The sequence below is a fragment of the Mesorhizobium sp. CA10 genome (assembly GCF_020165285.1).
Lineage (GTDB): Bacteria > Pseudomonadota > Alphaproteobacteria > Rhizobiales > Rhizobiaceae > Mesorhizobium.
Genome location: NZ_JAIUHV010000007.1, coordinates 172,119 through 228,873, shown reverse-complemented (window position 1 = coordinate 228,873; position 56,755 = coordinate 172,119). Strand labels below are relative to the sequence as shown.

The window sequence follows — 56,755 nt, the reverse complement described above, 5'->3', positions numbered from 1 at the left end:
CGGCAGCGGCAAGACCACGCTGCTCCGTCAGATCGCCGGCTTCGATTTTCCGGATTCCGGCCGCATTGCGATCGGCGGCGAGAGCGTCGAGCGCGTGCCGGTCGAAAAGCGGCGCATCGGCATGGTGTTCCAGAACTATGCGCTGTTTCCCAATATGAGCGTCGCCGACAATATCGCCTTCGGCCTGTCGGTGCGCGGCGAGCCGAAAGCGACAATCGCTGCGGAAGTGCAACGCGCGCTCGATCTCGTACAGCTCGGCAAGCTCGGCGGGCGAAAGCCGCACCAGCTCTCCGGCGGCCAGCGCCAGCGCGTGGCGCTGGCGCGGGCCATCGTTACCAAACCGCGCGTGCTCTTGCTCGACGAGCCGCTCGGCGCGCTCGACAAGGCATTGCGCGTCGACATGCAGATCGAGCTGAAGCGCATCCAGCGCGAGATCGGCATCACGACCATTTTCGTCACCCACGACCAGGAAGAGGCGCTGACGATGAGCGACCGCATCGGCATATTGCGCGACGGCAGGCTGGTGCAGGAAGGACCGCCGGAAGAGATCTACGACAGGCCGCAAAGCGAGTTCGCCGCGACTTTCCTCGGCGACGCCAATATCTTTCACGGCAACGCGACCGGCTCAGGGATCAGGCTGCCCGACGGCACGACGATCGCGGCTTCGACAGGCGCATCGGTGCCGGCCGGCGCCAAGGCGAGCTGCGCCGTTCGGCCCGAGCGCATCCGGATTTCGCCCGGCGCGGCAAAGCCCGATCCAGCCAATGTCAACACGCTCACGGGGCAGGTCTCGAAACGCATCTTTGCCGGCAACAACAGCACCTATTTCGTCGACCGCTTCGGCCAGACGCTGAAGGTGATCGTCCAGAACACCGGCGCCGAACGCCTCGCAGAGGGTCAGCCCGTCGTGCTGAGCTGGTCGCCGGACAGCACGGTGCTGATTGGGGCCTGAGATTGGCGAGCCCCGCGGTCAAATTTCCGGGATGCTCTCGCGGAAAATCACCTGCAGCCGAGGCTGGTGGAGTTCGTAGGGCAATCCTCTGACCGAATGCGACAGGATGTTAAGCGCCTCCCTGGCCTCGACGCGGGGGTTCTGGTCGATCACCGCGTCGAGCGTGCCGTCGAGCAAAAGCTCCTTCGTGCCGTCAGTCACCTCATGGCCGAGGAAGATGATCTCCTTCGCGCGTCCGCGCTCCTTCAGCGCGCGAGCAATGCCGGTGTTGCCGGCGCCGACATTGTAGATCGCGGCAAGGTCGGGGTGGCGCTCGAGCAAAGCGGAGGCTTCCGAATAGGCCTTTTCGCGATCGTCGAGCATTTCACGCATCTCGACGATCTCGAGGTTGGGCGATTCTTCGGCGAGGATATGGCGGAAACCCATCTCGCGCTCCTCATGGCCGCGATAGGCGAGCGAGCCTGCGAACAGCGCGACCTTGCCCGGGCGGCCGGCGCCCATGAAGCGGTTGAGGAGATAGCCGGCCAACCGGCCCGCGGCGCGGTTGTCGATGCCGATATAGGCGACCCTCGGCACGTGCAGGATGTCGGAGGCGATGGTCACGACCTTGATGTCGCTGGCCGACAGCGAGCGGATCGCCTCGCGCACCGTCGGGTGGTCGAGCGCGATGACGCCGACGCCTTGCGTCTGGCCGTGCAGGTCCTGCAACAAGCGGGCGAGCCGGTCGGGGTTGAAGCCTTCGATGGTCGTCACGCGGACGTCGAGATCGGGCCGCGTCAATGCCTGCGCCTCGATATGCCGGTGCAGCAGCTTGATGAAGGAGTTGGTGCCGGCCGGCAGCGCGAAGTCGAGCCTTATCGTCTGGCCCGGCACGGCTCTCTGCGGCACGCCGTTCGGTGTTTCGGCGATGTATCCCAGGCGCTGCGCCATCTCGATGACGATCTCGCGCGTACGCGCCCGCACGCCCGGCCGGTTGTTGAGCACGCGGTCGACCGTGGCCGGAGAAACGCCGGCTTCCCGGGCTATGTCTGTCAGGGTTGACCGCACGTCGAGCACCTCATCGCAAGCACCAAAATCACACAGCTTCCACTCAGTTCCGGAAAACGCCTCAGCAGCGACCGCGATTCTGATGTGAAATGATGTAACCGCCCTTGGCTTGCGCGCAAGCCGGCGCGGTACACAAGGCGGCGAAGGTTCGGCCAAGCCGGCCAGGTCGCGGCAAGAATCCCTCAAATCCAAGCAATGGGTGCGATGTGATGGGTTCGGCGGACGGCATTTTCTCCCTCATCTGCGATCTTATGACGTGTTTTGAGCATTTATGATGTTGACAGGCTTCATGCACTGTCGTCAATATCCCTCACGTGGGCCATGGAGGAACAGGCCCCGAGGGAGGAATTCGATGTCTCAACTGATCCGCATGTCGCGGCGCCGCCTGTTGGCGTCCGGAGGAAAGGCGGCTGTCTTCGTCGCCGCGACTGGTATTGCACCGCAGTTCATTCGCCCCGGCCGCGCCTTCGCGGCGGATGCGCTGGCGCCCGGCATGATCGGCGGGCCGACCGGCTTCGACGGCGCCGAGCGCTACCAGTACGGGCCCGACACGCCGGAAGGGCGTGCGGTCGAGGCGGCCAAGGCCCTGAAGGCGGCGGGTAAGGCGCCGGCAAAGATCGTGCTCGGCCTGTCGGACGGCTCGATCGGCCAGCTGACCAAGCCTTTTCCGGCCGGCGCGCCGTCCATCAAGGATCTGTGGGAAAAGGAAACCGGCATCCAGATCGAGATCGTCGGCCTGCCGAACGGCCAGGAATTCACCAAGACGATGCAGGACATCTCCACCAAGGGTGGGGCCTACGACATCTATTCGACCGAATGGAACCGGCTCGGCGATCTCGCCGAAACCGGCGGCATCGCCAAGCTCGACGACTTCGTCGCCAAGCACAAGCCGGAATGGGACGAGCCGAAGCAGGGTTACGTCAACGGCGCCAAGGGCGTGTCGCTGCTCAACCAGTATCGCGGCTCGACCTATGGCGTGTCGCTGGACGGCGACTTCCAGACCTGGGTCTACCGCACGGATCTGTTCGGCGACGCCGCCGAGCAGAAGGCCTTCAAGGACAAATACGGCTACGACCTCGCTCCGCCGAAGACCTGGAAGCAGCACAGCGACGTCGCGGCCTTCTTCCAGCGGCCGGACAAAGGCCTGTTCGGCTCCACCGACCTGCGCAACCAGGGCTGGGGCTATACCAACTGGTACCAGCGCTATGTCTCGATGGCCTCGCCCAACCAGTTCCTGTTCGGCGACGACGGCAAGCCGCTGATCAATTCCGAGCAAGGCATCGCCGCCACCAAGGAATATGTGGACTCGCTGGCGCATCATTCGCCCGACGCGATCTCGTGGGGCTGGCCGGAGCAGTATGGCAACTTCGCCAAGGGCGGGGCAGCGATGACCTGCGCCTTCTCCAACCTGCCGAAATTCCTCGACAATGCCGGCAACAAGGATTCCGCAGTCACTGGCAAGATCGGCTCCATGCTGCCGCCGGGCCGTGAGATCGACGGCAAGCTGATCAGCCGCTCGGTGCTCTGGTTCTCGCTGACCGGCATGGTCTCGTCGCAGTCGAAGAATCCGGAGGCCGCCTACCTTCTGCTGCAGTGGCTGGGTTCTGCCCGCATCTATGCCTGGATGAGCGCCAATCCCGGCGGCTATCTCGATCCGTTCCGGCTCTCGGACTTCTCCGATCCGCTCGTACGCCAGACCTACCACGCCTACCACATGGACGTGGTGCGCGAGACGGTGGCGCGCACGGTGCCGACCATCAACTATCCGGGCGCCACGGCCTTCCACAACGCGCTTGACGAGAACCTCGTGGCCTCGCTGACCAAGGCCAAGACGCCGGAGCAGGCGATGGCCGACACCGAACGCGAATGGAAGAAGATCGCGCGGCGCATCGGCGAGGACAAGCTCCTCGAAGCCATCAAGACCAACAAGGAGGCCTGGCCCACGGTTCTCGATCCGATCAGCTGATCCGCCTCCCTGGATCAGAGCCGGAGGGGAGGGGCGTCAGCTCTTCCCCTCCTTCCTTAACGCCACTAGCAAAGCAGCCAGATGAAGCGTTCCGTTCCCTTCGAGATATTCCGCTATGCCGCGATCCTCGCGGCGATGGCGGTGACGCTGGTGCCGATCCTGTGGATGGTGTCGATGGCCTTCAAGCCGATCGGCGAATGGTCGGCGACCGGCGCCGACCTGACCTGGTGGCCGAAGCAGCCGACGCTCAGCAATTTCCAGTTCGTGTTCGGCGAATCCGACAACGAGCTGATCGTCGCGCTCGACCATACGGCGCTGAAGCCGATCCTGTCGTCGCTGCTCTCGGCGGTGTTCGGGACCGTGATCGCCATGTCGGCGGGTACCGCCGCGGCTTATGGCCTGTCGCGCTTCGGCTCGGGCCAGAACCTGCCGCTGGCGCTGATCCAGCTCAGGCTGTTTCCGCCGATGGCGGTGATGATCCCGGTGATGATCATGTGGGCTTTCCTCAACCTCAACGACACGTGGTTGGGGCTGGCGCTGATCTACGGCATCGTCACGCTGCCCTTCGCCTTCTGGCTGATGAAGACCTTCTTCGACGACATGCCGCGCGAGATCGAGGAGGCCGCACTGGTCGAGGGCTGCTCGCGGCTGCGCGTCTTCACCCGCATCACGCTGCCGATTATGCGCGCGCCGCTGGCCAGCGCGGCGCTCTTCGTCTTCATCCTCAACTGGTCGGATTATCTCATCGCGCTGCTGCTCACCACGCGCGAATGGGTGACGATCCCTGTCTATATGGCGTCGCTGTCCTCCTCGATGACCGGGCAGCTCTACGGCGCCAAGGCCGCGCTCGGTCTGATCGCGGCGGTGCCCCCGGTGATCATGGGCATCGCCATCCAGCGCCATCTGGTGCGCGGGCTGACCTTCGGAGCGCTCAAGCAATGAGCGCGGTGACGGCGACGATTTCGGAGGACAAGATGGACGCGCGGACAAAGCCCGCCACGCCTGACGAAGGCGCACGGCTGGGCTTCCGCCTGACCTTGCCGGCGCAGATCCTGGTGCTGTTCATCTCGGCCTTTCCGTTGCTGATGCAGCTCTACATCAGCGTCACCGACTGGTCGCCGCTCTCCGGCATCGGTTGGTGGAATGCCTGGGAGATGTGGAACAGCTTTGCGAACTACACCGACCTTGCGGCCGACACGCGCTTCTGGAGCGCCCTGCAGCGCACGGCGATCGTCATGCTGGTCTGCGTGCCGGCCGAGTTTCTGCTGGGGCTCGCGCTGGCGACGCTGTTTGCCGACGACTTTCCCGGCAAGCGCATCTTCTATTCGATCCTTTTGATGCCGATGATGGTCGTGCCCGCGGTCGCCGGCTACATGTTCTTCATGCTGTTCCAGTCGGGCGGCCCGGTGAACGACATCCTGTCGCGGATCGTCGGCACGCCGGTCACCATTGCCTGGCTGTCCGACCCGAACCTGGCGCTGATCGCCGTCATGATCGCCGACATCTGGCAGTGGACGCCGCTGATGTTCCTCATCTTGCTCGCCGGCCTGGTCGGCGTGCCGGAAGACCAGATGAAGGCGGCGACGCTGCTCGGCGCCAATGCCTGGCAGCGCTTCGTCACCATCGTGCTGCCGAAGATGAAGACGATCATCATCATCGCGCTGGCGATCCGGGTGATCGAGAACTTCAAGATTTTCGACACGCTTTACATCATGACCGGCGGTGGCCCCGGCGTCGCCACCGAGACGATCTCCGTCTACATCTACAAGGTCACCACGCAGGACCTGATCTGGGGCTATGTGGCGGCGATCGCTCTCGCCATCCTGATCGTGCTTTCGATCGTCGCGGTCTACGCCATGAAGCGCATGGCGAAGACACGGGAGGTGCCGGCATGAGCGCCATCCACCTTCAGAACCTGGTCAAGAAATTCGGCGACTTCACCGCGCTGAAGACGATGGATCTCGAAATCGCCGATGGCGAGTTCATGGCGCTGCTCGGGCCGTCCGGCTGCGGCAAGTCGACGACGATGAACATGATCGCCGGCATGGAGGAGCCGACCAGCGGCAGGATCCTGTTCGGCGAGCGCGACATGGCGGGTGTGCCGATGGGGCGGCGCGGCGTCGGCTTCGTCTTCCAGAACTACGCCATCTTCACCCATATGACGGTGCGCCAGAACCTTGCCTACGGACCGAGGATGCGCGGCGCCGCCAAGGCCGAGATTGACCGCCGCGTCAGCGCCATCGCCGAGATGCTGCAGCTTTCGCCACTGCTCGACCGCAAGGCGGACCGGCTTTCGGTCAACATCCTGCAGCGCGTGGCGATCGGCCGCTCGGCGATCATGGAGCCGGCGATCTTCCTGCTCGACGAGCCGCTGTCCAATGTCGACGCGGCCTTTCGGGCGGTGATGCGCACCGAGCTCAAGCAGCTGCAGCGCCAGTTCAAACAGACCATGGTCTATGTGACGCATGACCAACTCGAAGCGATGACCATGGCCGACCGCATCGCGGTGATGGATCATGGCGTGCTGCAGCAGGTCGGCACGCCGCTTGAGGTTTACAATAATCCGGCCAATGTCTTCGTCGCGCGCTTCATCGGCGCGCCGGGCATGAACCTGCTGAAGGGCAGGCCGGCAGAGAGCGACCGCGGGCTGGTCATCGATCTGGGACCGCTCGGCGTCACGCCGCCCTTGGCGGACGAACTCGCTTCGGCCGTTCGCGCGGTGCGCGGCGACGTGCTCTATGGCTTCCGGCCCGAGCAGGTGACGCTTGCCGAGCGCGGGCTCACCATGCCGGTAAGCTTCGTCGAGCGGATCGGCGCGCGCACCATCGTCCATCTCGGCGAAGGCGAGGGCGCGGTGAAGGCGGTGTTCGAGAACGATGTCGGGCTGTCGGTCGGGGAGACGGCGGTCGTCGCGCCGCCGGCCTCCTCGGTGCGCGTCTTCGCCGCCGCGACCGGCCTTGCAGTGAGGGCGGGCTGAGTCATGGCCGATATCGTTTTCCGCAACGTCACGAAGCGCTACGGCAACACGCTTGCCGTCGACGACGCTTCCTTCACTGTCAACGACAACGAGTTCTTCTGCTTCTTCGGCCCGCCGCTGTCGGGCAAGTCGACGATTCTGCGTCTGGTGCTTGGATTGGAGCAGCCGGACGAAGGCGAGATCCTGATCGGCGGCAAGCCGGTCAACGACGTTTCGCCGGCCGAGCGCAACGTCGCCATGGTGTTTCAGAACCTGGCGCTGTTCCCGCATATGAACGCGCGCGACAATGTGCGTTTCCCGCTGGTCGAGCGGAAGGTCGCCGAAGCCGAGATCGAGAAGCGGCTGGCCGACGTCGCGGCGAAGCTGCATATCGGCCACATCCTGCACAAGCCGCCGGCGCAGCTTTCCGGCGGCGAGCGGCAGCGCGTGGCGATCGCGCGCGCTTTGGTGCGCGACCCGGCGGCCTATCTGATGGACGATCCGATCTCGGCGCTCGATGCCAGGTTGCGCGAAGAGACGCGCGTCGAGCTGAAGCGCATCCAGCGCGAACTCGGCAAGACGCTGATCTATGTCACGCACGACCAGGAGGAGGCGATGTCGGTCGCCGACCGCATGGCGATCCTGGAGAACGGCCGCATCAGGCAGATCGGCGCGCCGGCGGAAATCTATGACCGGCCGGCCAGCGCCTATGTGGCGCGCATGCTCGGCTCGCCGATGATGAACATCCTGCCGTCGGTGCGCGGCGCAAGCGGGATCGAGGCGGCCGAAGGGACAATCTGCATTGCCGATGTCAAAGCGCCCGCCGAGGCAATCGAGATCGGGCTGAGGCCGGAAGACATCAAGGTGCGGCCATGGACGGGCAACGGGACGGCGGAAGGCCGCCCGGCGCGGGTGTTCGAAGTCGAGCCGCTCGGCGGCTACACAGTGGTGACTTTAGCTGCCGGGCAAGCACGGCTCAGGGCATTGCTGCGCGGGCAGCCCGACATCAGGCCGGATGCGATGGTGGCGATATCCTGCGAGCCGGCCAAAGTGCATTATTTCGGCCAGGACGGAGGCGCGCTGTGACGGCGGCCGTAAGCACTGAATTTCGGGAGGAAGAGATGGCAGAAAAAGGCTTCGAGCCGGACGTCAAGGTTCGCACCAGGGAATACCGGATCGGCTGCGTCGGCGCCGGCATGATCATGGCCGAGTGCCATCTGGCGGCCTACAAGGAAGCGGGCTTTCCGGTGGTGGCAATCGCCTCGCGCACCAAGGCGAATGCTCAGAAGGTCGCCACCCGCTGGGACATTCCGACTGTACACGAGACGCCGGAACAGCTGATCGAGGATACCAACGTCGACATCATCGATCTGGCCTTTCCGCCGGACCAGCAGCCGGCGCTGATCCGCCATGCGCTGAAGCAGAAGCACATCAAGGCGATCCTGGCGCAAAAACCCTTGGCGCTGTCGGTCGAGGAAGCCGTCAAGCTGCGCGACGAGGCGGCGAGGGCCGGCAAGATCCTCTCGGTCAACCAGAACATGCGCTACGACCAGTCGATGCGCGTCCTGAAGCAGATCATCGACAGCGGCGCGCTCGGTGACATCGTCTTCGCCCAGATCGACATGCATGCGATCCCGCATTGGCAGACCTTCCTTCAGGGCTACGACCGGCTGACGCTCGCCAATATGAGCGTGCACCACCTCGACGTGCTGCGCTTCCTGTTCGGCGATCCCGACGAGATCACGACGCTGACGCGCAAGGATCCGCGCACCCAGTTCGACCATTCCGACGGCATCACCGTCTCGACGCTGCGCTTCCCGTCGGGCGTGCTTGCCGTCTCGCTCGAAGACGTTTGGTCCGGCCCGCGGCAAGAAGGCTATAAGGACGACCAGCACATCAACTGGCGCGTCGACGGCACCAAGGGCGTCGCCAAGGGCACGATCGGCTGGCCGACGGGTGCGGCCTCGACGCTGACCTACGCTTCGACCGAGACGACCGGCGGCGAATGGGTGAGCCCGAGCTGGGAGACGATGTGGTTCCCGCACGCCTTCATCGGCGTGATGGAACAGCTGCAGCATGCCGTGAAGACGGGCACGCCGCCGGCGCTCTCCGTCGCCGACAACGTCAAGACCATGGCGCTGGTCGAGGCAGGCTACCGCTCGATGGCGGCGGGCCGCACGGTCAAGCTTTCCGAGATCCCGACAAACTGAATCAACTGAATCGCTTACAAGGAGGAATTCATATCATGATGCAGGCAGGTATTTTCACGGGCTATTTCCCGTACGGCCTCGAAGAGACGGCGCAGAAGATCCGCGGGCTCGGTTTCAACACGGTGCAGCTGGATCTGCACTTCAAGGACATCGACCTCTCGGCCGGGCAGATCACCAAGGACAAGGCGAAGAAGGTGCGGGATGTCTTCCGCGACCACAACCTGCCGGTCTGCTGCGTGTCGGGCTACACCAACATCATCCATCCGGATAAGGCGGAGCGCGAGAAGCGCGTCGGCTATCTCAAGGAGATCATCCGCAACGCGCGCCATTTCGGCTCGCCTTACGTCATCTCGGAAACCGGCACCTACAACACCGAGTCGGACTGGGTGCATCACCCGAAGAATAAGACCGAGGAAGGCTTCGAGGAGTGCCGCAAGGTGATCGCCGACCTTGCCCAGACGGCTTACGACCATGGCGCGGTCTTCCTGCTCGAAACCTATGTCAACAATGTCGTCGGCTCGGTCGAAGAGACGGTGAAGATGTTCGCGCAGGTCGACCATCCCGGCCTCGGCCTGCTGATGGATCCGACCAACTATTTCGAGACCCACAACATCGACCGGATGGACCAGATCCTGAACCAGGTCTTCGACACGCTGACCGACAAGATCAAAATCGCGCATGCCAAGGACGTGAAACGCTCGGGCGACGACAAGTCGGAGAAGCATGCCGATATCGGCGACGCCGACGCGATGGAGAGCCACACCTTCCGCGGTGTCGGCGAGATCGAGCTGCCGGCGCCGGGCTTGGGCTCGCTGAACTACGACCTCTACCTCAAGCGTCTTGCCGAGAAGCACCCGAACATCCCGGTGATCATCGAGCATCTGTCGGAAGACGACGTGCCGCGCGCCAAGAAGTTCCTCGACGGCAAGTTGCGCGAGAACGGCCTCTAAGGGGTCGCGCGGGCGCCGTCGCTCGGATGGCGCCCTGCGGCTTGCATGAACACAAGGTGGAGGAAACCAGATGTTGAAATTCGGATTGAAACTGGCGGCCGCGGCGACCGTATTCGCCGGCATCGCGTTCGGCTCGGCTGCGCAAGCCGCGGACGGCCAGAAGACGTTCTATCTCTTGTCGCATGGCGGCCCGTCCGATGCGTTCTGGATCGACTGGAACGCCGGCGCCACCAAGGCCTGTGACCAACTCAAGGTGACCTGCAAGATCTCCTTCAGCGGCGGCGACATGGCGGCGCAGAAGGAAGCCTTCAACTCGGCGCTCGCCGCCAAGCCGGACGGCATCGCCACGACCTCGGCGCAGCCGGGGCTGTGGACCGAGGAAGTGAAGGCTGCCAAGGCCGCCGGCATACCGATCGTGTTCTTCAATACGGACGATCCGGCCACCGGCCGCCAGGCCTATGTCGGCGCCGATCTCAAGGAAGCCGGCGCCATCTGGGCGAAGTACCTCGTCGACCACAAGATGGTGAAGCAGGGCGACAAGGTGTTCCTGCCGGTCGAGGTGCCCGGCGCCAGCTACCAGCAGCTCGAGACGGAAGGCATCGCCGGCGTCTTCGATCCGCTCGGCATCAAGTATGATGTGGTCGATTGCGGCACCGACCCGGCGGGCATCATCGCCAAGATGACCGACTATATGGTCGCCAACAATCCGCCGGCGATCATCGCGCTCGGCGATTCCGTCGCGGCCAGCGTCAAGCGAGTGTTCGACGGCGCCGGCATTCCGGCCGGCAAGATCCCGGTCGTCGGCTGGGGCAATTCCAAGGAGACGGCGCAGGCGGTCAAGGACGGTTTCGTCAACGCCGCTGCCTGGCAGTATCCGTCGGCGCAAGGCTTCATGCCGGTCGCGCTGCTTGGTCTCGCGGCCTCGGGCGAGCCGATCGGCTACGACATCCACACCTTCGGCCTCTACGACGCCTCCAGCGTCGAGCCGATCCTGAAGCTCTACGACAAGAAATGAGAGAATTTGCGCCCGCCATGCGAGCGGCGGGCGCAAGGCAGAAAGCATGGTTCAGCAAGTCATGGTTCAGCAAGTCGGGGCAGTCACCTCGGAAGACGGCGCGGGGCGCGCGAAAGGCAGGTCGAGCCTGATGCGCTCGCCGCAATTCTCCTCCTTCGTCATCCTCATCGTGCTCCTGGTGGTTTTCGCGCTCGCCGACGGCAATTTCCTGTCGCCGCTCAACATCTCCAACATGATGGCGTTTCTGCCGGAGCTCGGCATCATCGCGCTCGGCATGACGCTGCTTCTGACCGCCGGCGAATTCGACCTGTCGGTCGGCGCGGTGTTCGCGCTCGCCCCGGTGGTGGTGATGCTGCTGGTGCAGAATACCGGGGTCGATATCGGGGTCGCGCTGCTCGCCGGACTACTGCTCTGCATCGCGATCGGCGCTATCAACGGCGTGATCGTCACCAAGATCGGCATCTCGTCCTTCCTGGTGACGCTGTCGATGCTGCTTATCGTGCGCGGTGCGGCGCTCTACATCACGCAGGGCTTTCCGCTGAAGTCCTGGGACCAGCCGGGCTTCTTCGTCACGCTGCTCGCCGGCAGCTTCAACATCGGCGCGTTCCGCTTCTACACCTCGCTCTGGTGGTTCATCGGGCTGTCGCTGCTTGCGGTCTATGTGTTGCGCTACGCCAAGCTCGGCAACTGGATCAGCGCCATCGGCTCCAACCGCAACGCGGCGGTGGCGCGCGGCGTGCCGGCTGATGCGGTCAAGATCTGGCTGTTCATCCTGACCTCGGTGCTGGCCGGGCTTGCCGGCATGATCAGCGCTTTCCGCATCTCGGCGGCTTCGCCGGTCGCGGGCACGGGCTACGAGCTGGAGGTGATCGCCATGGTGGTGGTCGGCGGCACGGCGCTGACGGGCGGCCGCGGCACGATCCTCGGCACCATCGTCGGCGCGCTGATGCTGCGGGCGATCCGCAACGGCATCGTGCTCGTCGGCGTGCCGGGGCTCGCCTACAACATCTTCGTCGGCGTCATCATCCTCGCCATGCTCATCCTGCACGCTTTGCTGCAGAAAAACGCCGCAAGGAGCTGACGATGATGCAGGAAGTGCTCCGGCTGCAGAACTTACAAAAATCCTTCGGCAGCGTGCGCGCGCTGAAGAACGCCTCGCTGACGCTCAAGGAGGGCGAGGTGGTGGCGCTGCTCGGCGACAACGGCGCCGGCAAATCGACGCTGATCAAGGCGATCTCCGGCGTATTTCCGATCGATCGCGGCGATATCTATGTGCGCGGCGAGAAAGTCTCGATCCGCTCGACGCGCGAGGCGATGGACCTTGGCATCGAGACCATCCACCAGGACACCTCGCTTGCGCCCGACCTCAGCATCGCGCGCAACCTGTTCCTCGGCCGCGAGCCGGTCAATCTCAAATGGCTGGGCGTCTTCGCGCCGCTCGACCTCGCCAAATTGCGCGATGCGGCTTCGGCGCTTCTCAAGCGCGTCGGCATCTCGAAGAAGCTCGACGCCGACGCACTGGTCTCGACACTTTCCGGCGGCGAGCGGCAGTCGATCGCGATCTCGCGCGCCATGCAGTTCGCCGCCAAGGTGATCATCCTTGACGAGCCGACCAACAATCTCGGCGTCGAGGAAACGCATGGTGTGCTGCGCTTCGTGAAAGAGATGCGCGCGGCCGGGCATTCGGTGCTCTTGATCACCCACAACATCCACCACGTCTTCGAGGTCGCCGACCGCATCATCGTCATGCGCCGCGGCGAGATCGTCGCCGAGCAGACTGTTGCCGACACCGACCTCGTGACCGTGGAAAGCCTGATAACCGGCGCCGACCTGTCGGCGCTGATGAAAAGGGCGCAGTGACACCATGGTGAAGCTCTACGGACAGACGCTTTCGCGCCGGCAGGTCGCCGAACGCTCCGGCATGCTGTCGCAGTTCGCCGGCGTGCGGCTGATGACGCTCGGCGATGGCGTCGAGCGCGGCATCCGCCTGCTCGAATTCCGCACCGGCTCGGGCCTGCGCTTCACCGCGCTGGTCGACCGCGCGCTCGACATCGCCGATTGCGAGTACAAGGGTCAGGCGATCGGTTGGCATTCGCCGAGCGGTTTCCGCAATCCGGGCCTGCACGACTATGAAGGCGAGGACGGCTTTGCCTGGGGCCGGTCCTTTTCCGGCCTGCTCGTCACCTGCGGCCTCGACCACATTCTCGGCCGCAGCGAGGTGCCTGCCGAAAACTATAATTATCCCGGACGCAAGACCGTGACCCATTCGCTGCATGGCCGCGTCGGCACCATTCCGGCGCGGCTCACCGGCTATGGCGAAAGCTGGGACGGCGACCGCTGTGTGCTTTGGGCGGAAGGGATCGTCCAGCAGGCAAGCGTGTTCGGCGAGGATCTGCATCTCATCCGCCGCATCGAGGCCGATGTCGGCGGCAGCGAGATCCGGCTCTCGGACCGCGTCGTCAACCACGGCTTCCACCGCACGCCGCATATGTATTTCTACCACGTCAATGTCGGGCATCCGCTGCTCGAGGAAGGCTCGCGCTACTTGGCGCCGATCCGCGACGTGGTCTGGGCCGCGCATGAAGGCGAACGCTACGAGGCGCAGAGGGTCGGCTACCGCACCGTGCCTGCACCTCAATTGGGCTTCAGCGAGCAGGTCTGGCAGCATGAGCTTGGCGTCGACACCGATGGCGAGGTGCCGGTCGCCGTTATCAACGACCGGCTTGGCCTCGGCTTCGAGGTCGTCACCCGCAAGGACCAGCTGCCTTGTTGCTATGAGTGGCAGAATTTCCAGGCCGGGCAGTATGCGCTTGGCATCGAGCCCTCGACGCATCATGTGCTCGGCAATCTTGCCGCGCGCGAGCGTGGCGAGATGATCTGGCTGGAGCACAGCGAGACCCGCGCCTATGACGCCGTGTTTCGCGTCCTCGACGGCAAGGGTGCGATCGCCGATGTGGAACGAAGGATCGTGGCCATCGCCCGCCAGCCCGAGCAGGATTATCCTCGGCCTTCCGGCAATTTCCCAAGACTGGCGGGCAGGGGATGAGCGCGACATTTATCCAGAGCAAACCCTCCGGCCGGCGGACCGGATTGCCAGCGCTGCTTGAAGATTGGAGGCCGATTTGACGATGGCAAAGAAGCGCGACTACAGCCTTGTCGGCGAAAGCACTCGGCTTGCGATCGAGACCGGGCTCGCCTCGGCCGAGTGGTACCATACCGACGTGCCGCGCAAGATCATGAAGGAATTGATGCAGCGCTCCGATGGGCCGGCGATCCGCGACACCATCATCTGGATCGTCGCGATCCTGGGCTCGGCAGCTGGCATCGTCTGGTTCTGGGGCAGTTGGTGGATCGTGCCGTTCCTGTTCGTCTATGGCGTGCTCTACGGCTCGTCGAGCGACTCGCGCTGGCACGAATGCGGCCACGGCACGGCCTTCCGCACGCGCTGGATGAACGACGTCGTCTATCACATCGCTTCCTTCATGCTGATGCGCAATCCGGTGCAGTGGCGCTGGAGCCATGCGCGCCACCACACCGACACCATCATCGTCGGCCGCGACGCCGAGATCGCGGTGATGCGGCCGCCGGACCTCGTCAAGGCGGCTTTGGCCTTCACCGGCATCCTCGACTTCCGCTATTCGCTGCCGACGCTGGTGCGCCAGGCCCTCGGCACATTGTCGGACGAGGAGAAGAGCTACATTCCTGAGATGGAGCAGCACAAGGCGGTGACCGCGGCGCGCTGGCATATGGTCGTCTACGCCGCGACGATTGCTGTCGCGATCGCGCTTGGATCATGGATACCGCTCGTATTGATCGGCCTGCCGCGGCTCTACGGCACCTGGCACATGGTGCTGACGGGGCTGTTGCAGCATATCGGGCTGGCCGACAACGTCACCGATCACCGGCTGAACACGCGCACCGTCTACATGAACCCGATCAGCCGCTTCATCTACTGGAACATGAACTACCACGTGGAGCACCACATGTTCCCGATGGTGCCGTATCACGCGCTGCCGAAACTGCATGAACTGATCAAGCATGATCTGCCGGTGCCGAACCCGTCGATGTGGCATGCCTATCGCGAGGTCTGGCCGGTGCTGCTCAGGCAGCTGAAATACGAGGACTATTATCTCAAGCGCGAATTGCCGCCGACGGCCAAGCCCTATCGCGGCGAATTCCATGATCTCGACATAACGGCCGCGGCCGCCGAATAGGCCTCGCGCAGGCAAGCTGGAGACAGACGATGGCGGAGTGGGTTGAAGCATGCGCGGTGGACGACGTGGACGAGGAAGATGTGATCCGCTTCGACCATGGCGGCCGCACCTTCGCGATCTACCGCTCGCCGGACGACGCCTTCTTCGCGACCGACGGGTACTGCACGCATGAAAAGGCCCATCTCGCCGACGGCCTTGTGATGGACGACATAATCGAATGCCCCAAGCACAATGGCCGCTTCAACTACAAGACCGGCCAGGCCAAGGGCGCGCCGGTCTGCGTCAACCTCAAGACCTATCCGGTCAAGGTCGAGGCCGGTAAGGTGATGATCGATATCGGCTGAAAGCCGCCAGACAAAACAGGATGTAACCGATGAGCCGGAAGAGACCGACCGTTGCCGACCTGCGCGCCATGAAGGGCAAGCGGCAATTGACCATGCTGCGCGTGCTGACGCTGGAGGAAGCCGAGGCTGCCGAGCGGGCAGGGGTCGACATCGTCTCGGTGCCGCCGGACCTGGTTCTCAACCCGCAATATCGCGACGCCGCGCCCAGCCTCTTCACCATGCCGGGCGACAATTTCTTCGAGATCGGCACGGCCGACGATTTCGTGCGCTGGTCGTTCCGGCTCTACAAGGCCGGCGCCGACGCGGTCTATTGCAGCGCCGGCTACGCCACGATCAAGCGCATGGCCGACGACGCCATCCCGGTCATCGGCCATGTCGGCCTGATCCCGTCGCGCGCGACCTGGACCGGCGGCTTCAAGGCGGTCGGCAAGACCGCCGATACCGCCATGCAGGTGTTCGAGGCGGTCAAGCAGTTGGAGGCGGCCGGCGCGATCGGCGCCGAGATCGAGGTGGTGCCGGTGGAAGTGGCGAAGGCGATCTCGGAGCGTACTTCGCTGATCATGCTGTCGATGGGCGCCGGCACGGGCTGCGACGCGCAATATCTGTTCGCCGAGGATATTCTCGGCACCAATCGCGGTCACATGCCGCGCCACTCGAAAGTCTATCGCAACTTCGCCGCCGAATATGACCGGCTGCAGCAGGAACGCATTGCGGCGTTTTCCGAATATGTCGCCGACGTCAACAGCGGCGCCTATCCGGAAGACAGGCATGTCGTGCACATGGATCCGGACGAGCTCACCCACTTCATGAGGAAGGTGGACGCAAAGCCCTGAACCAAGAATCGAAAAGCGTCAGCCCGTGGCCGGAGGGCCTTGCCAGATTCCGCTGACGAGAGCGGCATAGAGCGCTTCAGCGTCGATGCCGAGCGGCCTGTCTTCCTTGAGCGTCGCCACATGCGAACGCACGGCCGCGTGGAACGCGCCGGTGGCCGGCGCGAGCGCCATGCCCTCGCGCAAGTCGATGGCCTGCGCTGCAGCCATCAGTTCCAAGGCGATCAGTCGCCGCCACAGCACGATCATCTCGGCGCATTTGGCGATGGCGAGCGGCGTCTGCGTGGCGTGGTCCTCGACGCCCTCGGACACGGGCAGGAAATCGAGCATCACCGGATTGGCCTTGTGGCGCATCGCGGCCAGGATCGCCGTCACCGTCTTCTGCAGCGGCACGAAGCCGGCAGAGGCACCGCCGACTGGCGACAAATATTTCGGCAGGCCGTGACGCGTCGAGCCGGTGAGTTGGACGAAGCGCGCGGCGGACGCGGCCGCGCATTGGGCGATCGCCAGGCCAAGCGTCTCGAAGGCGAGCGACAGCGACGCGGTGTGGAAATTGCCGGTCGACATGACCAGCTCATCCTCGGCAAGCACCAGCGGATTGTCGGCGGCGGCGTTGAGCTCGATCTCGACAGCAAGCCTGGCATGGTCGATCGCCTGGATCAGCGCGCCGTGGATCGAGGGCATGCAGCGGATCGACAGCGGGTCCTGGATGGTGGTCGGCGCCGGCGCCTCATCGCGCGCCAAGAGGTCGCGCAGCGCCTTGGCCGCAAGCTGCTGGCAGGCGCCCGGGCGTGCCTGATGCTGGCGCGGATCGAGGATGGTGCGGTTGGCGCCGATGCCTTCCATCGTCAGCGCGCCGGCCTGCTGCTGCTGGTCGAGCGCCGACAGCGCATCGGTCAGCGCCAGCGCTCCCATCCCGATGGAAACGGCCGAGGCGTTGATCAGGGAAAGACCGTCCTTCGGCGAGAGAGTGACGGGTGCAAGCCGCGCCATCATCAGCGCCTTGGCGGCAGGCATGCGGCGGCCCTGATATTCGGCTTCGCCATCGCCGATCAGCACGCGGGCGACCGCCGTCATCGGCAGAAGATCGCCGGCGCCGATCGAGCCCAGCGACGGCATCACCGGATGCACGCCGGCATTGAGCGCTTCGACCAGCGCGGTGAACACGCGCGGCGACAGGCCCGAGCCGCCGGCGGCGAGCATCGCAAGGCGGGCGAACATCGCCGCCCGCACCACCGGAACCGGCAGAGCATCGCCGACGGCGGCGCTGCGGCCTTCGATCAGCTGGCGCTGGAAGGCGCCGGCGTCGCCTACGACAGTCGTGACGAGATTGGCGCCGAGCCCGGTGTTCAGCCCGTAAATCTGCTGGCCGCCGGCCGCGGCTGCATCGAGGACCTGGCGAGCCTTGTCGAGCTTTTCAAGCACGGCAGGCGTGATCTCGACCTTGCAGGCGTTGCGCGCGGCGGCAACCACATCCTCGATGCTGATGCCGGCGCCGGTGAGAACGAGCGGGCTCATGCGAAGCGCAGCCTCTGGCCGATGCCTTTTTCCGCGGCCTTGGCGAGCATGGCCTTGCCCAGCGCAATGTCGGACAACGAGAGGCCGCGATGCCAGAACAGGATCGTCTCGCCATCGCTTTGCCGGCCGGCTTTGAGGCCGGCCGCGATCTGGCCGAGCTCGGCATGCAGCGTCGCCTCGCTCAGCCGTCCCGTCTCGACATGGGCGCGCAGCGAGCCGAACTTGCCGCCCTTGCACTGGCCCCAGTCATCGACGACGATCTTCTGCATGATATCGGTCAATGACAGCTCGACCGCGCTCATCGTGCCATAGGGCACGACCAGCGCGCCGCGCTTGATCCATTCGGTCTTGAGCAGCGGCTGCGGTTCCGGCAGCCGCGAGGCTTCGACGACGATGTCGGCGCCTTCGACGCAGCTTTTCCAGTCAGCCACGGCCATGACCGGCTTGCCGAGGTCGGCCGCCAGCCTGGCGACAAAGCTATCGCGGCTTTCGGGGCGGCGTGAGTGGACGCGGATCTCGTCGAAGTCGAAGAGATGGTCGAGCAGGCGCACGTTCCAATAGGCGGTGCCGCGCGCGCCGATATGGCCGAGTACCTTGGACGACCTCTTCGCCAGATGCCTGGCGCCGATGGCGGTGACCGCGCCGGTGCGCATGTCGGTGATGACGGTGGCGTCGAGAATGGCGCGCGGCGTGCCGGTGCGCGGATCGAAAAGATTGAGAATGCCGAATTCCGACGGCAGGCCATGCCTGTAGTTGTCGACATAGTCTCCGACGATCTTCACGCCGGCGGCATCGAGCGGCGCCACATAGCCGCGCAGCACGTTGAAGTGGCCGTGAAAGGACGGGTCGGGCTCGAGATGGACGCGCGGCTCGATAACAGTCTGGCCGTTCCCCTGCGCGACGAGCCCGGCTTCGACGGCGCCGATGATCTCGGCGTCGGTCATGGCAAGCGCTTCGATGTCGAGAGCATTGAGATAGTCGATATAGATCGGCTTCATGCGTTTTCCTCGGCCACCCCGGGCTCATCCATAACAGGCGAAACGGCGACACGGAAGTTTGTTGGATAAGCTCTGGACTGGGCCTGCGCCACGGCGATGTGTGCATGGTCCTGCCGGCCAATGCCGGCGCCGAGGTTCCAGGCCATTCAGCGAACAATTGACGTCGCGCCGGGCGCATTTTGCGGACTCAAATTGCGCCGTCCCGCGACGTCCCGAACGGGTTCTTCCACCCGCCGCGCGATCGCGGCAACGAACTGCCAAAAGCCCAAGAGTTTCCGGCTATTGCGCCAGTTGCGGCAATTGATGCGTCCACTCGGAAAATAGTCGGAGAGGCGCGGTTCTTGAACGCGGATTCATTTGACGAGCCGCTGTTGAGCCGATTAGCTTTCATGCGGGGTGCAGGCCGGCAAGGCCTTGCCCTCGGGGCGAAAGACACAAGCGATGAATGCGATCGGCTGGCCGAACTGGAGACGCCTTAATCAGGAAGGCATCGTCTTTGCCATCGCCATCCTGTTGTTCGCCGCCGCTGCGCTGGGCCTGCCCGGTTTCCTGACCGCCGACAATCTGGTGGCCATCGTCCGCTCGGTCTCGGTGCTCGGCATTCTGGCGCTTGGCATGGCGGTCGTCATCATCGGCCGCGGCATCGACCTGTCGGCGGTGGCGATCATGGCGATGTCGGTCGCCTGGTACCTGCAACTGCTCAACACCGGAACTTCGGACGGACTCGCCTTCGTCTATGTGCTGGCGGGCGTTTTAGCCATCGGCCTGCTCAACGGCTTTCTCGTCGCCTATGCCGACGTGCCGGCGATCTTCGTGACCTTGGCCACCGGCTCTTTTGTGTTCGGCTATGTGCGCTCGCAACTGATCACGCAGGATGCCGTGCCGGTGCCCGGCGGACACTGGGTCGAGCTGCTCGGCGGCGTCCGCTTCCTCGATATTCCTGTCGAGGTGTTCGTCTTCGCCGGGCTGGCCTTCCTGGTGTTCCTGTTCCTGCGCTACACCAAATGGGGCCGCTTCATCTATTTCGCCGGCGACAATCCGGTCGCGGCCCGCAACATCGGCGTTCCGGTACGGCCCATGCTGGTGCTGCGCTACGTGCTCTCGGCGTTCGTGGCGCTGGTCGCCGGGCTTTTGACGGCAGCCAGCCTGCATTCGATCAACACCCGCATCGTCAACTCGACGCTGCTCTACGACATCGTCCTGGTGGCGGTGATCGGCGGCATCGGACTTTCGGGCGGCAGGGGCGGGGTGCGCAACGTGCTGGTGGGGGCGGCGCTGATCGGCATCCTGCTCAACGCCATGACCATTATCGACATTCCGCTGCTCTACCAGAACCTGATCAAGGCGGCGATCCTGCTCGGGGCCATCATCGTCGACGGCATCATCAATCCACGCGACGAGCAGACGGCGCAGCAAGGCGACATTTAGAGCAGATGGGCTAACCCATCTTGCTCTCGGGTACCCGGGCGATCGCGACGATCGCCCGGCAACGAAAACCGAACCAGAGGTGTGACATGAGACTACTCAGAACATTGATGGCCGCCGCCACGGCGCTCGCCGTTACCGCCTTCGCGGCGCCGAGTCTTGCCGCAGACGATCCCGGCCCGGCCGCCTATGCCAAGGCGCTCAACGGCAAGCGCGTCATGCTGGTGCCGCTGGCGATGGGCTTCGACCTGGCGCAGGGTTGGGCGCACTACCTGAAGAAGGAAGTCGAGGCCTGGGGCGGCACGTTCGAGACCCGCGACCCGAACTGGGTGGTCGATGCCGGCGCGCAGGCGATCACCGACGCCATCGCTTCGGACACGCGGCCGGACGTGCTGATCATTCATGCGCCCGACCTCAACTCCTACTCGAAGCTGATGAAGAAGGCGCAGGCCGCCGGCACCTATGTGCTGCTGGTCGACAATCCGGCGAACTTCCCGGCCGACGCCTTCGTCGGCAGCGACTGGGACAAGCTCGGCCAGCTCGAGGCCGAAGCGGCGATCAAGGGCTGCGGCGAGAATTCGTCCAAGAAGATCGGGCTGGTGCAGGGCGACCAAGCAAACTCGTCGAGCCTCTACCAGTATGCCGGCATCATGAAGGTGCTGGAGAAGCATCCCGACTTCCAGGTGGTGGCCAAGCCCGACTCGAACTGGGATGCGACCACGTCGCGCAACGTGACGACGACGATGCTGCAGCAGCACCCGGACATATGCTCGATCATCGACTTCTGGGACGGCGACGCCACCGGCGCCTCGGCCGCGATCCGCGACGCCAAGCTCGACGGCAAGGTGTTCCTGGTCACCACCGGCGGCGGCGAGAAGGCGGCCGATTGCGACAAGCTGAACGACGGCACCTATGGCGCCGTGGTGATGACCGATCTTGCCCGCCAGTCGGGCGACATGAACGCCATCATCAAGTTCCTGCTGCAGAGCGGCCAGCCGGCCGGCACCTCGCACACCTACATCTACACGCTGGAGAAGGCGACGACCAAGGCCGACCTCAAGCCCGACAGCTGCTGGGACCTGAAGGCGCTACAGGCCGAAGCGGCGGCGAAATAAGCGACGCCGCCCGAGAGCATCCCACGAGGTGGCCGGATCGTTCCGGCCGCCTCTTTCCCGTTGAATGACAGCAGCAGCCGATGAATTTTCGTGAACGCCTCCAGGCCTGGCGCTACAATCTCGTGCCCGACCATCTGGTCGGCGAGATCCTGACCAAACGCTGGACCGACAACGCCATACCTTTCCTGGCGCTGGTGGCGACGCTCGGCGTGTTCGGCTCGATCATTCCGGGCTTCTTCAAGCTCACCTCGCTGCAGGAATCGACCCGCCAGCTCGGCGAGTTCTCGCTGGTCGTCATCGGCATGACCGTGGTGATGCTGGGCGGCGGCATCGATCTTTCGGTCGGCTCGATCTTCGCGCTGTCCTGCTTCTCCGCCGTCTACGTCTTCTTCATCCTCGAACAGTCGATCTGGCTGGCCTTGGCCGCCGCCCTCGCGGCCGGGCTCGTCTTCGGCGCCATCAACGGTTACCTCGTCGGATATCTCAGGCTGCGCGCCTTCCTCACCACGCTGGTCACCTTCATTTTCGGGCGGGCGCTGTTCGACATCCTCGTCACCACCTATGCCGCCGACGTGCAGCTTTCGCAGGCGAGCTCCGATGTGCTCGACTTCATCGGCGACGGCACGTTCTGGGGCCTGTCGGTCTCGGTCTGGCTGGCCATGATCCTTGCCGTCATCACGCATATCGCGCTGACGCGCTCGCGGCCCGGCTGGCATGTGCTGGCGGTGGGCGGCTCCCGGCGTTCGGCGCATAATGCCGGTATCCAGGTCCGGCGCACCGTGTTCATGACCTATGTCTTCTCAGGCTTCTGCGCCTCGATCGGCGGCTTCCTGATCGCCTGCCGGTTGAGCGGGGCGGGGCCGGGCACCGGCCTCAATCTCGAGATCATGGCGCTGACGGCGGCGGTGGTCGGCGGCGTCAGCCTGGGTGGCGGACGCGGCTCGGTGGTCAAGGGCCTGATGGGCGCCATCATCGTTCTGACCATGACCAACGGCCTGATCCGGCTCGGCTACGGCACCGGCACCAACCAGATGGTGCTCGGCATCCTTCTGGCGGTCGCCGTCACCATCGACATCCGCTGGCTGAAGAACCGCCACAAGGTGCTGAACGAGGTCTATGTCGCGCCGGTCTACCTCAAGATGGGCGAGGCGCAATCTGCGGCGCCCGGTTCGGGCACGTCCTATGAGCTCGACAATCGGCTCTCGGCGGCGGACCATATCGGGCTCGGCGAGTTGGAAGGGCCCGAGGACGTCATCCTCGACCGCGACGACCACCTCTATTGCGGCACGCGCCATGGCGAGATCGTCCGCTTCTTCGCACCGGACTATCGGCGTTCCGAAGTCTTTGCCCATATCGGCGGCTTTCCGCTGGGGCTCGCCTTCGACCGGGACGGCAATCTGATCAGTTGCGTCGGCGCCATGGGGCTCTATTCGGTCTCGCCGGACCGGGAGGTGAAGCGCCTCTCGGCAGAGACGGCACGCTCCTGGACCTCGATCGTGGACGATGCGCGTCTGCGCGACCCGAACGATTGCGACATCGCGCTAGACGGCCGCATCTATTTCACGGATTCGACCAAGCGATATGATGCCCATGATTGGGCGCTGGACTCGATCGAGAATCGCGCCACGGGCCGTCTTTTGGTGTACGACCCGAAGGACGGATCGACCAAGACGCTGCTCGACGGCTATCGCTACACCAACGGCGTGTGCATGGCGCATGACGGCAAGTCGCTGTTCTTTGCCGAAAGCTGGGCCTGCCGCGTGCATCGCTATTGGCTGGAAGGGCCGAAGGCAGGCACCGCCGAATGCGTCATCCGCGACATGCCGGGCTATCCCGACAACATCAACCGTGCCTCGGACGGCAATTACTGGATGGCGTGGCTCGGCATGCGCACGCCGAGCTTCGACCTATCGCTGCGCCATCCCGACATGCGCAAGCGCATGACGCGCCGCCTGCCGCAGGACGAGTGGCTGTTTCCCAACATCAACACCGGCGGCGTGGTGAAGTTCAACGAGAAGGGCGGCATTGTCGAGACGCTCGGCGATCTTTCCGGCAACGCGCATCCGATGGTCACCTCGATGCGCGAGCACAAGGGCTACCTGTTCGTCGGCGGCATCCTCAACAACCGCATCGGGCGCTACAGGATCGAAGGCGCAGACCCGAGCTGGACGAGCCCCGCTTCCTATTGGGGAGACAAGCCATGATCCTCGATCCGATCCTGGATGTCTTTCGCAGCAGGGCGGTCACCATCCCGCCGCTCGACGGCGCCTTCCGTCCCAACACGCGGCTGGACGACGCGCCGGCCTTCGCCGAACTGAGCGAGCCGGACAATCTGCTGGTGTCTGACGGGCGGCTGCTTGTCTCCAGCGGCAACGCTATCCTGGCGGTTGCGGCCGGTTCCGAGCCCGTCGCTGTCGAAACCTTTCAATCCTCCGTCACCGCGCTGGCGCTGTCGCCATCGGGCGAACTGACCGTCGGGCTGGAGAGCGGCAGACTGCTGATTGCCGGCAAGGAGGTTTCGCTGCCGGCCGAAATACGGTGCATCACAGCGCTTGCCTATGCCGATGACGGCATGCTGTGGCTGGCCAATGGCTCCAGCGAACATGCTCCGTCGCAATGGGCGACCGACCTGATGAAGAAGGGCGCATCCGGTTCGCTGTGGCGGTGCGGGCCAGGAGGCATTGGTTTTCAGAAGATCGCCGGGGACATCGCCTTTCCCTATGGGCTTCGCCCGGTCGGCGCCAACGTGCTGGTGAGCGAAAGCTGGCGCCACCAGCTCGTGCGCTTTGACGCGACTGGCAACCGCTCGACGGTGCTGACGCATCTGCCCGGCTATCCCGCGCGGCTGTCGCCGGCGGGAGATGGCGGCGCGTGGCTGACGCTATTTGCGTCACGCAACCGGCTGATCGAATTCGTGCTACAGGAAACGCATTATCGCTGCGACATGATCGACCAGGTGCCGCCTGCCTACTGGATCGCGCCGGCGCTGGCCTCCAACCGCAGCTTCCTCGAGCCGCTGCAATGCGGCGGCATCCGCACCATGGGCATCCACAAGCCGTGGTCGCCCAGCCGCTCCTATGGGCTGGTAGTCAAGCTCGATCGGGGCCTGCAGCCGCAATTCAGCCTGCACAGCCGCGCCAACGGCACGCGGCACGGCATCTGCAGCGTGGCGGAAAAGGAGGGTCGCCTGTTCGTCGCCTCGAAGGGCGGTGATTGCGTGCTGGCGCTCGACCTCGCTTCGGGAGGTTTCTGATGGAACCGATCGTCCGTTTGGAAAACGTCACCAAGACCTATCGCGGCGTGCCGGCGGTAAAGAACGTCACGTTCGATCTGAGAAAGGGCGAGATCCATGCGCTGCTTGGCGAGAACGGCGCCGGCAAGTCGACGCTGACCAAAATCATCGCCGGCGTCGTCGACGCGACTTCGGGCAAGATGTTCCACAAGGGCGTCGAGACGGCTTACGCCTCGCCGCACGCCGCGCTGGAAGCGGGCATCGCCATGGTGTTCCAGGAGACCAGCCTGGTGCCGTCGATGACGGTGGCGCAGAACCTTTATCTCGGCACCGAGAAATTCCTCAACCGGCTGCGCGGCACCTACATCTCGGCGCAGCAATTCCTGCAGTCGCTGAATTTTCCGGTCGATCCCAACGCGATGGTGGCGACGCTGGGCGCGGCCAAGCGGCAGATGGTCGAGATCGCGCGCGCCGTCCACCACAATGCCGAGATCATCATCTTCGACGAACCCACCGCGACTCTGACGCCGGAGGAAAAACGCCATTTCTTCGCGCTGATCCGCAGGCTCAAAGCGCGCGGCGTGTCGATCGTCTTCATCAGCCATGCGTTGGAAGAGGCGCTGATGATCGCCGATCGCATCACCATCCTGCGCGACGGCGAACTGGTGATCACCGACGAGACATCGACCTTCGACCGCGACAGGATCGTCGCCGCCATGGTCGGCCGCTCCCTGTCGGGGCAGATCTACCGCCAGCGCGACGAGACGAAGCTGCGCAAGGCCGGCAAGAAAGTGCTCTCGGTGCAGGACATCTCGATGAGCAACATCGTGCGCAACAATTCTTTCTCGATCTTCGAAGGCCAGATCACCGGCGTATTCGGGCTGATCGGCTCTGGCCGCACCGAGACCTTCAAGATCGTCTCGGGCATCTACAAGCGCGACTTTTTGCGCGGCGGCGCGATCGAGCTCGACGATAAGCCGGTGCGCTACCTCGTGCCGAGCGAGGCGGTGGCCGACGGCATCGTCTACGTCACCGAGGACCGCAAGAGCGAAGGCATCTTCGAGACAATGGGCATCGCCGAGAACCTGTTCGGCGGCCTGCTCGCCGCGGGCCGGGAAAAGGCCTGGGTGATCAACCAGCAGGAGATGCGGCAGCTTTCGGCCGAATGGACCAAGACGCTCAACATCAAGGCGATCAACGACAATGCCCGCGTGGTCGAGCTTTCCGGCGGCAATCAGCAGAAGGTGGTGATCGGCAAGGGGCTGGTGCAGCAGCCGCGCATCGTCATCCTCGACGAGCCGACCCGCGGCGTCGATGTCGGCGCCATCGCCGAGATTCACCAGATCATCAACCGGCTGGCGGACGAAGGCCTCGCCGTGGTCGTCATCTCATCCTACCTGCCGGAGATCATGAACCTGTCCGACCGCATCCTGGTCTGCCGACAGGGCCGTATCGTCGAGGAATTCTCGCCGGCGGAGGCGACGGAGGAGAAGATCATGTACGCGGCGGTGCACTAGGGTAGCGAGGCGACGGCGGATGATCGCACCGTTGGAGAGACTGGCCGAGGCGCCTGTCATTTCGTCATCCACGGGCGGAGCAAGGAGCGAAGCGACGCGCGCAGACCCGAGGATCCATGCCGCGGCTTTCAGGCGCCGCTACGGTGCAGAATTCTGCTTCGCCGCACCCTTCGCGCGAGGTCACGGAATGGATTCCAGGGTCTGCGCGCGTCGCTTCGCTCCTTGCTCCGCCCTGGAATGACTATGCTGAGGTGCTTCGGTCAATGTCCGCGGCGGCGAACGGTTCCGAGCCAAAAACTGAATCGGACAAACACGTTAGCTGTCTATGCGCAACACTTGGTTCAACGACCTCGACCGGCGATTCAAACGAAAGGAAACACCATGGCCACCACAAAACTCCTCAGCGATGCCGAGGTCGAAAAGATCCCGGCGGTGAAGGCGGTGTTCGACGATATCCGGGCGACGCGAAAATCCGACTTCGTGAACAATTTCTGGCGCGGGCTGGCCAATGATCCGGCGGCGCTGAAGCGGGTGTGGGAGCAGCTCAAGGCGGTGATGGTCGCCGACGGCGCGATCGATCCGCTGACCAAGGAGATGATCTATATCGCGGTCTCGACTGCCAATGGCTGTTCCTATTGCGTCCACTCGCACACGGCCGCCGCCCGCGCCAAGGGCATGACCGACGCGCAGCATGGCGAGCTTGTGTCGATCATCGGGCTTGCGGGACAGACGAACCATCTGGTGACGGCAATGCAAATCCCACTCGATCCGCAATTCGAGGTGAAGTGAAGCGCCAGCTTCTCCTTCTCCCCTTGTGGGAGAAGGTGGCCGAGCGAAGCTCGGACGGATGAGGGGTGTTCCAGGGAATGCCAACGTCTCACTCCGATGGAGCACCCCTCATCCGTCTCGGCGCTTCGCGCCGATCCACCTTCTCCCACAAGGGGGGGAAGGAAGAAGCCGCGCTACACCGGCCGATACACCTTCTCCGCCGTATTCCAGAAAATATCCGCCTCGGCCTTGGTGCCATGCTTCGCCACCGCCGCGCGGTGCGCCTGGATCAGCTCGGCATGGCTGGTCCACAGCTTCTCGATCGGGAAGTTCGAGCCGAACATCAGCCGGTCGCTGCCGAGGATTTCGATCGCGTTGTCGACGATGTAGCCGATGAGCTCCGGATCGTTGCGGTGGACGAAGGTGCCGAGCCCCGACAGCTTGGCGTAGAAATTGGGCGCCGCCGAAAGCGTGCGCAGGCCGGCCTTCCATGCTTCCGTGGTTTCCGGCTCCATGCCGGTCAGCATGCCGGCATGGGTGAGGATGAAATTCGTCTGAGGGTTTTCGCCGACTAGTGTCAGCCCGTCCTTCATCTGCGCGGGAAAGAGCTGCAGGTCAAAGGAGAGGCCGTAATCCTTCAAACGCGCCATGTTCTTCCGCACTTTCGGATCGATCACCTGGTCGGCCGAAGCGGCGAAGCGGAAGGCGGGCGTCTCATGCCAGTGAAGCTGCATGCGCACGCCGCGCAGCAGCGGATATTTTTTCAATCGGACGATCTGCGGGCGGACGTCGTCGACCGTCATGTCGGCATAGCCGACGATGGCGTGCGGCCAGCCGGTTTCATCCGCGGTCTTCTGCAGGAAGGCGACTTCCTTCTCGAAATCCTCCTTGGCCCAGTTGGTCTGGACATAGACGGCCTTCTCGACGCCCGAGCCTTTCTGGTCCTCGAGGAACTCGGTGATCGGATAGTCGCGGCGGATCGGCTCGTAGGGGCCGAAGATGCGCGGCGCCATCGGCCCGACCAGCCAGGGCTGGTCCTTCTGGCGCCAGATGTGGAAATGCGCGTCGATGGCTTTCTGCATCACGATATCCTTTTCCAGATGGAAGCGGCCGCAGGCGCAGGACGGGCGAGCGACAGGATGAAATCGGTCAGGCTCTTGACCGACGAGCCGTCGACCAGATCGTCAAGCGCCGGCAGGATGGCGCGGAGCGCCGCAGTTTCCGGGCGGAAGCGCGGATCGCCGGCGAGCGGGCTCGCCAGCGACAGCCGGAAGGCGCGGGCGCTCAACCGCCGCATCGCGATCTCCAGCTCGGCATGGCTGCCGCGTTCCAGCCCGTCGGACAGGATGACGACGCAGGCGCCGCGCGCGAAGGCGGAGAAGCGCGGCACCGACAGGAAGGCCAGCAATGTCGGCCCCAGGCGGGTGCCGCCGTCCCAATCGTCGACAAGCGCCGCGGCGCGGGCGAGCGCCTGCTCGCGGTCCAGAATGCGCAGCGCCGAGGTGATACGGGTAAGCCGCGTGCCAAAGGTGAAAACCTCGGCGCGGTCGGCGCCTTGCACGGCCGCGTGGGCCAGCTTGAGGTAGTCGGCGGTGTGCAGCTTCATCGATCCGGAGACATCGATGAGCAGGAGCAGTTTTCGCGATACGGCCTGCCGGCGACGCAGCAGCGGCGAGGGGATGTCGCCATCGGCGCTGACGATTTCACTGAGCGAGCGCCTGAGGTCGAGCGTGCCGCGCGAACGCGTGCGCATGGTGCGGAAAGAACGGCGCGCGGGGAGGGCGGAGGCGAGCTTGCGGCGGAACTGGCCGAGACCATCGGGATCGCGCTGGAAATCGCGACTGCTTAGCTGCTCGAGCGCCGAGGACAGCTCGCCGCCTTTCTCCTGGCGGATGGTTTGCTTCTCTTCCTCGCGCGTGCCGCGATCGTCCTTGACGCGGGTTTCGTCGTCCTCCTCGCCTTCGACCGGAAGCTTGGCGTCCCCGTAGAAATAGGCGCGGAAATGCGCTTCGAATTCGTCGCGGCGATCGGGCGAGGGCGCCAGTGTTGCAAGAGCCGCCTCGCGGATGTCGTTCATCGAGCGGGGCCCGAGCAGGGTCACGGCCTGCATGAAGCTGGTCACCTGTTCCGGCGCGATGGCGAAGGCATGATGGCGCAGCAAGCGGGCGAAGCCGAGGAATGGCGTGGCGGGACGAGGCAGGCTGTCCTCTCCCCGTTCACGGGGAGAGGATGCCGGCAGGCAGGTGAGGGGCAGCGCTACCTTCTGCCCAGTGTGGCGCTGCCCCTCATCCGCCCCTTCGGGGCACCTTCTCCCCGTAAACGGGGCGAAGGGGTTGTCGAGGTCGCGGCTCACCCCAGCGCCTCCTCGACAATCCTCCCCAGCTCCGGCGCAATCGCCGACAAATCCTCCTCGTCCTTGATCAGCACGCCGACGGCCCGCCGAAAGGCCTCCGGCCACGGGCTGCCGCCTTTTTCGAGGATGGTGGCGGCATTCGCCCATTCGACCGCTTCGGCGATGCCGGGCGGCTTGGCCAGGGGCCGCGCGCGAATCTCCTGCACGGCGTTGGCCACTGCACGTGCGGTGGCTTCCGCGACGCCCCCCGCGCGCAGCATGATGATCTCCGCCTCGCGCTGGGCGTCGGGATAGCCGATCCAGTGATAGACGCAGCGTCGGCGCAGCGCCTCCGCCAATTCGCGCGTGCGGTTCGAGGTGAGGATGACGATCGGCTGCGCAGCGGCACGGATCGTGCCGCGCTCCGGGATGCTGATCTGGAAGTCTGAGAGGAATTCGAGCAGCAGCGCCTCGAACTCGTGATCCGAGCGGTCGATCTCGTCGACCAGAAGAACGCGCTGCTCCGGCGCTCGCAGCACCTGCAACAGCGGCCTGGCGATCAGGAAGCGGTCATCATAGATGTCGATCTCGTGCTCGCCGGCATGGCGGATGGCGAGCAGCTGGCGCTGGTAGTTCCACTCATAAAGCGCATGCCCGGCGTCTATGCCTTCGTAGCATTGCAGCCGCACCAGCTCGCGGCCAAGCAGTTCGGCCACCGCCTTGGCGGCCTCGGTCTTGCCGACGCCCGGCGCGCCTTCGAGCAGCAGCGGCTTGCCCAGGCGGATCGCGAGGAAGATCGCCGTCGCAAGGCTGTCGTCGGCCAGGTAGCGCGAAGCGGCAAGGCACGCGGCGATCGCCTCCGGCGAAGCCGCGACCGCAACGGCGTCGGCGTTTGCCATCTTCCCCTCAGCCCGCCGCCTGCGCCTTCAGAGCGCGCAGGATGCGCTCGGGCGTGATCGGTAGCGTGTCGATGCGCACGCCGACCGCGTCGAAGACGGCATTCGCGACGGCCGGGATCTGCGGGTTGGCGCACATCTCGCCCGGCCCTTTGGCGCCGAACGGCCCATCGGCGGAAGGACGCTCCAAGACGATGATCTCGGTTTCGGCCAGGTCCCCTGGGCCCGGCATCAAATACTGGTTGAAGTCGGTGCCGCCATGATCGCGGTTCGGATAGTACGGTTCGGTCGTTTCATAGAGCGCATGGCTGATGCCCATCCAGGAACCGCCGACGAGCTGCTGCTCGACCATCTTCGGGTTGAGCGCGCGACCGATCTCGAAGACGTTCTTCACGGTAAGCACCGTCACTTCGCCGGTCTCGTCGTCGACCTCGACCTCGGCCACCGTGCAGGCATGCGCGTAGCAGGTGGAGGGCTTCATCGCGCCGGTCTCCTTCTCCGGATAGGAGCGCGGAATGAGGAACATGCCGCGGCCGGAGATCGAGCGGCCGCGCTTGAAATGCGCCGACAGCGCCACATCGAAGATCGAGATCGATCTTTGCGGCGCGCCCTTCACCTGGATGTTGCCCTGGCCGTCGGTCTCAAGGTCGGAGGCGTTCACCTCCAACTCTTCGGCGGCCACTTCCAGCATCACCTGGCGGGCTTCCTTGGCCGCCTGGATGACGGCATTGCCGGCGCGGTGCGTGCCGCGCGAGGCGAAGGTGCCCATGCAGTGCGGGCCGGTGTCGGTGTCGGCGGTGTCGATGACGACGCGGTCGGTCGGCACGCCGATCGTCTCGGCGCAGATCTGCGCCATGATCTGCTTCATGCCCTGGCCCAGATCGACACTGGACAAGGTCACCATGAAGTTGCCGGTCGGGGTCGAATGGACCAGCGCCTGGGTCGGGTCGCCGCCGAGGTTCATGCCGGTCGGATAGTTGATCGCGGCGACGCCGCGTCCACGCCGGATCGCCATCTCAGGCTTCCTTCCTGTAGGAGGACATCGTCATGTATTTTTCCGCCACCGGCCAGTTGGCGACGCGCGAGGCTTCCTGCATGCATTCGATCAGCGCCGCACCCTCGGTTGGCTGGCGATGCGCCTTCATGTCGCCGTCGCGATAGGCGTTGATGAAGCGGAATTCGAGCGGATCCATGCCGATCAGCCTCGCCAGCTTGTCCATCTGCACCTCGAGCGCGAAGTCGCCGATGGTGACGCCGAAGCCGCGCATGGCCGACGAAGGGGTGCGGTTGGTGTAGACGCAATAGGTGTCGATCCAGACATTCGGGATCGTATAGGGGCCGGGGTAGTGCGCCGCGCCCTTCTGCGCGCCATAGGGCGAGTGGCGCGAATAGGCGCCGGCGTCGGTATAGCCGGTCACCTTGCGCGCGACGATGCGGCCGTCCTTCATGACGCCGTCCTTGATGATCACCTTCTCGGCGGCGCGCGGCGAGGAGATCTGCATTTCCTCCTCGCGGCTGTAGATAAAACGGACCGGGCGTCCGGTTAGCTTGGCCGCGAGGATGGCGATCGGCTCGACGATGACGTCGACCTTGCCACCAAAACCGCCGCCAACGGTGCCGCCGACGAAATGCAGCTTCGAGCCCGGCATCTGCAGGATGATCGAGGCGTTGTCGAGGGTGAAAAACATCGCCTGCGTGTTGGTGTAGCAGGTGAAGCGGTCATTGCCTTCCGGCGCCACCACGCAGCCCGTGGTTTCGGTCGGCGCATGCTCGATCGGCGAGGACTGGTAGGACTGTTCGAGGATGTGGTCGGCCTGGGCAAAGCCTGCCTCGACATCGCCGAAGCGCACCTTGCGGCACTCGCCGCTGTCATAGAGATAGTAATTCTGGCCGTGATATTCGTTGACCAAAGGCGCGCCGGGCTTCAGCGCCTCCTCCATGTCGAAGACTGCCGGCAACACCTCATAGTCGACCTTGACCTTGGCGGCGGCTTCCTGCGCGGCGCGCTCGGTCTCGGCCAGCACCGCCACCACGGCCTCGCCCTTCCACCGCACCTTGCCGTCGGCAAGCACGGTTTCGTCCTCGGGGCCGATCTGGATCAGGATCAGGATGGTGTAGACATTGTGCGGCACATCCCTGGCGGTCAGCACGCGCACAACGCCCGGATGTTTCTCCGCTTCCGACGTATCGATCGAGCGGATGCGGGCATGGTGGTGCGGGCTGCGCACCATCTTCAGATGCAGCATGCCCGGGAAGTTTCGGTCGGCGAAATAAACGGTCTTGCCGGTGACATGTCCCGGCGAGTCGAGCCGCGGGCGACCCTGGCCGATCTCATGCAGGCCGTCCTTGCGGACATCGGCAAAATAGTCCTTGCGCAGTTCCATGGCTCGTTCCCTCAGGCGGCGTTCTGCGAGTTGGCGCGCGCCGCAAGCAGCACCGCCTGGATGATCGGCTCGTAGCCGGTGCAGCGGCAGATGTTGCCGGACAGCGCCTCGACCACATCCTCGCGGCTTGGGTTGGGCGTGCGGTCGAGCAGAACCTTCGCGGCCATGATCATGCCCGGCGTGCAGAAGCCGCATTGCGTGGCGAAGGCATCGAGGAAGGCGCGCTGCAGCGGATGCAGCACACCGCCTTCGGCGAGGCCGGCCGTCGTTTCGATGTCGGCACCGCCGCAGGTTTCGGCCAGCGTCAGGCAGGAGAGCCTGAGTTCTCCGTCGATGATGACCGAGCAGGCGCCGCAGGTGCCTTGGTGGCAACCCCCCTTGGGTGAGGTGTCGCCGATCTTGTCGCGCAGCACATTGAGCAGCGTCGTGCCGCTTTCGACGAACTCGGCTTTCTCCGAGCCGTTGAGTGTGAATTGAACCGGGACCTTCGCCATTTTTCCTCCCTGCGCGCCTGCCCGGGTCGGCCGGACAGACGCGCGTCCCCCACGGATATTAGTCAAGCAGCAGCCGGCCGAGATGGACCGGCAGAACCTCGGCGCGATACCAGGCGCTGGCGATCGGGTCGGTGATCGGCGCCATGCCTTCGCTCGCGGCGGTCAGGGCCGGCGCGATCTCCTGCGGGGTGAGCTTGCAGCCGAGCAGCGCCTTTTCGGCCGCTAAAGCGCGGATCGGCCGATCGGCCATGCAGCCCAGCGCGATGCGCGCCGAGGTCACCGTGCCGTCCGGTGCGAGTTCCAGAAGCGCGGCGATGCTCAGCACGGACACACCCTTGGGCTTGACCCGCGATACTTTCAGGAAGCGGAAGCTCTCGGCTTTAGGCAATGAAAAGCCGACAGCCGAGACGATGGCGCGGCTGGCATCACGGCCGACCAGGAAGGTCTTGATCGGCACTTCGCCGTCTTCGGTGAAGACGGTCGCGTCCAGCGCCAGCAGCGCCACCGCGAAATCGCCATAAGGGGCAGGGGCGAACAGATTGCCGCCGACGGTCGCCATGTTGCGGATCGCCGGCCCGCCGACGGCGCGCGCGGCCGGCGCAAGCGCGGCGAGCTCGGGATGGCGGGCAATCGCGGCCATGGTGACCGAAGCGCCGAGCCGGACCTTGCCGCCGGAAACCGCGATCTGCGAAAGGCCGGGATCGTTGACGCGGATCAGGTTGGAGACGGCAACGTCGCCTTCATTGGCGGCGCGCACCACAAGCGTGCCGCCGCCGAGATAACGCGCGCCGGCGGCCTGCAGCGCGGCGTTGGCGTCTTTCACGCTCGAAAAAGTCTGCAGCGCAAGCGACATGGCGCGCTCCCGTCAGCTCTGGCCGGCGAAATGGGCCTTCAGGGCGTTGAAACCGCCCTGAAAGACGTTGGCGCCCATGCCCTCGGCCAGCTTGTCGGCCTCTTCGGGCGCGGCGTCGAAGCTCGCCGTCCATTCGGCATAGGTGCGGTTGCCGTCGGTGACGCGACGCAACTGCAGCGTCGCCTTGTGATTGGTGAGCGGCTGCGGCGTTTCGAGGATCGAATAGCTGACCAGGAAGTTCTCATCCGAGAAGTCCAGCAGCTTCTCGCGCAGCCTTGCGCCGCTGACCAGTTGGAAGTTGCGCACGCAGCCGATCGTGGTGGCATCCTTGCCGTCCTCGATATGGCTTTCCACCATGCGCGGATGCCAGCTGGGCAAACCATTGAAGTCGCGGATGCGCGCCCAGACCTGCTCGACCGGCGCGTCGATGACGCTGGAGATGGTGACTTTCGCCATAGACTGGTCCTCTTGCAAAGATCGGGAGCAGGCTAGAGCGGCCGACGGGCCGGCGCTTATCAATGCGTCTTGAGCGCGTATCAACCAGTCGGAAAATGCGGCGACGGATCAGCCTGCAAAGGCGCTCACGACATGGCCTGAGCGGCTTCGCGGTAGAGCGTCGGCGGCACGCCGACATGGTCGCGGAAGAAGCGCGAGAAATTACCCTGGGTGGTGAAGCCGAGATTGCAGGCAACGGAGATCAGCGGTTCCTGCGACCACTGCAGCTGGCGCACGGCTTCCTCCATGCGCAGCGTGTTCCAGTAGACGTTCGGCGTAAGGTTGGTCTGTTCCTTGAAGAGCGCGAAGAAATGCGGCCGTGAGAGCCCGACCGAACGGGCGACGTCGTCGAAGGAGATGCGTTCGCAGACATTGGCCTTCATCAACTGGATCGCCTTGCGGACACGGAAATCGAGCATCGTGTTGATGCGCGCGCGGGCTACCTGCGGCGCGGATGTATCGGCCGCGTCGAGAACGCTGTCGATGAAACGCTCGATCTCGTAATTGGCGATGTCGTCGATGCTTTCATTGTCGGTGAGGTGATCGAGCAGGTTCGCCGCAGCCTGGTGCAGCCAGGGCTCCAGCGTGATCGCCGCTTGCGCGAACAGCGGCGCGGAGGAGGGCAGGTCGCGGCGCTGGCGCGCCCAGTCCGGGTCGATGTAGAAGGCGAGGAACAGGCCGGGCTTGCCGTCGCGGGATAGCGCATGGCTATGCGGCTGGAACGAATTGATGCCGGCCGCGGTGCCAGACCCAAGCCGCACCGTCTCGCGGCCGATCGTCATTTCGCCTGCCGTGCCTTCCAGCCAGATGATGAGATGCGCCTCGCCATGGGCATGGGTGACGAAGTCATTGGCGACATTCAGCACGGAAACATGTCCGAACCGGCCCCAATAGAGCCTGATCGCGTCCGTCATGGGTATCGTTCCTCCCGCAGGCGACTGGCCTCCCTTCGCCTGCGGGGGAATAGTGCGGCTGGGGTGAGGCTGCGTCAAGGCAGGCAATGATGACAGACGTTTGGGGGCGGCCACCGGGGCGGATTTTCAGACTGGGCGATAGGCGCGGCTTTCCCTTCTCCCTTTGTGGGAGAAGGTGTCGCCGAAGGCGACGGATGAGGGGTGCTCCAGGGAAAGCCAGCGTCTCACTCCGCTGGAACACCCCTCATCCGTCTCGGCGCTATCGCGCCGATCCACCTTCTCCCACAAGGGGAGAAGGCGAGGCGGCGCACTTCAGTCACTACGCCGGAAATTGCGGATGCGGTCGAACAGAACCGCCAGGATGATCGCGCCGCCGATGAAGGTGCCTTGCCAGAAGGCGTTGATGCCGAGCAGGCCAAGGCTGTTGCGGATCACCTCGATGAGGGCGGCGCCGACGACGGCGCCGAGCGCGGTGCCGACGCCGCCGGCGAGATTGGCGCCGCCGATGACGGTGGCGGCAATCACCTGCAGCTCCATGCCGTTGCCGAGATTGGTGGTGACGGCGCCCAGCCATCCGGTCTGGATGATGCCGGCAAGCCCTGCCGACAGCGCCGAGATCATGTAGACGACGACCTTGATCTGCTTGACGGGAACGCCGGTCAGCGTCGCCGCATGCTCATTGCCGCCGATGGCGAAGATGTGCCGGCCGAATTTGGTCCAGCGCAGGATGAAGCCGGTGATCGCCGCCAGGAGGATCATGTAGAGCACCGGATTGGCGATGCCGAAAACCCAGGCGCCGCCGCCCAATGACAAAAGCTTCTGGTGGTCCGGCCCGAACTGGAACACCACGGTGTTGTTCGAGGCGACCATGGCAAGGCTGCGCGCCACCGACAGCATGCCGAGCGTGACCACGAAAGGCGGGAAGCCGAGATAGGCGATGAGCAGGCCGTTGAAGGCGCCGATCGCAAGCGCGGTGGCGATCGAGGCCAGGATGCCCACCTCGATCGAATAACCGGCATGCATGGTGACGGCGAGCACCATCGAGGATAGGCAAAGCACCGAGCCGACCGAAAGGTCGATGCCGCCGGTAATGATGACGAAGGTCATGCCGAGCGCGACGATGGCGACGAAGGTGATATTGCGCGTGATGTTGAAGATGTTCTTCGACGTGGCGAAGGAATCGGTGGCGACGGACAGGAACAGGCAGGCGAGGATGACCGCGATCACCACCCAGAAAGTCTGGTTGGCAAAGAGCCGCGACAGGAAGGTGTGCTGCTTCTGCGCGATCGTCTGGTCAAGTGTGACTGCCATTATCGACCTTTCCTGAGGCGTGGACGCCCGATCCACGCGACTACGCAACCTGTTCGATGGCGCCGGTGATCAGCCCGGTGACTTCCTCGGGCGAGCTCGAGGCGATTTTCTTGTCGGCCACCTTGCGGCCGCGCCGCATGACGATAACACGGTCAGCGACGTCGAACACGTCGGGCATGCGGTGGCTGATCAGCACCACGGCGATGCCCTGATCACGCAGGTGGCGGATGAGATTGAGCACTTCGGCGACCTGCCTGACCGAAATCGCCGCCGTCGGCTCGTCCATCAGCACGATCTTGGCCTGCGACAGCATGGTGCGGGCAATCGCCACCGCCTGGCGCTGGCCGCCCGACATCTGCTTGACGAGGTCGCGCGGCCGCGTCTCGGATTTCAGCTCGGCAAAGAGCTGGCCGGCGCGCTTGTACATCGCGCCATAGTCGAGAATGCGCAGCGGACCGAAGCCGCGGCGCAGCTCGCGGCCGAGATAGACGTTGGCCGCGGCCGTCAGATTGTTGCAGAGCGCAAGGTCCTGGTGGACGATCTCGATGCCGTGCTGGCGTGCATCCGCCGGCTTGTGCATGACAAGGTCCTTGCCCTCCAGCCGCATGGTGCCGTGGCTCGGGTGGAAATTGCCAGCGATCATCTTCACCAGCGTCGACTTGCCGGCACCGTTGTCGCCCATCAGGCCGACGACCTCACCAGCTTCCAGCGAAAACGATACATCGTTGACCGCCTGGATGGCGCCGAAATGCTTCGAGATGTTGGCGAGTTCCAGAACCGACACCAGCCTTAAGCCTCCCCGTTGTTGGCGCAACTGGCCACCGAACCCGGCGGCGCCGCTTGCGTCTTGCCCCGTCCATCTCCTCCCGAACGGTGCGTCCACGCATTTAGGCAAAAGCGGACGGGGGCGTCAATCAATTGTCTGACGATTAATTTCGAGACTCGACGAAAAATCGGTTTTGTAGGACAAATAGCAATTGACGCTGGCGAAAAGCCGATATTAGCTAAGCTTCGGAACAAGACTTTGCCAATCGTCCGTCTATCCGGCGGAGGCAGGCAGATGGTTTGAGGGTAAAGGATTCGGCTGCATCGGTATTCGGGCGGACGGATCGGCAAATGCTTATCAGCCCGGGCCGGGGCGCGAACATCATGAGATGCTCGTCGTGGTTCTTGTGTATCCGGGGTTGATCAGTGTGGCGGGCACGCGGTGTCCGTCTGTTTCAAGGGAGGACTGACATGAGGAAAACACTTTTGCTTGCCGCCGTCGCCGCCATGGCGTTGGGCGCCGGGCCGGCTTTGGCCAAGAAACAGCTCGTCATCGTTGTGAAGGGTCTCGACAATCCGTTCTTCGAAGCCATCCATCAGGGCTGCGAGAAGTGGAACAAGGAAAACGCCAGCTCGGAATATGAATGCTTCTACACTGGCCCGGCATCGACTTCCGACGAGGCCGGCGAGGCGCAGATCGTGCAGGATATGCTGAGCAAGCCAGACACGGTGGCGATGGCGATCTCGCCGTCGAACGCGCCGCTGATCGCGCAGACGATCAAGAGCGCCAATCCGTCGATCCCGATCATGACGGTCGACGCCGACCTTGCCAAGGAAGACGCCGCCCTTCGCAAGACCTATCTCGGCACCGACAACTACCTGATGGGCAAGAAGATCGGCGAATACATCAAGAAGGCCAAGCCGAATGGCGGCACGATCTGCACGATCGAGGGCAATCCGGCGGCCGACAACATCCTGCGTCGCGCGCAAGGCATGCGCGATGCGCTGACCGGGAAGGAAGGTCTTGCAGCACTTGCCGGCGAAGGTGGCTGGACCGAAGCTCCCGGCTGCCCGGTGTTCACCAATGACGACGGCGCCAAGGGCGTGCAGGCGATGACCGACATCCTCGCCGCCAACCCGAAGCTCGACGCCTTCGGCATCATGGGTGGCTGGCCGCTGTTCGGCGCGCCGCAGCCTTATCGCGACCTGTTCAAGCCGATGGCCGACAAGATCGCCAAGAACGAGTTCGTCATCGGCGCCGCCGACACGATCGGCGACGAGGTGGCGATCGCCAAGGAAGGCTTGGTGACCGCGCTGGTCGGCCAGCGGCCGTTCGAAATGGGCTACAAGGCGCCGGCAGTGATGCTCGACCTCATCGGTGGCAAGAAGGTCGACGATCCGGTCTTCACCGGCCTCGACGAATGCACCAAGGAAACGGCCGACACCTGCATCCAGAAGTAGGCGCTGGTCGCATCCATAACCAATGCAACAGGGGCGCCGCGAGGCGCCCTGACTTTTGTGCTCTTGATGAAGGCGCTTTCGTCTCAGATCTTCTGCTTCACGCCGTCCTTCGAAGGCATCAGGTCGACGCCGTTGAGCTTGCCGATATGCGTGGCGAGCATCGGCACATACTGTTCCGCGGGGCCGGTGGCGAAGGCGGTCGCAAAGGAATTCTTGGTCGCGTTGCCCAGAGGGTTGGCGATGCCGGCCGCGCCCGCCATCGATTCCAGATAGGTCAGGTCCTTGAAGGCATTGGCGATGGTGAATTTGTGCGCGTCGCGGTCGCCCTCCAGCGTCCAGCGCATGAAGGTCTGGTAGAAGCCGCAATCCATGCGGCCGTTGCGAATGACGCTGTCGAAGCGCGGCGGCGAGATGCCGACCTTCTCGGCCAGCGCCAGCGCCTCGGAATAGATCGCGGCGTAGCCCAGCGAGATGAAGTTGTTGAGCAGCTTCATGCGGTGGCCGTCGCCGGTATCGCCGATATGAACGATGCGGCCGGCCCAGGTCTCGAGCACCGGCTTCAGCCTGGCGAACACGGCGTCAGGCGCGCCGACCATGGCGTCGAGCGTGCCTTCCCAGGCCTCCTTCGGCGTGCGGCTGAGCGGCGCATCGACATAGTCGACGCCGAGCGCCTTGAGTTCGGCGGCCAGGGCCACTGTCGAGACCGGATCGGAGGTCGAGCAATCGACGACGACCGAGCCTTGCTTCAGGCCCTCCTTCAGCCCGTCGGGGCCGCGGATGATCGCCTCCACCTCGCGGGAGCCGGTGACGCAGATGAAGACGATGTCGGAGGCCGCGGCCACCTCCTTGGACGTGGCAACTTCCTTGGCGCCGCGTCCGGCCAAGTCTTCCGCCGGCTTGCGGTTCTTGCGACCGAGGAAGGTCAGCGGATAGCCCTTGTCGACGATGTTCTTGGCGATGCCGTGCCCCATCAGGCCAAGGCCGATGAAACCGATGTTCTCGCGGGCAGCGGTGGTGCTCATGTCGTCTCTTCCTTGTCTTTCATGGTGATGGGCGCCCGCGCGGCGGGCGATTGTCCAGAAGGTTTCCGCGGATCGCGGGTGGCGGGCGATCGCGGAATGTCATATTGTCTGACAATACACATAATTACCTAGCATTGTGGAGAGCAAAATGACGAAGCGGATCATGTTCACCGGCGGCAGCGGCAAGGCTGGCCGGCATGTCGTGGAATATCTGGTCGAACATGGCTGCCAGGTGCTCAACATCGACACCAAGCCGCTCGACAATCCGAAGGTGCGCACTTTGGTCACCGACATCACCGACAGCGGCCAGGTTTTCAACGCGCTGTCGAGCTATATGGGTCTGCACGAGTTCGACCCGTCGTTGAGATCGCAGCCGGTCGACGCCGTGGTGCATTTCGCGGCGATCCCGCGCATCATGATCACGCCGGACAACGAGGTGTTCCGCATCAACGCGATGGGCACCTATAATGTCATCGAGGCGGCGGTGAAGCTCGGCATCCGCAAGGTTATCATCGCTTCCAGCGAGACGACCTACGGTCTTGTCTTCGCCAACGAGCCTCGCAATCCGACGCATTTCCCGCTCGACGAGGATTATGACGTCGACCCGATGGACTCCTATGCGCTGTCGAAGATCGTCAACGAGAAGACTGCGCGGGCTTTCGCGTTACGCAGCGGCTTCGACATCTATGCGCTGCGCATCGGCAATGTCATCGAGCCGCATGAATATTCGCTATTCCCGAAATGGTTCGCTGATCCCGGTTTCCGCAAGCGCATCGCCTGGAGCTATATCGATGCGCGCGATCTCGGCCAGATCACCTTGCGCGCCATCGAGAAGGACGGCCTGGGCTATCAGGTGTTCAACGCGGCCAACGACGACACCTCATCGGACCTGCCGACGGCGGAGCTGTTGAAGCGCTTTTATCCGGGCGTGCCGGTCAAGGCCGAGCTTGGCGAATATGAGACGCTGCTTTCGAACCGCAAGGCGCGCGATGTGCTTGGCTTCCGGCCCGAGCACAGCTGGCGCAAATACGTCAAGACGGCGTGAGCCGGCGGCAAATGCCGGTTGATCTGTGCACATCCTCGCGCATTGCGGCAAAGCGGGCTTGCCCAGCTTGACAGCTTCTGAAAACGGGATTTTGTGGAACCATGCGGGACGCTAAGCCGAACAACGAAAAGAGGCCGACAAAAATGGCAGCGGCCGAGCGTCCGTCCGGCGTTCGCCGGGCCAACGCGTCACGCATCCCGGGCGCCAGCGTGCATGCTTCGCTTGCGAGTGAAATCGGCCTTCGGATCGTGCGCGGCGACTATCCGCCGGGCACCATCCTGCCCAATGAGGCCAAATGGTCGGAGACCTTCGACGTCAGCCGCTCGGCGGTGCGCGAGGCGATCAAGATGCTGATGGCAAAGAGCCTTCTGGCCTCGCGACCGAAGATCGGCAGCTGGGTCGAACCGAAGGAACGCTGGAACCTTCTCGACCGCGACGTGCTCGCCTGGTACGCGACCTCGCCGGACCGCGAGGTGTTCCTCAAGACCGTGCAGGAGTTCCGCCACATCATCGAGCCGGAGGCGACGGCCTTCGCGGCGATGCGGCGCACCCGCGAGCAGATGGCCGAGATCAGCCAGGCCTGTCGCGAGATGGGCGAGGCGACCAACCTGCAGGAGCGCACGCGGGCCGACACGCGCTTCCACCTTGCCATCCTCAGGGCTTCGGGCAACGACCTGCTGGTGCCGCTGGGCGTCTTGATCGAATCCGCCTTCGACCATCTCTTCACCTATACGACGCGCGAGCTCGACAATCTGCAGCACGCCCAGAAACTGCATGAGGCGATCGAACGCAGTATCCGCCTGCAAAGGCCGGACGCGGCGCGCAATGCGGTGCGCAAGCTGCTGGCCAATACCGACGAAGTGATCCGGTCGCGTTAGGGTCTTGTACCAGACCAGTTCGCCAGCACAGAAACTTTGACCGCTGCCCGTGCGTGCGTTGGCAGATCCCATGCCTTGGCGATTGGCCAAGACGCCTATCGCGGTCGTCATCCTCGGGTCTGCGCTCCGCTTCGCGTAGCTCCGCCCTAGAATGACGAGGTTGGGGGGCTTCAGCTCATCGCCAGCGTTTGCGCTGAACACCCCAAACGGATGCTGATAGCCTTGCCCGACAAGCCTGCAATCTTTCCAGATCCCTGTGTTGAGGAACTGGTGCTAGCGCTCCCAGCAACCCTCAATCCTGCTTTTCGCGACCGAAGGCGACACGCAGCTCGTCCTTCGCTTTTTCCAGCACCTTCTTGCGCTCGTCAGGCAGATTCTTGCCGGCACGGTTGATGTAGAAATTCAACATCGACATGGCGGATTGGAACGGCTCTGCCTTGCGGCGGTGGCTGTGCTCGGCCGAGCGCTTGAGCGAGGCGGCGATCTTCTTCGCGTCATCGGATTCGAAGACGTGCTCCTCGAGATCGAGGGCGTCGCTATGTTCGGTCACGTCGGCCGACCATTTCTTCTTGGCGGTCATGACAAACTCCTTCCTTCAGAGAAACCCCATGAGGTGAGGCGGGTTCCCGGTTCTGGAGCCACGGATTTGCCGGTCGTGGCGCTGCTCGGCTCAGGAAATGGGCCGATAGTGCGCTCAAACGCGCGATCTCGAAGAAATCGCGAACAGGAGACGCCGTGACGACAGTTCCAGGAAACGCGGCAAACAGCGCCGGCATAGACAGCTTCTACGCGTGGACGCGGCTCGGGATCTCCTTGCTGCTGGCGACGATCGGCGGCGTCGGCATGTGGGCCGTAGTCGTGGTCCTGCCCGCCGTGCAGGCCGAGTTCGGCGTCGATCGTGCCGCCGCCTCGATGCCTTACACCGCTACCATGGTCGGCTTCGCCGCCGGCAATGTGCTGGTCGGCCGCGCCATCGACCGTGTCGGTTACTGGATCCCGGCGCTGGGTTCCTCGATGGCCCTGGTTGCCGGCTTCGCGCTGGCGTCGCTCTCCACTTCGATCCTGCAATTCACGCTCGCCCAAGGCTTGCTCATCGGGGTGGGGACATCGGCGATTTTCGGACCGCTGATCGCCGACATCTCGCACTGGTTCAACCGCCGGCGCGGCGTTGCCGTGGCTACGGCCGCGGCCGGCAGCTATCTCGCCGGAACGGTCTGGCCAGCAATCATACCGCCGCTGATGAAGGCGGAGGGTTGGCGCTTCACCTATGTGGCTATCGGCATTGCTTGCCTGGTGACTATGGCGCCGCTGGTCATAATGCTGCGACGTCGCGCCCCGGTGGTCGTCGCAGGCTCGCCAGGCGCACGCCCGGTCCAGCCGATCTCATTGTCGCCGGCCGCCCTTCAGGCGCTGCTCGTCATAGCCGGTCTTGGCTGTTGCGTGGCGATGTCGATGCCGCAGGTGCATATCGTCGCCTATTGCATGGACCTCGGCTATGGTGTCGCCCACGGCGCCGATATGCTGTCGATCATGATGGCCGCTGGCGTCGTCAGCCGCCTTGTTTCCGGCTTCGTCGCCGACCGTATCGGCGGGGTGAAGACCTTGCTGATCGGTTCGGTGCTGCAGTGCCTGTCGCTGTTCTTCTACATTCCCTTCGACGGTCTTGCCTCGCTCTATCTCGTCTCGCTGGTGTTCGGCCTGTCGCAAGGCGGCATCGTGCCCTGCTATGCGATCATCGTGCGCGAATACATGCCCGCCAAGGAGGCCGGCCAGCGCGTTGGCATCGTCATCATGGCGACCATTTTCGGCATGGCTATCGGCGGCTGGATGTCGGGCTGGATCTACGATCTCACCGGATCTTACGCGGCCGCGTTCCTCAACGGAATTGGCTGGAACCTGCTCAACATCCTGATGATGGTCGTGGTGTTCTGGAGGGCAAGGCGCAGCGGCGTCGTCATGGCCTGACGGCTCGCGCCGGCGCTTCTCCTGAAATGCCCTCAGCTTGACAACAAATCGCGGCTGCGCGACGCCAAGGGCAGGGAATGTGGTACAGGCCTGCTAGATGGCGACACCAGGGTCAATGGCATTGCAAGCGCGCAGCAGGCGGGATTTGACGCACGAGGCTCGCCCTTGACCAAACCGCGCTCCCGCCGTGGCGGCGGCCGTCCGACCATTGCCGACGTGGCGCGCAAGGCCGGTGTCGGCGCGATCACCGTGTCGCGGGCCTTGCGTGAGCCCGGGCGGGTGTCGGAAGAGCTTCGACGGCAGATACAGGCCGCGGTCGACGAGCTCGGCTACGTGCCCGACCCGAACGCCCGCGCGCTTGCCTCGGCGCGCGCCGAGGTGTTCGGCGTGCTGGTGCCTTCGCTGACCAACAACGTCTTCGCCGAGGTGGTGCGCGGCATCTATGACAGTCTTTCCGACAGTCCGTTCCGCATCCAGATCGGCAACACCCATTATTCAGGCCTGGAGGAAGAGCGGCTGCTGCAGGTCTTCGGATCGCAACGCCCGGCGGCGCTGATCGTGGCCGGCATAGACCAGACGCCCAGCGCGCGACGACTGCTGGAGAATGCCGGCTGCCCGGTGGTGCAAGTGATGGAGACCGGGCCGGACCCGGTCGACATGATGGTCGGCTTCTCGCATCTCGACGGCGGCAGGACCGCCGCCGAACACCTGCTGCAAGCCGGATACCGCAAGATCGGCTTCATCGGCGCGCGCATGGATCCGCGTTCGCAGCGGCGCCTTGCCGGCTACCGCGCCGCGATGGAGGCCGCCGGCCTGTTCGATGCGCGGCTGGTCACCACAACGCCGGTGCCGTCAAGCGTGACGCTCGGGCGCGAGTTGTTCCGCGACGCGCTGGCCAAGATGCCGACGCTGGACGGCGTGTTCTGCAACAATGACGATATCGCGCTTGGCGTTCTGTTCGAATGCCATCGCGCATCGATCGACGTGCCGAAGCAGATCGGCATTGTCGGTTTCAACGATCTCGACATGATGCAGGTGTCGTTTCCTTCAATCACAAGCGTGCGCACGCATCGCTATGAAATCGGCACCCGTGCCGTCGCCATGGCGCTGTCGGCGATCGCCGGAAACCGGCCGGAACAGCGGATCGTCGATCTCGGTTTCGAGCTCATGCGGCGCGAGAGCACCGGGCGCTGACGCGGTACTGTTGGTTCCTTAAGATGATCCTTTACAGCCTGAGATGGTAGCGCTACCATTTGCATGCCGGTAAAGGCTCGGCGAGGCGGGAAGGCTGTTTATTATACATAAGCAACAGCTCGTAGTTGTTTATTATGTATAATATGATAGTTTTCTAAATTGCCAGAGAGCTGAGGGGGACGAGGAGGATCTGGGCGGCGCGGCCGTCCTGTGTGGGTGTCTGGTTGGCCGGAGGGTTGCCGACCGTATCGCCAAAGATTCATAACAAGCGGAACTGCAACTGGGAGGAATATCGATGATCAAGTCACTCGTTGGCGGCGTCATTGCCGCCACCGCATTTGTCATGCTGAGTTCGTCGGCGATCGCCGGACCCGAGGTCGTCAAGGGGCCCGCGGCCGAGCCGGACTGCTTCGCGCCGTGGTCGGCCGACACGCAGTTTTTCAAGTATCCGAAGAAGGACGGTCCATACCGCATCGCCCTTGCCAACGGCTACATCGCCAACACCTGGCGCATCCAGATGATCCAGACGGCCAAGGCCTATGCGGCGCAGCCGGATGTCGCCAAGAAGCTCAAGGAATTCAAGGTCGTGTCGACCGGCGAAGATGTGCCGGCGCAGATCTCGGCGATCAACAACTTCATCGACTCCGGCTTTGACGCCATCGTCGTCAACGCGCAGAACCCGACCGCATTCGGGCCGGTCATCAAGCGCGCCAAGGAAGCGGGTGTCGTGCTGGTCGCCTTCGACAACATCCTCGACACCAAGGACGCCATCAACGTCAATGTCGATCAGAAGGGCCTCGGCGAGCTCTGGGGCAAGTGGCTGGTCGCGCACGTGCCGAACGGCGGCAAGGTGCTCGAGGTGCGCGGCGTCGCCGGCACTTCGGTCGATACCGACCGCCACAATGGCATCCACGAGGTGCTCGACGGTTCCGGCAAGAAGTGGGCCGTCACCGAGGTGGTCGGCAAGTGGGATGACGGTGTGGCGCAAAAGGCCACGGCCGACGCGATCGCCACCAGCGGCCCGTTCGACGGCATCACCGGGCAGGGCGGCGACACCGGCATCGTGCAGGCGATGATCGACGCCAAGCATCCGTTCGTGCCGTTCGGCGGCGAGACGGAAAACGGCTTCCGCAAATTCTGCGCCGCGCATGCGGCCGACGGGCTGAAATGCTCGTCCGCCGGTACCGGTCCGGCCCAGGTGGCGGTTGCCATCAAGACGGCGATTGCCGCGCTCGAAGGCAATGTCGTGCCGCAATCGGTCAAGCTGCCCTTGGCTATCGTCGAGGATCCCAACTTCAAGGCGGGTCAGGATTTCTTCCCCGACCAGTCCGACAATTTCTTCGTCGGCAATTCCTTCCCGACCTGCGGCATCAATTTCACCGCGCAGGAAATCATGGGCCAGACCAAGGAAAACAAATAGTCTGACTGGACAGTGCCGCGGCGAGCCCGCGGCACTGTCTCCCCAATCAAAACCGGCCGGGGAGGGCTGATGGACGGCACGGCTCCGCTCTTCCGCATGGAAGGCATATCCAAGCGTTATGGCGGCGTGCGGGCCTTGGAGAAGGCCGAGCTGACGGTCACCGCCGGCAGCATCCACGCCATCCTCGGCGAGAACGGCGCCGGCAAATCGACGCTGATCAAGGTCATGGCCGGCGTCGTGGCGCCGGACGAAGGGCGCATGACACTGGACGGAAGCGAGGTCACCTTCGCTTCGCCTGCCGCCGCCAACCAGGCCGGCATCGTCTGCATCTTCCAGGAGCTGTCGCTGATTCCGGAACTCAGCGTCGCCGACAACATCGTCATTTCCAATCCACCCAAGCGTTTCGGCATGATCGACCGCAAGGCGCAGCGGAAGATCGCTGAGGAAGCGCTGGCACGCGCCGGCAATTCCGACATTCATCCCCGCGCGCTGGTCAAGGACCTGCCGCTGTCGCGCCGGCAGATGGTGGAGATCGCCAAGGCGCTGGCTCGGAAGCCGCGCATCCTGATCCTCGACGAGGCGACCTCGGCGCTGACGGCGGCGGACGTCGCCAAGGTCTTCGAGGTGTTGAAACGGCTGCGCTCGGAAGGGCTGGCGCTGCTCTACATCTCGCACCGCATGAACGAGATCGCGGAACTCGCCGACCATTGCACGGTGTTCCGCAACGGCCGCAACGTCGCCAGCTACCCGGCCGGCTCGAAGAGCGACAATGAGGTGGTCGAGCTGATGATCGGCCGCGAATATAGTCATATCTTCCCGCCGAAACCCGCTTCCGCTCCGGCCGCTGCGACGGTGCTCGAAGCGCGTAATCTCTCCTGGGCCGACCGGCTGGACAATATTTCGCTCAGTGTCAGGGCAGGGGAGGTTGTGGGCCTGGGCGGTCTCGACGGGCAGGGTCAGCGCGAATTGCTGCTTGCCTTCTTCGGCGTGCTGCGCGGCCTGCGCGGCGAGGTGCTGATCGACGGCAAGCCGGTTTCGATCGCCAGCCCGACCGCGGCCAGCCACGGCCGCATCGGCATGGCGCTGATCCCCGAGGATCGCAAGACCGAAGGACTGATGCTGCCGATGACGGTGCGCGAGAACCTGTCGTTTGCAGCACTCGACCGGTTGTCCAAGGCCGGCATCATCGACCGCGCCGCCGAACAGCGCCTGATCGACGACATGGTCGGGCTGCTGGCGATCAAGACGGCGGGCCTGGACATTCCGGTCGGCGCGCTTTCCGGCGGCAACCAGCAGAAGGTGGTGATCGCCAAATGGCTGATGCGGCAGCCGCGCATCATCCTGCTCAACGATCCGACGCGCGGCATCGATGTCGGCACCAAGCAGGAGCTCTACCAACTGATGCGCAAGCTCGCCGATGCGGGTGCTGCGATCCTGTTCTATTCGACGGACTATGACGAGCTGATCGGCTGCTGCGACCGCGTGCTCGTGCTCTATGACGGCGCGGTCAAGCGCGAGCTGGTCGGCGCGGGGCTCACCGAGCACGCGCTGATCGCCAGCGCGCTCAACATCCACGGCGATGACGTTCGCATCGGGCAGGGAGAGCACGCGTGAAGGATTGGCGCTACCGGCTGGCCGAACAACGCGGAACGCTTTTGGCCTTCGGCATCTTCATCGTCATGTTCGCAATTTACAGCGCGAACCATCCGGCAGGTTTCACCGCCAATGTCGTGCAGACGGCCGCCAACAAGGGCGTGCTGCTCGCCTTCGTCGCGATGGCGCAGACATTGGTGGTGATCACCGCCGGCATCGATCTGTCGGTCGGCATGATCTTCACGCTGACCAACTGCATGGCTTCATGGCTGGTGGTCGGCACCGGCCTGGAAACGGCGTTCGGCGTGCTGGCGGTGCTGGGCACCGGGCTCATCTGCGGGGCGGTCAACGGCGCCATTGTCATCTACGGGCGGCTGCAGCCGATCGTGGCCACCATCGCCACGGGCGCCGTCTATTTCGGCTTGGCCTTGCTTTTGCGCCCCGTTCCCGGTGGTTCGGTCAACGAGGACCTTGCCGATTTCCTGACCGGGCGTTTCTTCGGCATCGTGCCTGCGAGCCTCGTGGCGCTACTCGTCATTGTGCTTGTCGTCTGGGTGCCGTTCAGTCGCTCCGAACTTGGGCGCGCCGCTTATGCTGCGGGCTCGTCGGAGACGGCGGCCTACATGTCCGGGGTGCCGATCCGCAGAGGCAAGTTGCTGGCTTATACGCTTGCCGGCCTGCTTGCGGCGATCGGCGGACTGTTCCTGACCTTCTTCACCTATACGGGCGAGGCGGCCTATGCCAGCGGCAATGCCTATACGCTGTTTTCGATCGCCGCCGTCGTGCTCGGCGGCGTGTCGCTGTTCGGCGGCAAGGGCAGCGCCATCGGCGCGATCTTCGGCGCGCTTGCCTTTCGCACCATCGGCGACCTCCTGTTCGTCTTCGATTTCGATCCGCTCTGGCAGCCGCTGTTCCAGGGCGTTATCCTGTTGATCGCGGTCAGCCTTGGCGCCTTCGCGCTGTTTCGGGTACGCAACCGGCTGGAGTGGTTCCTGTGAGCGAAACGACGCATGGCGGCATCATGGGCGGCATTGCCGGCCGCATGCCCAAATTCATCCGGCGCGCCGACCCGGCGGTGCTGACGGCCTTTGCCTGCATCGTGGTCCTGCTTCTGCTCGGCAGCCTCTATTCGCGCAACTTCCTGTCGCCGGAATATCTCCTGCAGCAGTTGAAGGTCGCGTCTTTCCTCGGCGTCATCGCCACCGGCATGATGCTGGTCATCCTGCTTGGCCAGATCGACCTTTCCGTGCCATGGGCCGTGGCCGCCGGCGCCATGATGGCCTGCGCGGCCGCGGCCTACGGGCCGATCGGCGTTGCTCTCGCCATCCCCTTCGGCGTCCTGTGCGGCGTGGCGATAGGCATCGTCAACGGCATCGGCGTCGCCTACCTGCGCATCCCCTCGATGATCACTACGTTAGCCACCAATGCCGTGGCGCAAGGGCTGATGGTGGTCTACACAGGCGGTTTCTCGCCACAGGATTCGGCGACCGCCGCGATGCGCTACCTGGCAACCGGTTTCACCATCCCGGGCGTTCCCAATGCCGTCATCATCTGGGTGCTGATCGGCGCCGCGATGGTCTTCGCGCTGACCCGCACAAGCTTCGGCCGCGCCGTTTACGGCATCGGCAACCGTGAGCGCGCCGCCTACCTGTCCGGCATCGACACGCGTCGCATCGTCATGATCGCCTTCGCCGTCTCCGGCGGGCTGTCGGCCTTTGGCGGCGTGCTTCTGGCGGGCTATGCATCCAAGGCGGCGCAGTCCATGGGCGATGCCTATCTCCTGCCGTCGATCGCGGCGGTTGTCCTGGGCGGCACATCGATCCTGGGCGGGCGCGGCTCCTATCTCGGCACGGTGGCCGGCGTGATCCTGATCACGCTCCTGCAATCCATCCTCTCGGTCATGCAGATGCCGGAAGCGGGGCGGCAGATCATCTATGGCGTCGTCATCGTCGCCATGCTCCTGCTTTACGGGCGCGCGCCGGCAAGCCGCTGACGGTAAATGAGGCGAGCGCAAGACCGCAGACCCCGGAGCCTGGCATGAACGATCTTCGGACGGCGCCCGCCATCGTCGTCATGGGCGTTGCCGGCTGCGGCAAGACCGCCGTCGGCGAGGCGCTCGCCAAGGCGCTGGGCGCCGACTTCATCGAAGGAGACCTGCTGCATCCGCCGGAGAACGTGGCGCGCATGGCGCGCGGCGAGCCGCTGACCGATGCGTTGCGCGCCGGCTGGCTCGACGCCATAGGCGAGCGTATCGCGACCTCGGTTGCCGATGGGCGGAAGGCGGTGGCGGCGTGCTCGGCGCTGAAGCGAAGTTATCGTGACCGGCTGAGCCGCTTCTGCCCCGGTATGGTCTTCCTCTATCTCAGGATCGATCGGGAGACCGCCTGGCGGCGCGTCGCCGATCGCAAGGGCCATTTCATGCCCGCCAGCCTGGTCGACAGCCAGTTCGCCACGCTGGAGGAGCCTACGGCGGACGAACAGGCGGTAGCGGTCGACGGAACGCGAAGTGTAGCGGGAATCCTGCAAGAGATCATCCGCTAGATCAGTTGGTAATCAGGCTTCGTCGTTGCCGATCGCGGCTTCGGCTGGCTGCTCGGTCAGCCGCACGGCGCTCGACCAGGCCATCATCTGTTCAGGACAGAGTTTGAGCGTCTCCAGCATCCGGTCGCGCTTCGACAGGATAAATCCTGCCTGAACGACGAGGTTCTTCCCTGCCGTGTCCTTGGCAGGCGATGCGGGCGCCTCTGGCGTCGCGCTCAGTTCTTTGACGATCGCCCTATACTCGCGAAAGGGCGCCGTCTCGATGGTCGCCATATGAAACAGCGCAGCGCCGGCGCGCGCGGCGAAGTTTGCCGGCGCCGAGGCGAGGTGGGTCCAGCCGCGCTCGCCCATGGCGGCCTCGGTGAAGGCGGAGCCGGCATAGACGGTGTTGGTCATCAGCACCACGCCGTTTTCTTTCAGCACCTTCTGGATACGCGTGGTGACCTGATAGGCGTCGGTGCGCTCAAAGACGATCCGGCTTTTCAGGAAGCGGTTCTCGAGCCTGACCAGCGGCGGGTTGATCACGCGCAGGCCGAACATGCTCGGCGAGAAGCCGTGGTAGCGTGCGCTCACCTGATGGGCATCGACGCCGGCCTCACGCAGGGCGCGCTTGCCCATGATCGTCTGCGCCGTGAACTGGTCGCACCACACGATGGCGCCGCGCCCGTTGCGCAGGGCTTGTTGCAGAGCCTCGAGGCCTTCGAGTCGGATCGCCGGCGACCAGCGCCAGCCGGCGACGAGATGCGCCGCAAGCGTCAGCCGCCGGCGGTGAACGGCGGCGAGTTGCGCCTCGAACATGCTTTTCGTGTCGACGGCATCGCCGAGCACGGCCTTCACCGCGACGTCGTAACGGGCAAACTCCTTGCGGAAGTGGCGCTTGCGCCTGAGCCTGGACACCCAGCCGCAGATCGAGCTCCACCAGGAGACCGGCAGCATCGCCGCGACGCCGAGATAGAAACAGGACAACAGGCTCTCGCGCGGATCCCGATTGGTGAAGCGACGCAATTTGCCGGGGCGCACAACCTTGCGGCTGAAGAAGCGAACGGACTCGCCGCGCTCCGGCACCGGCACGTCGGCCGTGATCTCGGTGTGATAGATGTCGTTCGACGATGGTTGCCGGCTGGCCTTACGGGAATTGCCAAGCCAAGGCAGCCTCATGCGTCAGAGCCCCGTTTCATCCTCCAGCCGCTTTACTGCGTGGAAAGCAGACAAGCAACCGACGGGACTGCCGTCAGGGCCGGGTCGCTTCAAATCTGAGAGGTGAGCTCCGCCGGGAAATCGTCGTTGTCGGCGTCGCGCATGGCGGCGAGGCTGCGGTTGTCGAGCACCTCGGCGATCGCCTGGCGCACTTCCAGCATCATGTGGCGGACCTGGCAGGTTGCCTCGTCGCAATCCTCGCAGCGCTGGTATTGCGTGCGGCTGGCGCAAGGGATCGGCGCCAGCGGCCCGTCGAGCACGCGCACGACATGGCCGATCTTGATCTCGGAAGCGGGACGGGCGAGGCGGTAACCGCCTTCCTTGCCCTTGCGGCTCTGGACGAAACCGGCATTGCGCAACTCGCCCAGGATCGCATCCAGGAATTTCTTCGGGATGTTGTTGGCGACGGCGATGTCGTTGACGAATGCAAGCTGGCCAGCCGGCAGGCCGGAAAGATGCACGAGGGCCTTGAGGCCGTATTTGCCTTTTTTGGTCAGCATGCCCGATTCAGTTCATCAACCCCAATGCGCCTGCATCTGGCGGTTGTTTGTGTGCAAATCATGACAGTTTGACCGCCTGACGCCGCCTGGCCCAATAATTCGCACCACAGCTTAGGCACAAACGCGTTGATTCTTCGTAACGTTTTTCACATTGGGGGTTGGGATTTCCCCGCGAACTCATGCAGCCCCGCTTACATGAAGAAAGCCGGCAAAGCCGGCTTTCTTGCTCTTTCTGATTGCGGAGCTTTTCAACGGCTGCCGTAGGCCTGATCGAGCAGCCCGCCGGCGGCGAAATGCTCTTTCTGCACCTTGTCCCAGCCGCCAAAGACGTCCTCCACGGTCAGCAACCGGACATCGGGGAAGTCCGCCTTGTGCTTGGCGGAGACCGTCGCGTCGCGAACCCGCAAGCCGTTCCCGGCGGCGATCTCCTGGCCCTCCGGCGTGTAGAGGAAGTCGAGATAGGTCTTGGCGAGATCGCGGCTGCCATGCTCGTCGGCGACCTTGTCGACGACCGCTACGGGGAACTCGGCCAGCAGGCTGACCGAAGGCGTGACCTGCTCGAACTTGTCGTCGCCATACTCCTTGCGAATGCCGCGCGTCTCCGACTCGAAGGTGATCAGCACGTCGCCGATCTCGCGCTGGACGAAAGTGGTGGTGGCGGCGCGGCCGCCGGTGTCGAAGATCGGCACGTTGTTGAAGAGCTTGGTGATGAACTCCTTCACCTTGGCGTCGTCGCCCTTGAAGGCTTCCTTGGCGTAGGCGGTGGCGGCGAGATAGGTGTAGCGCGCATTGCCGGATGTCTTCGGGTTCGGGAAGATCACCTGCACGTCCTCGCGCACCAGATCGTTCCAGTCCTTGATATGCTTGGGATTGCCGGCGCGCACCAGGAACGACGGCAGCGAATAGAAGGGCGAGGCGTTGTCCGGGAAATTCTTCTGCCAGTCGGCCGAGACGAGGCCCTTCTTGACCAGGAAGTCGACATCGGTGACCTGGTTGAAGGTGATGACATCGGCGCCAAGGCCTTCGGCGATCGCGCGCGCCTGCGCCGAGGTGCCGGCGTGCGATTGGTCGATCGCGACGCCGGGGTGCTTGGCGATGAAGGCCTTGTTGATGTCGGCGAACAACTCGCGGCCGACATCATAGGACGCATTCAAAAGCTTGTCGGCCGACCAGGCTTGGGAGGACGCGAGGACGAGACCGGCAACAGCCGCAATGCCGAGCAACAGACGCTTCATGAAAACGGGCTCCAAGGAAAATATGGCAATGGCTGATGATAGCCGTGGCGCTGTTGAGCGGCGAGACACGCGCGCCGGCTAGACGGCGTCAGGGGAGAAAAGTCACCGCCGGAACAGTCGATTGTTAGGATTTCTTTCCAGCAAGAGTCATCGTGGAGCGATATCCATAAGCAAAAGGATTGCTCTTCGGCGCCTTGGCATATACATATGGCATATACAAGGGAATGCCGTGATGAGCCAACAACGCCATGCAGCGACGCCGCCGAAGGAGGCAAAGCTGTTTCGCAACAACCGCAGTCAGGCGGTGCGGATTCCAGTCGAGTTCGAACTCCCCGGCGACAAGGTCCTGATCAGCCGCGAGGGCGACCGTCTTGTCATCGAGCCCATTCGTAAATCAGGTCTGACGGCGCTGCTCGCCCAGTGGGCGAAGGAAGCCCCGCTCGGTCCTGAGGATGACTTCCCCGAGATCAAGGATAGTCCCGTCGGACCCGAGGACATTTTTTGATGCGGTTCATGCTCGACACAAGCATCATAAGCGACATGATCCGAAACCCAGGCGGCAAAGCCGCCGGCGTCATGGCGCGCGAGGGAGACGCTGCCGTGTGCACCAGCATCGTCGTCGCTTCGGAACTGCGGTATGGCTGCGCCAGGAAGGGATCGGCCAAGTTGCTCAAGAAGGTCGAGGAACTGCTGGCCGAGATTCCGGTGCTGCCGCTCGATGTGCCGGCGGATACCGAGTATGGCGCGCTGCGCGCCGAACTGGAAGGCAGGGGCGAGACCATCGGCCACAACGACCTCTTTATCGCTGCTCACGCCTGCGCGTCAGGTTCCACGCTGGTGACAGCCAACATGGCCGAGTTCAGCCGGATCGGTAAGCTGAAGCTCGAGAACTGGTTGGAGTAGCGCCGGGCGCGACGATCACGCCGCCGGGAAAAGCTTCCAGCGTCGCGGCCTGAAAGCCACCCGGCTCTTCTGCGCCGCGGGATGGTCGACCGGCAGCTCGATCTCGACGCGCTGGCGCTCACCACCGATCTCGAGCTCGACGCGCCTGGTGCCGGCGACGCGGCGGCTGGCGGCAACCGTGCCGGCGATGCAGCCGCTGCAGCCGTCGACCAGGTCGACGTCATGCGGACGAAAGTGGAGGACTGCCTCGCCGGACGGCGCGTGCGGCGCCGAGAGCCCGATCGGCCGGTCGGCGATCCACACCTCGCCGTTCTCGACCTTGACCGGCAGCGAGCTCGACTCGCCGATGAAGGAGTAGACGAAAGGCGAGTTCGGTGTGTCGTAGATATCGTCGGCGGTGCCGACCTGCTCGATGCGGCCCTGGCTCATGACCACGACGCGGTCGGCGAGCTCCAGCGCTTCTTCCTGGTCATGCGTGACGAAGACGGTCGTGTGGCCGGTGCGGTCGTGGATCTCGCGCAGCCAGCGGCGCAGCTCACGGCGAACCTGCGCGTCGAGCGCGCCGAACGGTTCGTCGAGCAAAAGCACCTTGGGCTCGATCGCCATGGCGCGGGCGAGCGCGACGCGCTGGCGCTGGCCGCCTGAAAGCTGAGCGGGGTAGCGTTTCTCCAGGCCCGACAGCTGGACGAGATCGAGCAGTTCCAGCGCCCGGCGGCGGATTTCCTGCCCCGACGGCCTTGCGGCGCCGTGCCGGACCTTCAGGCCGAAGCCGATGTTGTCGGCAACCGTCATGTGGCGGAACAGCGCGTAATGCTGGAAGACGAAGCCGACATTGCGCTCCTGGATCGACTTCTGCGAGGCGTCCTCGTCGCCGAAGAAGATCGCGCCCTTGGTCGGCCGTTCCAGGCCGGCGATGAGCCGAAGCAGAGTCGTCTTGCCGGAGCCGGACGGCCCGAGCAGCGCGATGAGCTCGCCAGACCTGATGTCGAGCGATACGTCGTGGAGCGCTGGAAACCGCTCGAACTCCTTGCGCACGTTGACGACGCGAACTTCCATGCAAATCCCTCGGTTCGTTGATGCTGTCGGTGTTCCCAAACTGCCAGGCACTCTCGGGCGACAGGTAGTGTTCAGTGTCCGCGTGTCGCGGCAAGCTCGGCGCCGTAGCGCATCTCCAAAAGCGTTTTCAAGACCAGCGTCACCAGCGCCAGGCCGGCCAGCAGCGAAGCGACGGCAAAGGCGCCGACGGCGTTGTATTCGTTATAAAGGATCTCGACATGCAGCGGCATGGTGTTGGTGAGGCCGCGTATGTGGCCCGAAACCACCGAGACCGCGCCGAACTCGCCCATAGCGCGCGCATTGCACAGAAGCACGCCATAGAGCAGTCCCCATTTGACGTTGGGCAGCGTCACATACCAGAAGGCCTGCCAGCCGCTGGCGCCCAGCGAAAGCGCCGCCTCTTCGTCGCCATTGCCCTGTTCCTGCATCAGCGGGATGAGCTCGCGGGCGACGAAGGGGAAGGTGACGAAGATGGTGGCCAGCACGATGCCGGGCACGGCGAAGAGGATGACGATGCCATGCGCCTTCAACCAGGCGCCGAGCAGCCCCTGCGCGCCGAAGAGCAGCACATAGACCAGGCCGGAGATGACCGGCGAGACCGAGAAGGGCAGGTCGATCAGCGTGGTCAGGAACGCCTTGCCCTTGAATTCGAACTTGGCGATGGCCCAGGCGGCAGAGATGCCGAAGACGACGTTGAGCGGCACCGAGATCGCCGCCACAAGCAATGTCAGACGGATGGCGGAGCGCGTATCGGGGCTGGAAAGGGCTTCCGTGTAGGCGCCGATGCCTTTGGCAAGCGCCTCATGAAAGACGACGATCAGCGGCAAAAGCAGGAAGACCGCGAGGAAGGCGAAGGCGATGGCCATCAGCACGGCCTTGACGGGCCGGCTTTCGGTCACCGCGGCCGACTGGCTCTCGTGATGCGGCTCGTAGGATTTGATCTCGGGATCAGCCATAGCGCTTGCGGCTCCATGTCTGGACGAGATTGACCACCAAAAGCATCACGAAGGACAGGGCCAGCATGATCGCGGCGATCGCAGTCGCCGCCTCGTAATTGTATTCCTCGAGCCTGATCACGATGAGAAGCGGCGCAATCTCGGACTTGAAGGGCAGGTTGCCGGCGATGAAGATGACCGAGCCGTATTCGCCGACGCCGCGCGCGAAGGCGAGCGAGAAGCCGGTGATGATCGCCGGCGCCAGGCCTGGGAAAAGCACCCGGGTGATGATCTGGAAACGGCTGGCGC

55 protein-coding genes (2 of these 55 only partly in view) are annotated in these 56,755 nt (G+C 64.3%); 33 read left to right on the top strand and 22 right to left on the bottom strand.

The features are described from left to right. Positions 1-952: the 3' portion of an ABC transporter ATP-binding protein gene (locus LB535_RS17025; protein ID WP_224633027.1), read on the top strand. Its footprint begins 113 nt before the window's first position; the window shows 952 of its 1,065 coding nt (coding positions 114-1,065); its start codon lies beyond the left edge, outside the window; its stop codon occupies positions 950-952. A gap of 18 nt (positions 953-970) precedes the next feature. Here LB535_RS17025 and LB535_RS17020 read toward each other — a convergent pair whose 3' ends face one another. Further along, positions 971-1,999, bottom strand: a complete 1,029-nt coding sequence (locus LB535_RS17020; RefSeq protein ID WP_224633026.1) for a LacI family DNA-binding transcriptional regulator — start codon at positions 1,997-1,999, stop codon at positions 971-973. Between the two features lie 352 nt (positions 2,000-2,351). Between LB535_RS17020 and LB535_RS17015 the strand changes: the two genes are divergently transcribed. From LB535_RS17015 to LB535_RS16950, 14 genes are all read left to right on the top strand, one after another. Next, the gene (locus tag LB535_RS17015) at positions 2,352-3,965 is read left to right on the top strand and encodes an extracellular solute-binding protein (RefSeq protein WP_224633025.1); all 1,614 of its coding nucleotides are present in this window, start codon (positions 2,352-2,354) and stop codon (positions 3,963-3,965) included. Between the two features lie 81 nt (positions 3,966-4,046). Then, entirely contained in the window at positions 4,047-4,907 is an 861-nt protein-coding gene (locus LB535_RS17010; protein WP_224633024.1) for a carbohydrate ABC transporter permease, read from the top strand. Then, entirely contained in the window at positions 4,904-5,860 is a 957-nt protein-coding gene (locus LB535_RS17005) for a carbohydrate ABC transporter permease (RefSeq protein WP_224633023.1), read from the top strand. The genes LB535_RS17010 and LB535_RS17005 overlap by 4 nt, the downstream gene beginning before the upstream one ends. After that, entirely contained in the window at positions 5,857-6,942 is a 1,086-nt protein-coding gene (locus LB535_RS17000; RefSeq protein ID WP_224633022.1) for an ABC transporter ATP-binding protein, read from the top strand. Before LB535_RS17005 ends, LB535_RS17000 begins: the two co-directional genes overlap by 4 nt. A gap of 3 nt (positions 6,943-6,945) precedes the next feature. Beyond that, positions 6,946-8,007, top strand: coding sequence for an ABC transporter ATP-binding protein (locus tag LB535_RS16995; protein WP_224633021.1), 1,062 nt, complete (start codon positions 6,946-6,948; stop codon positions 8,005-8,007). A 35-nt stretch (positions 8,008-8,042) separates the two neighbouring features. After that, entirely contained in the window at positions 8,043-9,131 is a 1,089-nt protein-coding gene (locus tag LB535_RS16990; protein WP_224633020.1) for a Gfo/Idh/MocA family protein, read from the top strand. Positions 9,132-9,166: 35 nt separating this feature from the next. Further along, positions 9,167-10,081 (top strand): sugar phosphate isomerase/epimerase family protein, encoded by a 915-nt coding sequence (locus LB535_RS16985; protein ID WP_224633019.1) that lies wholly within the window; start codon positions 9,167-9,169, stop codon positions 10,079-10,081. A 70-nt stretch (positions 10,082-10,151) separates the two neighbouring features. Beyond that, a complete protein-coding gene (locus LB535_RS16980) occupies positions 10,152-11,096 on the top strand; it encodes a substrate-binding domain-containing protein (protein ID WP_224633018.1) in 945 nt (314 codons plus the stop codon). A gap of 130 nt (positions 11,097-11,226) precedes the next feature. After that, positions 11,227-12,177: an ABC transporter permease gene (locus LB535_RS16975; RefSeq protein ID WP_224633074.1), complete on the top strand. Its 951-nt coding sequence runs from the start codon at positions 11,227-11,229 to the stop codon at positions 12,175-12,177. Positions 12,178-12,179: 2 nt separating this feature from the next. After that, complete coding sequence (locus LB535_RS16970; protein WP_224633017.1) at positions 12,180-12,956, top strand: ATP-binding cassette domain-containing protein; 777 nt, start codon at positions 12,180-12,182, stop codon at positions 12,954-12,956. A 4-nt stretch (positions 12,957-12,960) separates the two neighbouring features. Continuing rightward, on the top strand, positions 12,961-14,142 hold the full coding sequence (locus LB535_RS16965) for an aldose 1-epimerase family protein (RefSeq protein ID WP_224633016.1): 1,182 nt from the start codon (positions 12,961-12,963) through the stop codon (positions 14,140-14,142). A gap of 82 nt (positions 14,143-14,224) precedes the next feature. Then, positions 14,225-15,310: a fatty acid desaturase family protein gene (locus LB535_RS16960; RefSeq protein ID WP_224633015.1), complete on the top strand. Its 1,086-nt coding sequence runs from the start codon at positions 14,225-14,227 to the stop codon at positions 15,308-15,310. 29 nt (positions 15,311-15,339) lie between these two features. Next, positions 15,340-15,654 (top strand): MocE family 2Fe-2S type ferredoxin, encoded by a 315-nt coding sequence (locus tag LB535_RS16955; protein WP_224522907.1) that lies wholly within the window; start codon positions 15,340-15,342, stop codon positions 15,652-15,654. A gap of 29 nt (positions 15,655-15,683) precedes the next feature. Further along, complete coding sequence (locus tag LB535_RS16950) at positions 15,684-16,487, top strand: 3-methyl-2-oxobutanoate hydroxymethyltransferase (RefSeq protein WP_224633014.1); 804 nt, start codon at positions 15,684-15,686, stop codon at positions 16,485-16,487. Positions 16,488-16,505: 18 nt separating this feature from the next. On the opposite strand, the gene hutH is transcribed toward LB535_RS16950, so the two are convergent. Together hutH and LB535_RS16940 are read right to left on the bottom strand one after the other, a co-directional pair. Beyond that, on the bottom strand, positions 16,506-18,002 hold the full coding sequence (gene hutH / locus LB535_RS16945; protein ID WP_224633013.1) for a histidine ammonia-lyase: 1,497 nt from the start codon (positions 18,000-18,002) through the stop codon (positions 16,506-16,508). After that, a complete protein-coding gene (locus LB535_RS16940; protein WP_224633012.1) occupies positions 17,999-19,000 on the bottom strand; it encodes an ornithine cyclodeaminase family protein in 1,002 nt (333 codons plus the stop codon). Before LB535_RS16940 ends, hutH begins: the two co-directional genes overlap by 4 nt. Positions 19,001-19,441: 441 nt before the next feature. Between LB535_RS16940 and LB535_RS16935 the strand changes: the two genes are divergently transcribed. From LB535_RS16935 to LB535_RS16910, 6 genes are all read left to right on the top strand, one after another. Continuing rightward, entirely contained in the window at positions 19,442-20,428 is a 987-nt protein-coding gene (locus LB535_RS16935) for an ABC transporter permease (RefSeq protein WP_224600712.1), read from the top strand. An 86-nt stretch (positions 20,429-20,514) separates the two neighbouring features. Further along, positions 20,515-21,540 carry a sugar ABC transporter substrate-binding protein gene (locus LB535_RS16930; protein ID WP_140838895.1) on the top strand — a complete coding sequence of 342 codons (1,026 nt, stop codon included), beginning with the start codon at positions 20,515-20,517 and terminating at the stop codon, positions 21,538-21,540. A gap of 80 nt (positions 21,541-21,620) precedes the next feature. Continuing rightward, complete coding sequence (locus LB535_RS16925; RefSeq protein WP_224633011.1) at positions 21,621-23,744, top strand: ABC transporter permease; 2,124 nt, start codon at positions 21,621-21,623, stop codon at positions 23,742-23,744. After that, entirely contained in the window at positions 23,741-24,793 is a 1,053-nt protein-coding gene (locus LB535_RS16920) for a hypothetical protein (RefSeq protein WP_224633010.1), read from the top strand. Before LB535_RS16925 ends, LB535_RS16920 begins: the two co-directional genes overlap by 4 nt. Then, entirely contained in the window at positions 24,793-26,289 is a 1,497-nt protein-coding gene (locus LB535_RS16915; protein WP_224633009.1) for a sugar ABC transporter ATP-binding protein, read from the top strand. Before LB535_RS16920 ends, LB535_RS16915 begins: the two co-directional genes overlap by 1 nt. A gap of 381 nt (positions 26,290-26,670) precedes the next feature. Then, a complete protein-coding gene (locus LB535_RS16910) occupies positions 26,671-27,078 on the top strand; it encodes a carboxymuconolactone decarboxylase family protein (protein ID WP_140838886.1) in 408 nt (135 codons plus the stop codon). A gap of 173 nt (positions 27,079-27,251) precedes the next feature. Here the strand turns inward: LB535_RS16910 and LB535_RS16905 are convergent, their stop codons facing one another. From LB535_RS16905 to LB535_RS16855, 11 genes are all read right to left on the bottom strand, one after another. Further along, entirely contained in the window at positions 27,252-28,139 is an 888-nt protein-coding gene (locus LB535_RS16905; protein ID WP_224633008.1) for an amidohydrolase family protein, read from the bottom strand. Continuing rightward, on the bottom strand, positions 28,139-29,257 hold the full coding sequence (locus LB535_RS16900; RefSeq protein WP_263490793.1) for a vWA domain-containing protein: 1,119 nt from the start codon (positions 29,255-29,257) through the stop codon (positions 28,139-28,141). The genes LB535_RS16905 and LB535_RS16900 overlap by 1 nt, the downstream gene beginning before the upstream one ends. A 149-nt stretch (positions 29,258-29,406) precedes the next feature. Continuing rightward, on the bottom strand, positions 29,407-30,288 hold the full coding sequence (locus LB535_RS16895; protein ID WP_224633006.1) for an AAA family ATPase: 882 nt from the start codon (positions 30,286-30,288) through the stop codon (positions 29,407-29,409). Between the two features lie 7 nt (positions 30,289-30,295). Continuing rightward, entirely contained in the window at positions 30,296-31,300 is a 1,005-nt protein-coding gene (locus LB535_RS28860) for a xanthine dehydrogenase family protein molybdopterin-binding subunit (RefSeq protein ID WP_263490769.1), read from the bottom strand. A 1-nt stretch (position 31,301) separates the two neighbouring features. Next, positions 31,302-32,669 (bottom strand): xanthine dehydrogenase family protein molybdopterin-binding subunit, encoded by a 1,368-nt coding sequence (locus tag LB535_RS28855; RefSeq protein WP_263490768.1) that lies wholly within the window; start codon positions 32,667-32,669, stop codon positions 31,302-31,304. Positions 32,670-32,680: 11 nt separating this feature from the next. Further along, the gene (locus LB535_RS16880) at positions 32,681-33,163 is read right to left on the bottom strand and encodes a (2Fe-2S)-binding protein (protein ID WP_224633005.1); all 483 of its coding nucleotides are present in this window, start codon (positions 33,161-33,163) and stop codon (positions 32,681-32,683) included. A 58-nt stretch (positions 33,164-33,221) separates the two neighbouring features. Next, a complete protein-coding gene (locus tag LB535_RS16875) occupies positions 33,222-34,016 on the bottom strand; it encodes an FAD binding domain-containing protein (RefSeq protein WP_224633004.1) in 795 nt (264 codons plus the stop codon). Between the two features lie 12 nt (positions 34,017-34,028). Further along, complete coding sequence (locus LB535_RS16870; protein WP_095770203.1) at positions 34,029-34,472, bottom strand: SRPBCC family protein; 444 nt, start codon at positions 34,470-34,472, stop codon at positions 34,029-34,031. 125 nt (positions 34,473-34,597) lie between these two features. Continuing rightward, entirely contained in the window at positions 34,598-35,425 is an 828-nt protein-coding gene (locus LB535_RS16865) for a helix-turn-helix domain-containing protein (RefSeq protein ID WP_224633003.1), read from the bottom strand. Positions 35,426-35,737: 312 nt separating this feature from the next. Beyond that, positions 35,738-36,736, bottom strand: coding sequence for an ABC transporter permease (locus tag LB535_RS16860; RefSeq protein ID WP_095768908.1), 999 nt, complete (start codon positions 36,734-36,736; stop codon positions 35,738-35,740). Positions 36,737-36,776: 40 nt separating this feature from the next. After that, entirely contained in the window at positions 36,777-37,520 is a 744-nt protein-coding gene (locus LB535_RS16855; protein WP_095768909.1) for an ATP-binding cassette domain-containing protein, read from the bottom strand. Between the two features lie 452 nt (positions 37,521-37,972). Between LB535_RS16855 and LB535_RS16850 the strand changes: the two genes are divergently transcribed. After that, on the top strand, positions 37,973-38,962 hold the full coding sequence (locus LB535_RS16850) for a sugar-binding protein (protein ID WP_140838867.1): 990 nt from the start codon (positions 37,973-37,975) through the stop codon (positions 38,960-38,962). 83 nt (positions 38,963-39,045) lie between these two features. On the opposite strand, the gene LB535_RS16845 is transcribed toward LB535_RS16850, so the two are convergent. After that, positions 39,046-40,035 carry an NAD(P)-dependent oxidoreductase gene (locus LB535_RS16845; RefSeq protein WP_224633073.1) on the bottom strand — a complete coding sequence of 330 codons (990 nt, stop codon included), beginning with the start codon at positions 40,033-40,035 and terminating at the stop codon, positions 39,046-39,048. A 97-nt stretch (positions 40,036-40,132) separates the two neighbouring features. Between LB535_RS16845 and LB535_RS16840 the strand changes: the two genes are divergently transcribed. Together LB535_RS16840 and LB535_RS16835 are read left to right on the top strand one after the other, a co-directional pair. Continuing rightward, on the top strand, positions 40,133-41,029 hold the full coding sequence (locus tag LB535_RS16840; protein WP_224531872.1) for an NAD-dependent epimerase/dehydratase family protein: 897 nt from the start codon (positions 40,133-40,135) through the stop codon (positions 41,027-41,029). 101 nt (positions 41,030-41,130) lie between these two features. Beyond that, entirely contained in the window at positions 41,131-41,907 is a 777-nt protein-coding gene (locus tag LB535_RS16835; RefSeq protein ID WP_140838861.1) for a FadR/GntR family transcriptional regulator, read from the top strand. Between the two features lie 292 nt (positions 41,908-42,199). Here LB535_RS16835 and LB535_RS16830 read toward each other — a convergent pair whose 3' ends face one another. Further along, the gene (locus LB535_RS16830) at positions 42,200-42,487 is read right to left on the bottom strand and encodes a DUF3175 domain-containing protein (protein ID WP_140544432.1); all 288 of its coding nucleotides are present in this window, start codon (positions 42,485-42,487) and stop codon (positions 42,200-42,202) included. A 155-nt stretch (positions 42,488-42,642) separates the two neighbouring features. Between LB535_RS16830 and LB535_RS16825 the strand changes: the two genes are divergently transcribed. The 7 genes from LB535_RS16825 (at position 42,643) to LB535_RS16795 (ending at position 50,620) form a co-directional block, all read left to right on the top strand. Beyond that, on the top strand, positions 42,643-43,872 hold the full coding sequence (locus LB535_RS16825) for an MFS transporter (RefSeq protein WP_224633002.1): 1,230 nt from the start codon (positions 42,643-42,645) through the stop codon (positions 43,870-43,872). 165 nt (positions 43,873-44,037) lie between these two features. Further along, complete coding sequence (locus LB535_RS16820) at positions 44,038-45,066, top strand: LacI family DNA-binding transcriptional regulator (protein ID WP_224633001.1); 1,029 nt, start codon at positions 44,038-44,040, stop codon at positions 45,064-45,066. A 295-nt stretch (positions 45,067-45,361) separates the two neighbouring features. After that, a complete protein-coding gene (locus LB535_RS16815) occupies positions 45,362-46,486 on the top strand; it encodes a sugar ABC transporter substrate-binding protein (RefSeq protein WP_224531863.1) in 1,125 nt (374 codons plus the stop codon). Between the two features lie 69 nt (positions 46,487-46,555). Then, positions 46,556-48,100 (top strand): sugar ABC transporter ATP-binding protein, encoded by a 1,545-nt coding sequence (locus LB535_RS16810; protein ID WP_224633000.1) that lies wholly within the window; start codon positions 46,556-46,558, stop codon positions 48,098-48,100. After that, a complete protein-coding gene (locus LB535_RS16805; protein ID WP_224626361.1) occupies positions 48,097-49,077 on the top strand; it encodes an ABC transporter permease in 981 nt (326 codons plus the stop codon). The genes LB535_RS16810 and LB535_RS16805 overlap by 4 nt, the downstream gene beginning before the upstream one ends. Positions 49,078-49,100: 23 nt before the next feature. Next, positions 49,101-50,072, top strand: a complete 972-nt coding sequence (locus LB535_RS16800; protein ID WP_263490792.1) for an ABC transporter permease — start codon at positions 49,101-49,103, stop codon at positions 50,070-50,072. Between the two features lie 44 nt (positions 50,073-50,116). After that, on the top strand, positions 50,117-50,620 hold the full coding sequence (locus LB535_RS16795) for a gluconokinase (protein ID WP_224531855.1): 504 nt from the start codon (positions 50,117-50,119) through the stop codon (positions 50,618-50,620). A gap of 12 nt (positions 50,621-50,632) precedes the next feature. Here LB535_RS16795 and LB535_RS16790 read toward each other — a convergent pair whose 3' ends face one another. The 3 genes from LB535_RS16790 to LB535_RS16780 form a co-directional block, all read right to left on the bottom strand. Further along, on the bottom strand, positions 50,633-51,778 hold the full coding sequence (locus tag LB535_RS16790) for a hypothetical protein (protein ID WP_224632998.1): 1,146 nt from the start codon (positions 51,776-51,778) through the stop codon (positions 50,633-50,635). Between the two features lie 89 nt (positions 51,779-51,867). After that, positions 51,868-52,317 (bottom strand): RrF2 family transcriptional regulator, encoded by a 450-nt coding sequence (locus LB535_RS16785; protein ID WP_040984137.1) that lies wholly within the window; start codon positions 52,315-52,317, stop codon positions 51,868-51,870. A gap of 248 nt (positions 52,318-52,565) precedes the next feature. Then, the gene (locus LB535_RS16780; protein ID WP_224632997.1) at positions 52,566-53,552 is read right to left on the bottom strand and encodes a sulfate ABC transporter substrate-binding protein; all 987 of its coding nucleotides are present in this window, start codon (positions 53,550-53,552) and stop codon (positions 52,566-52,568) included. A 232-nt stretch (positions 53,553-53,784) separates the two neighbouring features. Here LB535_RS16780 and LB535_RS16775 point away from each other — a divergent pair, with 232 nt between their 5' ends. Both LB535_RS16775 and LB535_RS16770 read left to right on the top strand, forming a co-directional pair. Continuing rightward, positions 53,785-54,057, top strand: coding sequence for an antitoxin (locus tag LB535_RS16775; RefSeq protein ID WP_095768922.1), 273 nt, complete (start codon positions 53,785-53,787; stop codon positions 54,055-54,057). Next, positions 54,057-54,455, top strand: a complete 399-nt coding sequence (locus LB535_RS16770; protein WP_411969580.1) for a type II toxin-antitoxin system VapC family toxin — start codon at positions 54,057-54,059, stop codon at positions 54,453-54,455. The genes LB535_RS16775 and LB535_RS16770 overlap by 1 nt, the downstream gene beginning before the upstream one ends. A gap of 15 nt (positions 54,456-54,470) precedes the next feature. On the opposite strand, the gene LB535_RS16765 is transcribed toward LB535_RS16770, so the two are convergent. The 3 genes from LB535_RS16765 to cysT all read right to left on the bottom strand — a co-directional run. Beyond that, on the bottom strand, positions 54,471-55,511 hold the full coding sequence (locus LB535_RS16765) for a sulfate/molybdate ABC transporter ATP-binding protein (RefSeq protein WP_140699331.1): 1,041 nt from the start codon (positions 55,509-55,511) through the stop codon (positions 54,471-54,473). 71 nt (positions 55,512-55,582) lie between these two features. Next, entirely contained in the window at positions 55,583-56,467 is an 885-nt protein-coding gene (gene cysW, locus LB535_RS16760) for a sulfate ABC transporter permease subunit CysW (RefSeq protein WP_224544882.1), read from the bottom strand. Further along, a protein-coding gene (gene cysT / locus LB535_RS16755; RefSeq protein WP_224632995.1) for a sulfate ABC transporter permease subunit CysT crosses the window boundary here: on the bottom strand, positions 56,460-56,755 show its end. 556 nt of this gene lie beyond the right edge of the window; only the last 296 of its 852 coding nucleotides appear in the window; its start codon lies beyond the right edge, outside the window; the stop codon is at positions 56,460-56,462. Before cysT ends, cysW begins: the two co-directional genes overlap by 8 nt.

Bases quoted from the DNA above. Each gene is read 5' to 3' on its own strand.
- LB535_RS17005 (WP_224633023.1), top strand. From the start codon at position 4,904: ATGAGCGCGGTGACGGCGACGATTTCGGAGGACAAGATGGACGCGCGG.
- LB535_RS16975 (WP_224633074.1), top strand. From the start codon at position 11,227: ATGCGCTCGCCGCAATTCTCCTCCTTCGTCATCCTCATCGTGCTCCTG.
- LB535_RS16970 (WP_224633017.1), top strand. From the start codon at position 12,180: ATGATGCAGGAAGTGCTCCGGCTGCAGAACTTACAAAAATCCTTCGGC.
- LB535_RS28860 (WP_263490769.1), bottom strand. From the start codon at position 31,300: ATGGCGATCCGGCGTGGACGCGGCGTCGCCGCGATCAACTATCCGACC.
- LB535_RS16770 (WP_411969580.1), top strand. From the start codon at position 54,057: ATGCGGTTCATGCTCGACACAAGCATCATAAGCGACATGATCCGAAAC.
- LB535_RS17000 (WP_224633022.1), top strand. From the start codon at position 5,857: ATGAGCGCCATCCACCTTCAGAACCTGGTCAAGAAATTCGGCGACTTC.
- LB535_RS16935 (WP_224600712.1), top strand. From the start codon at position 19,442: ATGAATGCGATCGGCTGGCCGAACTGGAGACGCCTTAATCAGGAAGGC.
- LB535_RS16955 (WP_224522907.1), top strand. From the start codon at position 15,340: ATGGCGGAGTGGGTTGAAGCATGCGCGGTGGACGACGTGGACGAGGAA.
- LB535_RS16915 (WP_224633009.1), top strand. From the start codon at position 24,793: ATGGAACCGATCGTCCGTTTGGAAAACGTCACCAAGACCTATCGCGGC.
- LB535_RS16835 (WP_140838861.1), top strand. From the start codon at position 41,131: ATGCGGGACGCTAAGCCGAACAACGAAAAGAGGCCGACAAAAATGGCA.
- LB535_RS16840 (WP_224531872.1), top strand. From the start codon at position 40,133: ATGACGAAGCGGATCATGTTCACCGGCGGCAGCGGCAAGGCTGGCCGG.
- LB535_RS16905 (WP_224633008.1), bottom strand. From the start codon at position 28,139: ATGCAGAAAGCCATCGACGCGCATTTCCACATCTGGCGCCAGAAGGAC.
- LB535_RS16950 (WP_224633014.1), top strand. From the start codon at position 15,684: ATGAGCCGGAAGAGACCGACCGTTGCCGACCTGCGCGCCATGAAGGGC.
- LB535_RS17015 (WP_224633025.1), top strand. From the start codon at position 2,352: ATGTCTCAACTGATCCGCATGTCGCGGCGCCGCCTGTTGGCGTCCGGA.
- LB535_RS16920 (WP_224633010.1), top strand. From the start codon at position 23,741: ATGATCCTCGATCCGATCCTGGATGTCTTTCGCAGCAGGGCGGTCACC.
- LB535_RS16880 (WP_224633005.1), bottom strand. From the start codon at position 33,163: ATGGCGAAGGTCCCGGTTCAATTCACACTCAACGGCTCGGAGAAAGCC.
- LB535_RS16980 (WP_224633018.1), top strand. From the start codon at position 10,152: ATGTTGAAATTCGGATTGAAACTGGCGGCCGCGGCGACCGTATTCGCC.
- LB535_RS28855 (WP_263490768.1), bottom strand. From the start codon at position 32,669: ATGGAACTGCGCAAGGACTATTTTGCCGATGTCCGCAAGGACGGCCTG.
- LB535_RS16800 (WP_263490792.1), top strand. From the start codon at position 49,101: ATGGGCGGCATTGCCGGCCGCATGCCCAAATTCATCCGGCGCGCCGAC.
- LB535_RS16810 (WP_224633000.1), top strand. From the start codon at position 46,556: ATGGACGGCACGGCTCCGCTCTTCCGCATGGAAGGCATATCCAAGCGT.
- LB535_RS16765 (WP_140699331.1), bottom strand. From the start codon at position 55,511: ATGGAAGTTCGCGTCGTCAACGTGCGCAAGGAGTTCGAGCGGTTTCCA.
- LB535_RS16830 (WP_140544432.1), bottom strand. From the start codon at position 42,487: ATGACCGCCAAGAAGAAATGGTCGGCCGACGTGACCGAACATAGCGAC.
- LB535_RS16860 (WP_095768908.1), bottom strand. From the start codon at position 36,736: ATGGCAGTCACACTTGACCAGACGATCGCGCAGAAGCAGCACACCTTC.
- LB535_RS16940 (WP_224633012.1), bottom strand. From the start codon at position 19,000: ATGAAGCCGATCTATATCGACTATCTCAATGCTCTCGACATCGAAGCG.
- LB535_RS16795 (WP_224531855.1), top strand. From the start codon at position 50,117: ATGAACGATCTTCGGACGGCGCCCGCCATCGTCGTCATGGGCGTTGCC.
- LB535_RS16785 (WP_040984137.1), bottom strand. From the start codon at position 52,317: ATGCTGACCAAAAAAGGCAAATACGGCCTCAAGGCCCTCGTGCATCTT.
- LB535_RS16985 (WP_224633019.1), top strand. From the start codon at position 9,167: ATGATGCAGGCAGGTATTTTCACGGGCTATTTCCCGTACGGCCTCGAA.
- LB535_RS16870 (WP_095770203.1), bottom strand. From the start codon at position 34,472: ATGGCGAAAGTCACCATCTCCAGCGTCATCGACGCGCCGGTCGAGCAG.
- cysW (WP_224544882.1), bottom strand. From the start codon at position 56,467: ATGGCTGATCCCGAGATCAAATCCTACGAGCCGCATCACGAGAGCCAG.
- hutH (WP_224633013.1), bottom strand. From the start codon at position 18,002: ATGAGCCCGCTCGTTCTCACCGGCGCCGGCATCAGCATCGAGGATGTG.
- LB535_RS16995 (WP_224633021.1), top strand. From the start codon at position 6,946: ATGGCCGATATCGTTTTCCGCAACGTCACGAAGCGCTACGGCAACACG.
- LB535_RS16775 (WP_095768922.1), top strand. From the start codon at position 53,785: ATGAGCCAACAACGCCATGCAGCGACGCCGCCGAAGGAGGCAAAGCTG.
- LB535_RS16815 (WP_224531863.1), top strand. From the start codon at position 45,362: ATGATCAAGTCACTCGTTGGCGGCGTCATTGCCGCCACCGCATTTGTC.
- LB535_RS16925 (WP_224633011.1), top strand. From the start codon at position 21,621: ATGAATTTTCGTGAACGCCTCCAGGCCTGGCGCTACAATCTCGTGCCC.
- LB535_RS16930 (WP_140838895.1), top strand. From the start codon at position 20,515: ATGAGACTACTCAGAACATTGATGGCCGCCGCCACGGCGCTCGCCGTT.
- LB535_RS16910 (WP_140838886.1), top strand. From the start codon at position 26,671: ATGGCCACCACAAAACTCCTCAGCGATGCCGAGGTCGAAAAGATCCCG.
- LB535_RS17010 (WP_224633024.1), top strand. From the start codon at position 4,047: ATGAAGCGTTCCGTTCCCTTCGAGATATTCCGCTATGCCGCGATCCTC.
- LB535_RS16875 (WP_224633004.1), bottom strand. From the start codon at position 34,016: ATGTCGCTTGCGCTGCAGACTTTTTCGAGCGTGAAAGACGCCAACGCC.
- LB535_RS16790 (WP_224632998.1), bottom strand. From the start codon at position 51,778: ATGAGGCTGCCTTGGCTTGGCAATTCCCGTAAGGCCAGCCGGCAACCA.
- LB535_RS16990 (WP_224633020.1), top strand. From the start codon at position 8,043: ATGGCAGAAAAAGGCTTCGAGCCGGACGTCAAGGTTCGCACCAGGGAA.
- LB535_RS16865 (WP_224633003.1), bottom strand. From the start codon at position 35,425: ATGACGGACGCGATCAGGCTCTATTGGGGCCGGTTCGGACATGTTTCC.
- LB535_RS16780 (WP_224632997.1), bottom strand. From the start codon at position 53,552: ATGAAGCGTCTGTTGCTCGGCATTGCGGCTGTTGCCGGTCTCGTCCTC.
- LB535_RS16965 (WP_224633016.1), top strand. From the start codon at position 12,961: ATGGTGAAGCTCTACGGACAGACGCTTTCGCGCCGGCAGGTCGCCGAA.
- LB535_RS16960 (WP_224633015.1), top strand. From the start codon at position 14,225: ATGGCAAAGAAGCGCGACTACAGCCTTGTCGGCGAAAGCACTCGGCTT.
- LB535_RS16895 (WP_224633006.1), bottom strand. From the start codon at position 30,288: ATGGCAAACGCCGACGCCGTTGCGGTCGCGGCTTCGCCGGAGGCGATC.
- LB535_RS16850 (WP_140838867.1), top strand. From the start codon at position 37,973: ATGAGGAAAACACTTTTGCTTGCCGCCGTCGCCGCCATGGCGTTGGGC.